General features: G+C 53.7%; 56 protein-coding genes (2 of these 56 only partly in view). 39 read left to right on the forward strand and 17 right to left on the reverse strand.

Annotation, left to right across the window (positions count from 1 at the left end; translation table 11 throughout):
* Both RJ38_RS13450 and RJ38_RS13455 read left to right on the forward strand, forming a co-directional pair.
* Positions 1-1213, forward strand: the 3' portion of a protein-coding gene (locus RJ38_RS13450) for a tetratricopeptide repeat protein (RefSeq protein WP_039019386.1). The gene continues 506 nt to the left of window position 1, outside the view; the window shows 1213 of its 1719 coding nt (coding positions 507-1719); its start codon lies off the left edge, out of view; the stop codon is at positions 1211-1213.
* A complete protein-coding gene (locus RJ38_RS13455) occupies positions 1203-2033 on the forward strand; it encodes a 4-(cytidine 5'-diphospho)-2-C-methyl-D-erythritol kinase (protein WP_039019387.1) in 831 nt (276 codons plus the stop codon). The genes RJ38_RS13450 and RJ38_RS13455 overlap by 11 nt, the downstream gene beginning before the upstream one ends.
* A 25-nt stretch (positions 2034-2058) precedes the next feature.
* On the opposite strand, the gene RJ38_RS13460 is transcribed toward RJ38_RS13455, so the two are convergent.
* Positions 2059-3048, reverse strand: a complete 990-nt coding sequence (locus RJ38_RS13460) for a polyprenyl synthetase family protein (protein WP_039019388.1) — start codon at positions 3046-3048, stop codon at positions 2059-2061.
* Positions 3049-3118: 70 nt separating this feature from the next.
* On the opposite strand from RJ38_RS13460, the gene RJ38_RS13465 reads away from it, so the two are divergent.
* From RJ38_RS13465 to RJ38_RS18570, 3 genes are all read left to right on the forward strand, one after another.
* The gene (locus RJ38_RS13465; protein WP_039019389.1) at positions 3119-3349 is read left to right on the forward strand and encodes a putative signal transducing protein; all 231 of its coding nucleotides are present in this window, start codon (positions 3119-3121) and stop codon (positions 3347-3349) included.
* On the forward strand, positions 3315-4094 hold the full coding sequence (locus RJ38_RS13470) for a tRNA1(Val) (adenine(37)-N6)-methyltransferase (RefSeq protein WP_039019390.1): 780 nt from the start codon (positions 3315-3317) through the stop codon (positions 4092-4094). Before RJ38_RS13465 ends, RJ38_RS13470 begins: the two co-directional genes overlap by 35 nt.
* 138 nt (positions 4095-4232) lie before the next feature.
* Positions 4233-4400: a YdcH family protein gene (locus RJ38_RS18570; protein WP_082005745.1), complete on the forward strand. Its 168-nt coding sequence runs from the start codon at positions 4233-4235 to the stop codon at positions 4398-4400.
* Between the two features lie 118 nt (positions 4401-4518).
* Here the strand turns inward: RJ38_RS18570 and phbB are convergent, their stop codons facing one another.
* The 3 genes from phbB to RJ38_RS13485 all read right to left on the reverse strand — a co-directional run bounded on the left by phbB (position 4519) and on the right by RJ38_RS13485 (position 7579).
* Complete coding sequence (gene phbB, locus RJ38_RS13475; RefSeq protein WP_039019391.1) at positions 4519-5241, reverse strand: acetoacetyl-CoA reductase; 723 nt, start codon at positions 5239-5241, stop codon at positions 4519-4521.
* A gap of 160 nt (positions 5242-5401) precedes the next feature.
* Positions 5402-6577 (reverse strand): acetyl-CoA C-acetyltransferase, encoded by a 1176-nt coding sequence (locus tag RJ38_RS13480; RefSeq protein ID WP_039019392.1) that lies wholly within the window; start codon positions 6575-6577, stop codon positions 5402-5404.
* Positions 6578-6733: 156 nt separating this feature from the next.
* Positions 6734-7579, reverse strand: a complete 846-nt coding sequence (locus RJ38_RS13485) for an EAL domain-containing protein (RefSeq protein WP_039019393.1) — start codon at positions 7577-7579, stop codon at positions 6734-6736.
* 137 nt (positions 7580-7716) lie between these two features.
* Here RJ38_RS13485 and RJ38_RS13490 point away from each other — a divergent pair, with 137 nt between their 5' ends.
* Positions 7717-8301, forward strand: coding sequence for a DNA-3-methyladenine glycosylase I (locus tag RJ38_RS13490; RefSeq protein ID WP_039019394.1), 585 nt, complete (start codon positions 7717-7719; stop codon positions 8299-8301).
* Here RJ38_RS13490 and RJ38_RS13495 read toward each other — a convergent pair.
* The 4 genes from RJ38_RS13495 to RJ38_RS18215 all read right to left on the reverse strand — a co-directional run bounded on the left by RJ38_RS13495 (position 8292) and on the right by RJ38_RS18215 (position 11937).
* The gene (locus RJ38_RS13495; RefSeq protein WP_039019395.1) at positions 8292-9662 is read right to left on the reverse strand and encodes an FAD-dependent oxidoreductase; all 1371 of its coding nucleotides are present in this window, start codon (positions 9660-9662) and stop codon (positions 8292-8294) included. The two genes, RJ38_RS13490 and RJ38_RS13495, sit on opposite strands and share 10 nt — an antisense overlap.
* 92 nt (positions 9663-9754) lie before the next feature.
* Positions 9755-10495, reverse strand: coding sequence for an alpha/beta fold hydrolase (locus RJ38_RS13500; RefSeq protein WP_162183573.1), 741 nt, complete (start codon positions 10493-10495; stop codon positions 9755-9757).
* A gap of 97 nt (positions 10496-10592) precedes the next feature.
* Positions 10593-11534 (reverse strand): sterol desaturase family protein, encoded by a 942-nt coding sequence (locus RJ38_RS13505; protein ID WP_039019397.1) that lies wholly within the window; start codon positions 11532-11534, stop codon positions 10593-10595.
* On the reverse strand, positions 11527-11937 hold the full coding sequence (locus RJ38_RS18215) for a hypothetical protein (protein ID WP_156121869.1): 411 nt from the start codon (positions 11935-11937) through the stop codon (positions 11527-11529). The genes RJ38_RS13505 and RJ38_RS18215 overlap by 8 nt, the downstream gene beginning before the upstream one ends.
* Positions 11938-12044: 107 nt before the next feature.
* Here RJ38_RS18215 and RJ38_RS13515 point away from each other — a divergent pair, with 107 nt between their 5' ends.
* Entirely contained in the window at positions 12045-12488 is a 444-nt protein-coding gene (locus RJ38_RS13515; RefSeq protein ID WP_039019398.1) for a hypothetical protein, read from the forward strand.
* A 3-nt stretch (positions 12489-12491) separates the two neighbouring features.
* On the opposite strand, the gene RJ38_RS13520 is transcribed toward RJ38_RS13515, so the two are convergent.
* On the reverse strand, positions 12492-13091 hold the full coding sequence (locus RJ38_RS13520) for a TlpA disulfide reductase family protein (protein ID WP_039019399.1): 600 nt from the start codon (positions 13089-13091) through the stop codon (positions 12492-12494).
* Positions 13092-13142: 51 nt separating this feature from the next.
* Here RJ38_RS13520 and argH point away from each other — a divergent pair, with 51 nt between their 5' ends.
* The 4 genes from argH (at position 13143) to RJ38_RS13540 (ending at position 19206) form a co-directional block, all read left to right on the forward strand.
* On the forward strand, positions 13143-14531 hold the full coding sequence (gene argH, locus RJ38_RS13525) for an argininosuccinate lyase (protein ID WP_039019400.1): 1389 nt from the start codon (positions 13143-13145) through the stop codon (positions 14529-14531).
* The gene (locus RJ38_RS19115; RefSeq protein ID WP_202903891.1) at positions 14528-14704 is read left to right on the forward strand and encodes a hypothetical protein; all 177 of its coding nucleotides are present in this window, start codon (positions 14528-14530) and stop codon (positions 14702-14704) included. Before argH ends, RJ38_RS19115 begins: the two co-directional genes overlap by 4 nt.
* A gap of 607 nt (positions 14705-15311) precedes the next feature.
* Positions 15312-16577 carry a diaminopimelate decarboxylase gene (gene lysA / locus RJ38_RS13535; RefSeq protein ID WP_039019402.1) on the forward strand — a complete coding sequence of 422 codons (1266 nt, stop codon included), beginning with the start codon at positions 15312-15314 and terminating at the stop codon, positions 16575-16577.
* Positions 16578-16623: 46 nt separating this feature from the next.
* Positions 16624-19206, forward strand: coding sequence for a DUF4175 domain-containing protein (locus tag RJ38_RS13540; RefSeq protein WP_039019403.1), 2583 nt, complete (start codon positions 16624-16626; stop codon positions 19204-19206).
* A gap of 29 nt (positions 19207-19235) precedes the next feature.
* Here RJ38_RS13540 and RJ38_RS13545 read toward each other — a convergent pair whose 3' ends face one another.
* Positions 19236-20021 carry a zinc-ribbon domain-containing protein gene (locus RJ38_RS13545; RefSeq protein WP_052245397.1) on the reverse strand — a complete coding sequence of 262 codons (786 nt, stop codon included), beginning with the start codon at positions 20019-20021 and terminating at the stop codon, positions 19236-19238.
* A gap of 206 nt (positions 20022-20227) precedes the next feature.
* On the opposite strand from RJ38_RS13545, the gene RJ38_RS13550 reads away from it, so the two are divergent.
* From RJ38_RS13550 to RJ38_RS13575, 6 genes are read left to right on the forward strand one after another with little or no spacing between them, the layout of a single operon-like run.
* Positions 20228-20905: a cell division ATP-binding protein FtsE gene (locus RJ38_RS13550; protein ID WP_039019404.1), complete on the forward strand. Its 678-nt coding sequence runs from the start codon at positions 20228-20230 to the stop codon at positions 20903-20905.
* A 35-nt stretch (positions 20906-20940) separates the two neighbouring features.
* Positions 20941-21825 carry a cell division protein FtsX gene (locus tag RJ38_RS13555; protein ID WP_156121875.1) on the forward strand — a complete coding sequence of 295 codons (885 nt, stop codon included), beginning with the start codon at positions 20941-20943 and terminating at the stop codon, positions 21823-21825.
* Positions 21826-22563 carry a lysophospholipid acyltransferase family protein gene (locus tag RJ38_RS13560; protein ID WP_039019406.1) on the forward strand — a complete coding sequence of 246 codons (738 nt, stop codon included), beginning with the start codon at positions 21826-21828 and terminating at the stop codon, positions 22561-22563.
* Entirely contained in the window at positions 22560-23165 is a 606-nt protein-coding gene (locus RJ38_RS13565) for a pyridoxamine 5'-phosphate oxidase family protein (RefSeq protein ID WP_039019407.1), read from the forward strand. Before RJ38_RS13560 ends, RJ38_RS13565 begins: the two co-directional genes overlap by 4 nt.
* Entirely contained in the window at positions 23159-23812 is a 654-nt protein-coding gene (locus RJ38_RS13570; protein ID WP_039019408.1) for a histidine phosphatase family protein, read from the forward strand. Before RJ38_RS13565 ends, RJ38_RS13570 begins: the two co-directional genes overlap by 7 nt.
* A 44-nt stretch (positions 23813-23856) precedes the next feature.
* Complete coding sequence (locus tag RJ38_RS13575; RefSeq protein WP_039019409.1) at positions 23857-24393, forward strand: hypothetical protein; 537 nt, start codon at positions 23857-23859, stop codon at positions 24391-24393.
* An 83-nt stretch (positions 24394-24476) separates the two neighbouring features.
* Here RJ38_RS13575 and RJ38_RS13580 read toward each other — a convergent pair whose 3' ends face one another.
* Positions 24477-25442: an acetyl-CoA carboxylase carboxyltransferase subunit alpha gene (locus RJ38_RS13580; protein WP_039019410.1), complete on the reverse strand. Its 966-nt coding sequence runs from the start codon at positions 25440-25442 to the stop codon at positions 24477-24479.
* 223 nt (positions 25443-25665) lie between these two features.
* On the opposite strand from RJ38_RS13580, the gene RJ38_RS13585 reads away from it, so the two are divergent.
* Positions 25666-26196 carry a hypothetical protein gene (locus tag RJ38_RS13585; RefSeq protein ID WP_039019411.1) on the forward strand — a complete coding sequence of 177 codons (531 nt, stop codon included), beginning with the start codon at positions 25666-25668 and terminating at the stop codon, positions 26194-26196.
* Between the two features lie 85 nt (positions 26197-26281).
* Complete coding sequence (locus tag RJ38_RS13590; protein ID WP_039019412.1) at positions 26282-27133, forward strand: AraC family transcriptional regulator; 852 nt, start codon at positions 26282-26284, stop codon at positions 27131-27133.
* A gap of 65 nt (positions 27134-27198) precedes the next feature.
* On the opposite strand, the gene RJ38_RS13595 is transcribed toward RJ38_RS13590, so the two are convergent.
* On the reverse strand, positions 27199-28158 hold the full coding sequence (locus RJ38_RS13595) for an L-malyl-CoA/beta-methylmalyl-CoA lyase (RefSeq protein ID WP_039019413.1): 960 nt from the start codon (positions 28156-28158) through the stop codon (positions 27199-27201).
* Between the two features lie 168 nt (positions 28159-28326).
* Here RJ38_RS13595 and RJ38_RS13600 point away from each other — a divergent pair, with 168 nt between their 5' ends.
* The 6 genes from RJ38_RS13600 (at position 28327) to RJ38_RS13625 (ending at position 34607) form a co-directional block, all read left to right on the forward strand.
* Positions 28327-28791, forward strand: a complete 465-nt coding sequence (locus RJ38_RS13600) for a hypothetical protein (RefSeq protein ID WP_039019414.1) — start codon at positions 28327-28329, stop codon at positions 28789-28791.
* Between the two features lie 106 nt (positions 28792-28897).
* Positions 28898-30142, forward strand: a complete 1245-nt coding sequence (locus RJ38_RS13605) for an MFS transporter (RefSeq protein WP_039019415.1) — start codon at positions 28898-28900, stop codon at positions 30140-30142.
* Positions 30143-30380: 238 nt separating this feature from the next.
* On the forward strand, positions 30381-31382 hold the full coding sequence (gene dgcN / locus RJ38_RS13610; protein ID WP_039019416.1) for an N-acetyltransferase DgcN: 1002 nt from the start codon (positions 30381-30383) through the stop codon (positions 31380-31382).
* A gap of 9 nt (positions 31383-31391) precedes the next feature.
* Positions 31392-32357, forward strand: coding sequence for an N-acetyl-D-Glu racemase DgcA (gene dgcA, locus RJ38_RS13615; RefSeq protein ID WP_039019417.1), 966 nt, complete (start codon positions 31392-31394; stop codon positions 32355-32357).
* 4 nt (positions 32358-32361) lie between these two features.
* Positions 32362-33222 carry a D-amino-acid transaminase gene (locus tag RJ38_RS13620; protein ID WP_039019418.1) on the forward strand — a complete coding sequence of 287 codons (861 nt, stop codon included), beginning with the start codon at positions 32362-32364 and terminating at the stop codon, positions 33220-33222.
* 194 nt (positions 33223-33416) lie between these two features.
* Positions 33417-34607, forward strand: a complete 1191-nt coding sequence (locus RJ38_RS13625) for a CaiB/BaiF CoA transferase family protein (RefSeq protein WP_039019419.1) — start codon at positions 33417-33419, stop codon at positions 34605-34607.
* Positions 34608-34683: 76 nt separating this feature from the next.
* Here the strand turns inward: RJ38_RS13625 and RJ38_RS13630 are convergent, their stop codons facing one another.
* From RJ38_RS13630 to RJ38_RS13640, 3 genes are read right to left on the reverse strand one after another with little or no spacing between them, the layout of a single operon-like run.
* Positions 34684-35469 carry a carnitinyl-CoA dehydratase gene (locus tag RJ38_RS13630; protein ID WP_039019420.1) on the reverse strand — a complete coding sequence of 262 codons (786 nt, stop codon included), beginning with the start codon at positions 35467-35469 and terminating at the stop codon, positions 34684-34686.
* The gene (locus RJ38_RS13635) at positions 35466-37502 is read right to left on the reverse strand and encodes an acetate--CoA ligase family protein (protein ID WP_039019421.1); all 2037 of its coding nucleotides are present in this window, start codon (positions 37500-37502) and stop codon (positions 35466-35468) included. Before RJ38_RS13635 ends, RJ38_RS13630 begins: the two co-directional genes overlap by 4 nt.
* Complete coding sequence (locus RJ38_RS13640) at positions 37503-38663, reverse strand: acyl-CoA dehydrogenase family protein (protein ID WP_039019422.1); 1161 nt, start codon at positions 38661-38663, stop codon at positions 37503-37505.
* Positions 38664-38739: 76 nt separating this feature from the next.
* Between RJ38_RS13640 and RJ38_RS13645 the strand changes: the two genes are divergently transcribed.
* Positions 38740-39702, forward strand: coding sequence for a GlxA family transcriptional regulator (locus RJ38_RS13645; RefSeq protein WP_039019423.1), 963 nt, complete (start codon positions 38740-38742; stop codon positions 39700-39702).
* Here RJ38_RS13645 and RJ38_RS13650 read toward each other — a convergent pair.
* Positions 39695-40567: a MurR/RpiR family transcriptional regulator gene (locus RJ38_RS13650; protein ID WP_039019424.1), complete on the reverse strand. Its 873-nt coding sequence runs from the start codon at positions 40565-40567 to the stop codon at positions 39695-39697. The two genes, RJ38_RS13645 and RJ38_RS13650, sit on opposite strands and share 8 nt — an antisense overlap.
* Positions 40568-40750: 183 nt before the next feature.
* Between RJ38_RS13650 and RJ38_RS13655 the strand changes: the two genes are divergently transcribed.
* The 12 genes from RJ38_RS13655 (at position 40751) to RJ38_RS18220 (ending at position 54900) form a co-directional block, all read left to right on the forward strand.
* On the forward strand, positions 40751-41518 hold the full coding sequence (locus RJ38_RS13655) for an N-formylglutamate amidohydrolase (protein WP_039019425.1): 768 nt from the start codon (positions 40751-40753) through the stop codon (positions 41516-41518).
* A complete protein-coding gene (locus RJ38_RS13660) occupies positions 41515-42132 on the forward strand; it encodes a TRAP transporter small permease subunit (RefSeq protein ID WP_039019426.1) in 618 nt (205 codons plus the stop codon). Before RJ38_RS13655 ends, RJ38_RS13660 begins: the two co-directional genes overlap by 4 nt.
* Positions 42132-43451 carry a TRAP transporter large permease gene (locus RJ38_RS13665; RefSeq protein ID WP_039019427.1) on the forward strand — a complete coding sequence of 440 codons (1320 nt, stop codon included), beginning with the start codon at positions 42132-42134 and terminating at the stop codon, positions 43449-43451. Before RJ38_RS13660 ends, RJ38_RS13665 begins: the two co-directional genes overlap by 1 nt.
* 57 nt (positions 43452-43508) lie before the next feature.
* Entirely contained in the window at positions 43509-44540 is a 1032-nt protein-coding gene (gene dctP, locus RJ38_RS13670) for a TRAP transporter substrate-binding protein (RefSeq protein ID WP_039019428.1), read from the forward strand.
* Positions 44541-44649: 109 nt separating this feature from the next.
* Positions 44650-46017 (forward strand): glutamine synthetase family protein, encoded by a 1368-nt coding sequence (locus RJ38_RS13675; protein WP_039019429.1) that lies wholly within the window; start codon positions 44650-44652, stop codon positions 46015-46017.
* A gap of 81 nt (positions 46018-46098) precedes the next feature.
* Positions 46099-47481 carry an aldehyde dehydrogenase family protein gene (locus tag RJ38_RS13680; protein ID WP_039019430.1) on the forward strand — a complete coding sequence of 461 codons (1383 nt, stop codon included), beginning with the start codon at positions 46099-46101 and terminating at the stop codon, positions 47479-47481.
* The gene (locus tag RJ38_RS13685) at positions 47478-48623 is read left to right on the forward strand and encodes an iron-containing alcohol dehydrogenase (RefSeq protein ID WP_039019431.1); all 1146 of its coding nucleotides are present in this window, start codon (positions 47478-47480) and stop codon (positions 48621-48623) included. The genes RJ38_RS13680 and RJ38_RS13685 overlap by 4 nt, the downstream gene beginning before the upstream one ends.
* 391 nt (positions 48624-49014) lie before the next feature.
* Complete coding sequence (locus tag RJ38_RS13690) at positions 49015-50145, forward strand: extracellular solute-binding protein (protein WP_039019432.1); 1131 nt, start codon at positions 49015-49017, stop codon at positions 50143-50145.
* A 121-nt stretch (positions 50146-50266) separates the two neighbouring features.
* Positions 50267-51379, forward strand: a complete 1113-nt coding sequence (locus RJ38_RS13695; RefSeq protein ID WP_039019433.1) for an ABC transporter ATP-binding protein — start codon at positions 50267-50269, stop codon at positions 51377-51379.
* A 9-nt stretch (positions 51380-51388) separates the two neighbouring features.
* Entirely contained in the window at positions 51389-52303 is a 915-nt protein-coding gene (locus tag RJ38_RS13700) for an ABC transporter permease (RefSeq protein WP_039019434.1), read from the forward strand.
* Positions 52300-53601, forward strand: a complete 1302-nt coding sequence (locus tag RJ38_RS13705) for an ABC transporter permease (protein WP_039019435.1) — start codon at positions 52300-52302, stop codon at positions 53599-53601. Before RJ38_RS13700 ends, RJ38_RS13705 begins: the two co-directional genes overlap by 4 nt.
* Before the next feature lie 279 nt (positions 53602-53880).
* Complete coding sequence (locus RJ38_RS18220) at positions 53881-54900, forward strand: Hint domain-containing protein (RefSeq protein WP_082005749.1); 1020 nt, start codon at positions 53881-53883, stop codon at positions 54898-54900.
* A 59-nt stretch (positions 54901-54959) separates the two neighbouring features.
* On the opposite strand, the gene RJ38_RS13715 is transcribed toward RJ38_RS18220, so the two are convergent.
* Positions 54960-56483 carry a sulfatase-like hydrolase/transferase gene (locus tag RJ38_RS13715; protein ID WP_039019436.1) on the reverse strand — a complete coding sequence of 508 codons (1524 nt, stop codon included), beginning with the start codon at positions 56481-56483 and terminating at the stop codon, positions 54960-54962.
* Positions 56484-56743: 260 nt separating this feature from the next.
* Between RJ38_RS13715 and RJ38_RS13720 the strand changes: the two genes are divergently transcribed.
* Positions 56744-57234, forward strand: the 5' portion of a protein-coding gene (locus tag RJ38_RS13720; RefSeq protein WP_039019437.1) for a DVUA0089 family protein. Its footprint extends 1177 nt past the window's final position; only the first 491 of its 1668 coding nucleotides appear in the window; it begins with the start codon at positions 56744-56746; the stop codon falls past the right edge of the window.

The raw sequence follows: 57234 nt of genomic DNA on the forward strand, positions 1-57234 counted from the left end.
TGCCTTGGTCGGAGATTACGAAGGCGCGGATGGGATCCTATCGGGCGAGACTGACGGAGCGTTGCCCGCGACGGTTAACGGCATTTTGGCCCATGTTGAAATCCTTAGCCAACTTGAACGCAACGCGGACGCGCTTGAATTGTTGCAAAGCGTTTTCGGCCGTTCCACTGATCCAATTGTGACGCAGATGATCGAACGGCTTGAAGCAGATGAGACGCTTCCGTTTTCGGTGGTCACGGATGCCTCTGAGGGGCTATCAGAAGTGTTCTATTCGGTGGCGGGTGTCTTGGAAAATGAATCCACCGCTGGCTATGCCTTGCTGTTTTCACGCGTTGCGGAACATCTAAATCCCGATAATGTTTCCGCGATGCTTTTGTCGGCAAACTTGCTGGAAACGCTTGAACAATATGACTTGGCAAATGCGACATATGATCGTGTGCCGCGCAGTCATCCTTCTTTCCATGAAGCGGAAATCGGACGCGCCGAGGCCCTGCGCAAGGCGGGCAATGACGAGGCCGCGATCGAAGCCCTCAAGCAACTGGCCGAAACGCGTTTTGATTTGCCCATCGTACATTCCGCTTTGGGGGATGCATTGCGCGGAATGGAACGCTTCGAAGAAGCCGTCGCGGCCTATAACAACGCCATCGCGCTTTTCGATGACCCCATGCGCGGCCATTGGGGCGCTTATTATACACGTGGAATTACGCTGGAAAGGTTGGAACGCTGGGAGGAAGCCGAAGCTGATTTACGATTCGCTTTGGAACTCGCCCCGGGTCAGCCATATGTGTTGAACTATCTGGGATATTCCTTGGTTGAACAACGCCGAAGCCTAGATGAAGCTCTTGAAATGATTGAACAAGCTGTCGCTGGGCGCCCTGATGATGGGTATGTTACGGATTCGCTTGGCTGGGTTTTGTATCGGCTTGGCCGTTTTGACGAAGCTGTTGTTCACATGGAACGCGCAGTTGAATTGGAACCCGTCGATGCCATTGTCTCTGACCATCTGGGGGATGTGCTTTGGGCTGTTGGCCGGCACCGTGAAGCCGAATTTCAATGGAAGCGCGCGCTGTCCTTTGTGGACCCCGAAGAAGTTGATGGTGAAGCTGACCCTGATCGGATGCGCCGCAAGATTGAAGTCGGATTAGACGTGGTTTTAGAAGAAGAGGGCGCAGCCCCCCTGACGGTCGTGGGCGGAACGGGTAATGACGGCTAACTTTGCGCCTGGTTTTGCCCCGGCGAAGATCAATCTGACGCTGCATATTACAGGGCAGCGGGCGGATGGATATCATCTATTGGACAGTTTGGTCGCTTTTGCGGATTTTGGTGATCATTTGACGGTGACCCCTGCCTCTGACATGCGCCTTGATGTCGTTGGTCCCGAGGGCGAGGGGGTGCCGACGGATTATAGAAACTTGATCCTGCAGGCCGCCGCGCTGTGTCCTGTGGCCGACCCACATGCTTTCACACTTGAGAAAAACCTGCCCACGGCAAGCGGTGTCGGTGGCGGGTCATCTGATGCTGCCGCAGCCATCCGTTTGCTGAAGGTGGATGTGGATCTGCAAAGAGTGCTGAAGTTGGGGGCCGATATCCCGATGTGCATCACACCAAAAGCGGCGCGGGTGCAGGGAATTGGCGACCAGATTTCCGTCGTGTCGAATTTCCCGAGTCTGCCTGCTGTCCTATTGAATCCACGTCTCAGTGTGCCCACTCCGGATGTGTTTTCTGCTTTGTTATCAAAGGATAACGCCCCAATGCAGTCGATGCCGAAACCTGGTGGTGATGTCATCGTGTGGCTTGCTGAGCAACGCAATGATCTTCAGGGGCCAGCGATCAGCCTTTTCCCTGGAATCCAGTCAGCATTGTCGGCGCTAGAGGGAACAAATGGCTGTCAAATCGTGCGGATGTCGGGATCAGGGGCAACATGTTTTGCCTTGTACCGAACCGATACTGAGGCAGAAAACGCCGCCAAGGATTTGACCCACAGCCACCCGGATTGGTGGGTTCAATCCTGTCGATTGGGATCTATGGCTTAGCCTAGCATCGCTGTGCGCCTAAGGGTTAACGCACACGCGCGACCACATACTCGGCAATATCAGACAGCATTTGACGCAGCTCGTGATCGGGCAACACACCCAGTGCTGATTTTGCCTTTTGCGCCCAGGCCAAAGCTTCCACGCGAGTGTCTTCCATCGCGTTGTGTTTTTTCAAAAGGGCGAGGGCATGTTCGAGATCGCCATCGTTTTGTTTCCCTTTTTCGATGGTACGTGTCCAGAATTCACGCTCATCTTCATCAGCTTTCGCAACAGCTTTGATCACGGGCAGGGTGAGTTTACGTTCGCGGAAATCATCACCGACGTTTTTACCAAGGGCACCAGAGCCCCAATAATCCAACAGGTCATCTACGATTTGAAAGCTGATCCCAAGGGCATCACCATAGTCAAACAACGCCTGTGTCGTCGCATCATCAGCACCGGCAATCACGCCACCAACTTCTGTCGCCGCGGAGAACAACGCCGCAGTTTTACCGCGCACAACTTGCAAATATATGGCCTCTGAGGTGGCCAAATCCTGGGCGGCGGTCAGTTGCAAAACCTCGCCTTCTGCAATCGTGGCGGATGCGTTGGCCAGAATGTCCAAGACCCGCAAAGACCCGGTTTCAACCATCAACTGAAAGCTGCGAGAGAACAGATAATCGCCGACCAAGACGCTTGATTTATTATCCCAAAGCAGGTTCGCCGTTGGCCGTCCGCGACGTTGCCCGCTTTCGTCCACCACATCATCATGCAGTAAAGTCGCCGTGTGAATGAATTCGACCGTCGCTGCCAATTTCACATGATGATCACCGGTATAGCCACACAGATGCGCCGCCGCCAAAGTCAGCATGGGGCGCAATCGTTTGCCACCCGCTTCGACCAGATGTGCGGTCACTTCTGGGATGCGCGGGGCGTGTTCAGATGCCATGCGTTTGCGGATTAGAACGTTCACCGCATCCATGTCGTCAGACAGATACTGGGCGAGGCGGTCATGTGGTTTTACGGAGGCGTCCATGGGCTTCAAATCTCTGTTATTTGCGGCCTAAAGCTCGACAATTGCGTGCCAGTGCCGTTATGTCTCCAGTATGAAAGAACTCCTGCGTACCACGGACCCGACCATCATCGCATTCGCCCAAGCGCTCCTTCAGGGAGAGGGTATAGACTGCTTTGAAATGGACGTAAATATCAGCATCCTAGAAGGAGGCATTGGCATTTTGCCGCGTCGTTTAATGGTGCGCCAAAGTGATCATTTTGAAGCTTCAGCCATTCTGAAAGACAACGATGTCGATTTCGGTATTACAACAGCATTTTCCTGACGGGTTGACCGACGATGGGTTTCTGTCGGGGCGGTTGCAAATCTTGCAGCCCCGCAAGGGGTATCGTGCAGGCGCTGATCCTGTGTTGCTGGCTGCCGCTTGTCCCGCCAAGCCCGGGGACAATGTTTTGGAGGCCGGTTGCGGGGCAGGGGTTGCATCAATCTGTCTAGGTGCACGTGTTGATGCGCTGACGCTGACGGGCCTTGAGCTGCAGGGGGAATATGCCGATTTGGCGTGCGAAAATGCAGCAAGAAATCACCAAACTCTCGAAGTTGTTGCGGGCGATATTCGGGCGATTCCCGGGCATATTAAGGCGCGTAGTTTCGATCAAGTGATTATGAATCCACCATTTTTTGAGCGCACAAAAGGGTCATCTGCGCCTGACGCGGGAAAAGAAATCGCGCTGGCGGGTGAAACCCCGACGCAGGCTTGGATCGATTTGGCCGCGCGGCGCCTTAAACCAAAAGGGTATTTGACGCTGATTCACGATATTCGCCGTCTGCCCGATGTTTTGGCCGCCTGTCTTGGGCGGCTGGGCAGCATTGAGATCCTGCCGATATCCGCGCGTGAAGGTCGTAAGGCGCATTTGTTTTTGATGCGGGCCCGAAAGGGTGGGCGGGCAGATTTTATGCTGCATTCACCGTTGGTTACACATGTGGGCACGCAGCATTTGGAGGATGGCGAAAGCTATACACCTCAAATTCGCTCTATTTTACGAGAGGGTGCTGCACTAAAATTCCCTTAAGATTAAGGTTTTGGCAAGGAAATGCTTCCAATCATCGGCGGAGAATGGGTTTTGAGTGGGTGTTTTCTGCACTGCAACGTGACATGACTCAAATTCTGTGCTCGACTTGATTACACACTTTTGTAACGGAGGAATGCCATGAGTAAGAGTTCGCACATCCAGGAACTCCACCGTAAACATCAATCTCTTTCTGAAAAAGTTGATCAGGAACAACGACATCCTGGTGCCGATCCCATTGAGATCGCAGCTATGAAGAAAGAAAAACTACGCCTTAAGGAAGAAATATCGCGTCTTTCCGGCGGGTAATATCTAATTTTCTTTCTTGCCTCCCAGATGGGATCCACACCCATGAGGATCGGGATCAAGACACCAAAAAAATAGGGCAGCCCCTTGGCCGCCCTAACTCACATATTTTCAGCGAAAACTATACGAAAAACTGCCCGCCATTTGCGGAGATCGTGGAACCGTTGATGAATTCAGCATCATCGGACACCAAGAACTTTACACAGCGCGCGATTTCTTCTGGGGTGCCTAGGCGACCGGCTGGGATCTGGCTGATGATTGATTCGCGTATCTTTTCAGGCACCGCCATAACCATCTCTGTTCCGATGTAACCCGGACAAATTGCGTTTGCGGTGATGCCAAAACGCGCGCCTTCTTGCGCCAGAGATTTGGTGATGCCAAGGTCACCGGCCTTGGATGCGGCATAGTTGACCTGTGCAAATTGACCTTTTTGACCATTGATCGAAGAAATGGTCACGATGCGGCCAAATTTGCGCTCGCGCATTCCTGGCCAAATTGGGTGGGTCATATTGAAAACGCCCGACAGATTGGTGTCGATGACTTGCTGCCACTGCTCGCGGGTCATCTTATGGAAAGGGGCGTCGCGGGTGATGCCGGCGTTGTTCACGAGAACCTCCACTGGGCCCAAGTCGGCCTCGACCGCGGCGATTCCCGCGGTGCATGCGTCGTAATCTGCAACGGACCATTTATAGGTCTTGATGCCTGTTTCTTCCGTGAACTTTGCGGCGGCCTCGTCGTTGCCGGCATAATTGGCTGCAACGGCATAGCCCGCATTTTTCAATGCAATCGAAATTGCGGCGCCGATGCCGCGTGTGCCGCCGGTTACCAATGCGGTTCGTGCCATGTCTGCTCTCCCAAAAAATAAATCCGTTCAGCAACTCTTTAAAACATTTTCACACCATTTCGCAAGATTATTTCGCCATGAATTGCCGCATTGCAGAAAAAAGACGCCAACAGGGTTGCTGTTGGCGTCCTAAATTAAAAATGAAACGCTTACGTGACAGTTAACGTTCGATGCAAATTGCAACGCCCATGCCACCACCGATGCATAGGGTCGCCAAGCCTTTCTTGGCATCGCGGCGCTGCATTTCGAACAGTAGCGTATTAAGAACGCGACAGCCCGATGCACCAATTGGATGGCCAATCGCGATGGCGCCACCGTTTACATTCACGATCTCAGGGTCCCAGCCCATATCTTTGTTCACGGCACAGGCTTGGGCGGCGAAGGCCTCATTTGCTTCGACAAGATCCAGATCTGACGCTGACCAACCTGCCTTTTCTAAAGCTTTTTTCGACGCGTGGACTGGCCCCATTCCCATGATGGAAGGATCAAGGCCTGCTGTCGCATAGGATGCTATGCGGGCCATCGGTGTGAGGCCTCGTTTTTCAGTGTTTTCGGCACTCATCATAAGAACAGCTGCAGCGCCATCGTTGATGCCTGATGCGTTTGCCGCAGTTACGGAGCCGCCGTCGCGCACGAAAGCTGGGCGCAATTTTTGCATGGATTCCAATGTTGCACCGTGGCGGATGTATTCATCCGCATCGACAATGATCTCGCCTTTGCGTGTCTTGATCGTGAAAGGCGTGATTTCATCAACAAACAGCCCAGCCTTCTGAGCTGCCTCAGCTTTGTTTTGGGACGCAACGGCGAATTGATCCTGCATTTCGCGACTGATTTCCCATTGGTTTGCAACATTTTCAGCAGTCTGCCCCATGTGGTAGCCGTTGAACGCATCCCAAAGCCCGTCGCGAATCATGGAATCGATATATTTGACGTCACCCATTTTGTGACCCGCCCGCAGATGTGCAACATGCGGGGACAAAGACATGTTTTCTTGGCCGCCAGCTGCCACGATCTCAGCATCGCCAAGCATGATATGCTGCGCGCCAAGTGCAACAGTGCGCAAGCCAGATCCGCAAACTTGGTTGATGCTCCAGGCCGAGCTTTCTTTTGGAAGGCCTGCATTGATATGTGCTTGGCGTGCCGGGTTCTGTCCTTGGCCTGCCTGTAAAACCTGCCCCAGAATGGTTTCTGAAACATGGGCCTTTTCGATGCCAGCCCGGGCAACAACCGCTTCCAGCACGGCACTGCCGAGATCATGGGCCGGTGTGTTCGCAAACGCACCGCTAAAACTTCCGACTGCGGTACGCGCCGCAGAAACAATAACTACATTGGTCATTCTCGTCTCCCTCATTGGATGCGCCGGTGCAGGTTACGCCATCACCCAAACGCGCTTGCGAGGGAGGTTAGGGGGAAATTTTTTAAAGAGCAATGCAGTTGCAGAGGAAAACTGCTGCATCGCAGCAATTGGCGTTATCAGATGTTGAGAATTGGATTATGCACGTGACTGATTTGCTTTTTCGCGCTGCTCCATTGGGTTTACCATTGTTGGGCTTCCAAAGTAATACCCCTGAAGGCAGTCGATCCCAATGTCTTGTAGAACGGCTATGTCATCTTGGCTTTCCACACATTCTGCGACCGTAAACATGTCGAAATGTCGGGCAATAGACACAAGTGCGCGGGTTAAAACCTGGTTGTCTGAATTATTGGCGATACCAGTGATGAATTGCCCATCGATCTTGATGACGTCAAAGAAAAAATCCTTGAAAAACCGGAAGGCCGTATACCCCGCGCCGAAGTCGTCTAAGGCAAACGCGATGCCTTGGCTTTGCAGGTCGGCCATGAAGCTTGTGACCAGTTCGGGCATCTGCATCGCAGATGATTCTGTGATTTCAAGAATTAGACGTTCGCCAATTGTGTCATTCTGCGCCAATCCAGCGTTTAACGCCTTAACCCAAGGGGCATATCCGATTGAACGTGCAGACATGTTGATAGACAAGCGCAGGCTTTGATCATCCGCCAAGGCCCGCAATCCCAGTTCAATCGCGCGACAATCAATGAGGCGACCAAGTTCATTGTTTTCAATTTGATTTATGAATTCCTTGGCTGGAATAATGCGCCCGTTTTCGTCCAATACCCGAACCAAGCCTTCATGGAATGAAATTTGGTCAAGCTGATCGGACCGCACAATGGGCTGATACGCCAATGCAACGTTTCGATTGACCAAGGACTTGTGGACCATCTGTAAGATATCGCGATCACGATGTGCCAGGACGCGCGACAGTGGCCCCCCGCCAGTTCCTTCATCACCGGTGTCAAATTTCAACTCATCACTTAACATTCTATGTCCCGGATTTTGTGCTAGAATTACAAAAACAGATTGTGCTGAAATCCTTAAGGTCCCATGAATAATCGAGTTTTTGATGAATTTGAATCAAATGAAAGCGGGAAGAGAAAGCCCTTGGGAGATTGAGTGATATGACAGATCGTTGCGGATGGGTTGGAATTGAATCAATTTATTTGGCTTATCATGACGCAGAGTGGGGCGTTCCTGAATACGACTCACGCGCTTTGTGGGAGAAATTGGTTTTAGATGGATTTCAGGCGGGTCTCAGCTGGTTAACGATCCTGAAGAAACGCGAGAACTTCCGCAAAGCCTTTGAGGGGTTCCATCCCGAAGTGATTGCCACTTGGGATGAAGACGACGTCGAACGTTTGCTACAAGACGCGGGAATCATCCGGCACCGTGGCAAGATCGCCGCGACGATTACCAACGCGCAGGCTTATTTGCGCATTCAGGAAACCCAGCCTTTTGCTGATTTTCTGTGGGGTTATTTTGATCACAAGGTCGAACAAAACAGCTGGGCATCCCAAGCCGACGTTCCCACACAAGACGCGCGGTCATTGCAGATTTCAAAAGACCTGAAAAAGGCCGGGTTCAAGTTCTGCGGACCAACCATTGTGTATGCTTTCATGGAGGCATCGGGCTTTATGAACAATCACCTCACCACCTGCCACCGCCACAAAGAAGTGGCCGCGATGGCACGCGAAAATCAGGTATAACGCGCGCCCTGACGATCAAGTTCTTTGCGCACAAGTGTGAGGTCAATATCAGCAACACCCTTGCCCGTTTTCACAGACACTGCCGCGGCAATCCCGGCGGCCTGACCGGCAACGGCACAGCAGGCCATGTTGCGGGTGGCGGCGTGGCTTGTGGTGTCGCCGCCGGTGATCCGGCCTGAGACCAGTAGGTTCTCGATCTTTTTGGGCAGTAGATTGCGGTAAGGGATCTGGAAATACCGCCCGGTGGTTGGCAAGATTAGAATGCCGTAGCCATCGATGAATTCAGGGAAGATCCCAACGCTGTCTTCAAAGCGCCCTTGTTCGCGTACATCCTGCCCGGTCATATTGTAAACCGTATCCACCTTGCGCGTGTCCCGAATGCCCAGCGACATACCAAAGTTGCGCAGGCGAATACCTTCACACCCCGGCGTATAGGCGCGCAGGGCCTCAATCGCCAGCATCGCCTGTCGACGGCCTTCGATCTCATAGGTGGTCAGACTGTCGGGATCGGTGCCATCGCAATTCGCCATATGAATCAAGTTCATATAGGTCAGTTCGCCCGTGTCATGACAGGCCCCCCAGGTGCCCGCGATGGTATTTAGATTGGGTGGAATTATCCCGTCTTTGATCGCTTGCGCAAAAGGTTTGTGCAGGAAAGGCGAGAACATCTCGTCCTCTTTGCCAGTTGTTTCGATGTTCCATTCACCGCCGCCACCCCAGTCTTTATAGGTCTGCGGATCGGCCTTGATGCCATCCATGAATTTCTGCTTATCAACGCCTGCCACATGGAACATCACAGAGGCTGCCATCATCTTTTCGACCGGAGTGGTGAACACAGGCGCACCGGCGCGCTGGGCGACATCTGCATCCCCCGTGGCATCAATCACCCGTTTGGCAAGGATCGCTTCGCGCCCGGCTTTGGATTCGGTGATCGCCCCGATGATTGTGTTGCCCTCCATGATCGGCGCTACAAACTGGCGATGCAGCATGGGACGGATGTTGGGTTCATTCAAAACCATCTGGTCCGCAACCAATTTGAAACCCTCGGAATCGATCTCATAGGATAAGGATTGGCTTTCTGGCACCGCCGCGCCCATTTCTTTCGCGCGGTCTTCAAATTCACGTGCAATTCCGTCGGATTCCACGGTTTCCTCGTGGCGATACCAATGCATGCCTTCGACGCCAACAACTGTCAGGTTCCCACCGAAACAGCCAAAGCGTTCAACCAGTGTCACCTCTACCCCGGCCCGGGCCGCTGCAAGGGCTGCCGGCAACCCACCCGGGCCAGACCCAATCACCAAAACATCGGTTTCATGAATCACATCAATTTCGCGGGCGGGTTCAGTGATTTTGCGGGTCATCGTGGGCCTTTCCTATGGTCAGATCATATGAACGATGCGCGCAGCACCCCGCGAGGCCAATTCCGACCCCGATGTCGCTTTTAAGAAAATAACTACAACTTCACATGCGCAAGCGTGGAGTAATGCTCGCGGTCTTCGACTTCATGAAGCGTGCAGGATTTTCCAAAGCATTCGCGCAATGCAACTGACATCTGCGGTGGGGACCAGCTATCCTTGCTGCCGTGCCAAAGATCAACGGGGCACTGCACTTTTGGCAACTCATCACGCCAATCCTGAACATAAGCCTGAACATATGAAAGATATGTTTCGCGCCTATTGATAAAGCTTTCTCGCAATGCGGTGCCCATGACCTGCATGAAGTCAGGATCTTGCAGCAAATCACTTTCCATTGGGCCGCATTTAGCGAACAACATATTCAGGATCAGACCGGGTGAGAGGCGCGAAACAATGCCCTGAAAGACAGTGAGAAGCCGCAGAAGTTTTGGGTTTTTGGCAGCCAGTTCAAACACGGGTTGCCCGGCCATATGGGGCAGAAAATCCCCCGACTGCAAAGGTGTAGCAGGGGATATGAGTGTCAATTGGGCAACGCGATCTGGCCGTGAGGCCGCGATCATAATGGCAGCCATCGCCCCGATGGAAAAGCCAACCAAATGCACGGGATCGGTATCGGCACCTTCCGCGGCCAGTGCATCCGCCAGCGCCTGATGGGCAAGCTCAGGTGGATAGTGCAGAAGATCCAGCGCCACGGTCTCTACCCCCGGATTGGCCCGCGCCAGAAGATCCGCATCTGCTGCGCTGCCGGGCATTCCATGACAAAAGTATATCTTCCTCAAAACATCGGATCCTATCGTTACCATAAGGGGAGACTGATTGTCCCCGTTCATACGTCCATATAGGTGCCAAGCCGAGATGGTGCTTTGTCGCTGTCGTCTATGCCTTATAATCCTCAAAGCCGGGCGTGCCTGCGGTTTCGGGGTTTCGTGCCACATGGCGGCGTTTCAATAATTCGGTCGACCCGCCCTTGCCGTCATGACGCCAGCCTGGAGGTTTCACGGCGTAATTCCAGCGGTCTTTCCAGGTCAATCCCGGTTGCCGCCAATCGCGCCAGATCGCGACCCATTCATGAAAGGCCACGCGGATGGGGTTGAACGTGCCGATATTGTGGATCAGCCCGTAGTCGACTTTTTCGTCCTGTACCTCGGGCACAAAGGTGCCAAACATCTTATCCCAGATGATAAACACACCGGCGTAATTGGCATCCAGATAACGCGGATTGCGCCCGTGGTGCACGCGGTGGTGGCTTGGGGTGTTCATCACTGCCTCAAACCAGCGGGGCATTTTGTCGATGGCTTCGGTGTGGATCCAGAATTGATAAATCAGGTTCACACCACCCACAAACAGCACCATCGCCGGATGAAATCCCAGCAAGATTAAGGGGGCACGCACCACCATCATCAAGGTGAACGTGCCAGTCCAGGTCTGGCGCAGAGCGGTGGTCAGATTGTAATGCTGGCTTGAGTGATGGTTCACATGTGAGGCCCATACCCAGCGCACGCGATGGCCAAAGCGATGCACCCAGTAATAGCGCAGATCATCCAGCACGAAACAAATCACCACCACCAGCACAGATGCGCCAAGATTGATCGGTGTCAGCCACCAAAGGAAGGTAAAGCAATTCCAGGCGATGAAGCCCAGCAGAATGCCAGACACAACAGACCCAACCCCCATGAAAAGTGAGGTCATGGCGTCGCGTGTTTCATACCGTCCACCACGTTTTTTGAAGGTGATCCAGGCGATTTCAACAAGGATCAACAGGATGAAAAACGGCACCGCGTAATCGGTGACTTTTGGGTAGATTAACATATCAGTCATTGCGGGTCTCCTGCTGGTGGGCGTTGATGCGGGCCTGCCAAATCGTACATTCTTTCGGGGTCAGGGTGAGCCGCGCTTTTGGGTCGTCATACTCTGGAAACGTCAATGTTAGACCCTGTTTTACGGTGATGACTTGGGCCGCACCCAGATGGTGGATCACGCTATCAATGCCAAAACTGCGCAAAAGCCAAAGCCCGCTGCCCACCTCCACCAGCGCCGCACGCCCATCAGCGGCCACAATGATATCACGCGGTTTCGCACCGGGCCTGTGACGCAACCAATGCAGGCGCGCGTCCTCAACCGTGGTGAACCGCAAATCCTGCGAGCAGCCCGCAAACCGCATCGCCCCCCAAGCAATGATCAACCCGACCACAACCATGGGTGCAAGTATATGTAATGGCATTCGTCTCTCCCTGCCTGCCATTGGGGCCAAGGAAGCGGCATCCTGTCAACGGGGCCGTGGCGTCAAGAGGGATAGCTGCTCCTATGATGATCTGTTAAGTACGAGACATGCCAACGCTTGAAGTTATATCTCTTGGTGCAACGAACGTGCCTGATCTGTCGGATCTAACGGTCTTTGTTGCAAGGGGCGATACGCATTTGAAATCAGATCGAGCGTTGTTTCAGGACGATTTGGATGCGTTGGCTGGCGTGATTGTGCACCTAGGTACACGACACAAAGGGACGACGGTTTGGTCGTGTGGGGGTGAAGTTTCATGGAATGAAGCCCGTGATGGATATTTTGGATTTCATAGCGACGCACTGCGAGACATAAATCTAATGTTGGGGAGGCTATGGGATGTTTCGCCATCCCGGAAGCTGATGTTTCTGTCGGATATTCAGGGTGGCCCGGAAGAAGCCCGCAGGGTCACTTTGTCAAGCAACGCTGACTTTTTCAAGCTTGCAGAAGCCGCGATGCTTCGCTTCAATACCATATATACGCTGCATGGTTAAACGTTACTCAGCCGCGCCTTGATGCTCTGCACCGCTCATCGCTGACAGAATTGCAATCGCGCTGTTGCTGTCCCATTCTGCGTCACCAATCAGACGGGCGATTTCTTGGCCTTCAGGGTTCAGCACAATCGTTAGAGGCAGGGACAGTGCGCCGAAATCAGCGGCAAGCAGGCGATCTGGGTCCAGTAAAACGGGTAGGTTCTTGATCTCAGCCTGGTCCCAGAACCGATCAATTGCGGCTGCCGGGTTGTGGGATGTTGCCACGGGAACGACCTCAAATTGATCCCCACCCAGACGCGCTTGCAAGCGATCCAGCGACGGCATTTCAACCCGACACGGCGTACACCAAGTGGCCCAAAAATTCAGCAGCACATATTTGCCCTGATAATCCGCAAGCGTATGTTCGCCACCCTGTTGATCCACAAACACCGCCGCAGATTCGCGACGCGGTTCGGGGTGCAGGATCAATTTGCGCAGGCTGCCTTCCCGCATTTCGCGCAACTCTTCAATGGATGGGGGCGTATGCGTGATATCTTGCGCCATAGCTGACGTTGCAGTGAAAGCGACTGCGGTGTAAACGACGAGGGACTTTAGGAAATTCATGTGTGCTCCGGGCGAATGGCCAGACGAGTGCGGCAGTTGAGAGGCAAGACAATGGCAGATAAATCAAACACCATGTGGGGCGGTCGGTTTGCCGCGGGTCCGGATGCGATCATGGAAGCCATCAATGCCTCTATTGGTTTCGATAAACGGATGGCGCGTCAAGATATTGAAGGCTCCCGTGCCCATGCTGCGATGCTTGCCGCGACAGGCATTATCACAGATAGCGATGCGGATGCCATTCGTGAAGGTCTGCTCACGGTTTTGTCAGAAATTGAGAGCGGAACCTTTGAATTTTCCACAGCCCTTGAAGATATTCACATGAATGTCGAAAGCCGCCTGAAAGATCTGATCGGTGAACCTGCGGGACGTCTGCATACAGCACGGTCGCGCAATGACCAAGTTGCGACGGACTTCAAACTTTGGGTGCGTGACCAGATGGATGCCGCGATTGAAGGTATCGAAGCCCTGATGCGCGCCTTCCTTGTGCAAGCCGAAGCGGGCGCGGATTGGGTTATGCCTGGGTTTACCCACCTGCAAACCGCGCAACCCGTAACTTGGGGCCACCATATGATGGCCTATGTTGAGATGCTTGGCCGTGATCTGTCCCGCTTTAAGGACGCCCGCGTGCGGATGAACGAAAGCCCGTTGGGTGGTGCCGCGCTTGCTGGCACATCTTTCCCGATTGATCGCCACATGACGGCGCAGGCGTTGGGCTTTGACCGTCCGACTGCCAACTCACTTGATTCCACAGCCGATCGTGATTTCGCACTGGAATTCCTGTCCGCCAGCTCCATTTGTGCTATGCATTTGTCGCGCTTCGCCGAAGAACTGGTGATCTGGTCCTCTGCGCAATTCCGTTTTGTTGTGCTGTCTGATCGGTTCTCAACCGGCTCAAGCATCATGCCACAAAAGAAAAACCCGGATGCGGCGGAACTGATCCGCGCGAAAATCGGGCGTATTCTGGGGGCGACTGTGTCCTTGTTCACGGTGATGAAGGGCCTTCCGCTGACCTATTCCAAGGACATGCAGGAAGACAAAGAACAGGTGTTTGACGCGTCTGATAGCCTGATGTTGTCACTGGCCGCGATGGAGGGCATGGTCTCTGACCTCACCGCCAACATCCCCGTGCTAGAGGCCGCCGCCGGGTCTGGTTTCTCGACCGCGACCGATCTTGCTGATTGGCTGGTGCGTGAACTCAACATGCCATTCCGCGATGCCCACCACGTCACTGGCACGTTGGTCGCGCTGGCTGAAAGCAAGGGCTGTGATCTGCCAGATTTGACGCTGGAAGATATGCAAAACGTGTCCGCAGGCATCACCCAGGGCGTTTTTGACGTGCTTGGCGTGCATAATTCAGTAAACTCGCGCCAATCTTATGGCGGCACCGCCCCCGACCAAGTGCGCGCCCGTATTGCGGATTGGAAAGAGGTATTGAAATGAAACGTATTCTCCTAGCCCTTATCACCACCGCAGGCCTCACCGCCTGCGGCGCCGACGGCGCACCCATCCGCCCCATCGCAGGTGTTGGCGTATCTGTCGGCACTGGCGGCGTGAGCGTTGGTGGTTCTGTTGGTGCGAGCGTTGGCGGCGTGAATGTGCGCGTTGGGGTTTAGCGCTCGCGACTAAGATCTGGCCTGTTGTAAGTAGAAATGCCTCTCTGGAATTATGTAGCCCATAGAAAGCCAAACTTTATTGGATCGTTTCCAGTCGGAGCTCTACAAATAGCGAAAAGAAGGTTGCTGCGGTAATCGCAAACAAAGTCAGTATTAAACATAGAACTGGAATTATCTTTGCTTCGTTTGTGAAACATGGGAAAAAGATGGAAGGCCTGAAGGTACCAATCTTAACAATGCAATCTGATTGAAATGTGAATACGATAACGGCACTACCCAGGAATAGTGGGGGCAAAAACATAGTCAGTGTCATATTCTCAAGTGCAAAACGAGTGTAATTTGAAAATAGGAAGTCAGGTAACTCGCCTAGAAGAATCCTCTGGGCGAGAAGGTAGAGGGCAACAGAACAAATTCCCCATGACAGGAACTTCAAGTAGTTTTTAGGTTTGGAGGTAGCGGTGTTTGTCATGAGTAAAGTGTATCAATGGCAATGAATGATATCAATGTTTGAACTACCCACACTGATGTTGGGTTGCCAAGATATCTCAGGGTTCCTTTTTCATTCTTCCTAGGCTAACAGCGTTTCCAACGAATACGGGAGCGCGTGATGGACTATTTTCTCTATAAAGACGGTGAACTGCATGCCGAGGATGTCTCTGTGCGTGAAATCACGCGCTCGGTCGGCACGCCGTGTTACATCTATTCCGCCCGCACGCTTGCGCGTCATTATCGTCTGTTTGACGAGGCACTTGAGGGCATGGATCACTTGGTCTGTTACGCCGTCAAAGCCTGTTCCAACCTCGCTGTTTTGAAACTGCTCGGTGATCTCGGTGCTGGCATGGATGTGGTGTCTGGTGGTGAATATATGCGTGCGAAAGCCGCCGGTGTGCCGGGCGAGCGCATCGTGTTTTCCGGCATCGGTAAAACCCGCGACGAGATGGAGCTGGTCCTGAAAGGTGGCATCCGTCAGTTCAACCTCGAGTCTGAACCGGAAATGCGTCTGCTGAACAAGGTTGCGCTGGAACTTGGCGTTGTGGCCCCGGTCACTGTGCGGGTGAACCCCGATGTTGACGCGAAAACCCATGCCAAAATCGCGACGGGCAAATCTGAGAATAAATTCGGCATCCCGATCAGCCGTGCGCGTGATGTTTACGCGGAAATTGCTAGACTCCCCGGCCTGAAAGTCATCGGTATTGATGTGCATATCGGGTCGCAACTGACCGATCTCGCACCGTATAAAGCCGCCTATCAGAAGGTTGCCGAGTTGACCGAAGATCTGCGCAGCCAGGGGCATGAGATCACCCGCCTTGACCTCGGCGGTGGCCTTGGGATTCCGTATGAGCAAAACAATGACCGCCCCCCATTGCCCGTGGAATACGGTGCGATGGTCAAGGAAACGCTGAGCCATCTGAATTGCGAGATCGAGATCGAGCCAGGTCGTCTGATCGCAGGCAACGCGGGTATTCTCGTGTCCGAAACCATCTATGTGAAGGAAGGCGAAGACCGCAAATTCCTGATTGTTGATGCTGCGATGAACGATCTTGTGCGCCCGGCCATGTACGAAGCCCACCACGACATTATCCCCGTGATCGAAGCCGCACCCGGCATCGAACCTGACCGTTATGACATCGTGGGTCCGATCTGCGAAAGCGGTGATACATTTGCCAAAGGGCGTGATTTGGTTGCGATGGACGCGGGCGATTTGGTGGCGTTTCGGTCTGCCGGGGCATATGGCGCGGTGATGGCGTCTGAATATAATTCGCGCCCCCTGATCCCCGAGGTTCTGGTCAGTGGCGATCAATTTGCGGTCATCCGCGCACGTCCGACCTATGAAGAGATGTTGAATCGCGATACCATCCCCGAGTGGCTATAATTCCGGCAGGCATGCAAGACCGCCGGACCACCAGAAAGGGCCCGGCGTGACACGTCATCGCAGCGATAATCAATGGGAAACACCCCGGCTGAAACGTCAGATTTTCCTGACGCATCTCGGGTTGATCGCTGAGGCCCTCTGCCAAGCGTTCTGGCCGCTGTGGGTGGTGTTGGCCCTTGTTTTTGCTGTGATAATTTCGGGTCTCTCCCTGGAAATATCCGATGACCTTCTGCGCATTTGCGCTGTCTGTGCGGGGATTTTGTCGCTGATGGCGCTGGGCTTTGGTCTATGGCGCATATCTATCCCACGCCGCCTGGATGCACGTGCGCGCTTGGACAAAACCTTGGCGGGGCAGCCTCTGGCAACATTGGCCGATCAGCAAGGCATGGGCGGGGATGATCCTGCGTCACGTGCGATCTGGCAGGCCCATTTGGCGCGGATGCAGACCCAAGCAGCGAAAGCCCGCGCACCTGTACCTGATCTAAAACTTGCCCGCCGGGATCCTTATGCGCTTCGATATACCGGTTTATTGGCCCTGCTGGTGGCGGGCATGTTCGGGTCAATCACACAGGTCGCAACCGTCACATCGGGTTTGTCGGGCCGTGAGGCGGGCCAAGGAGGGATCGGCCCGCAATGGGAGGGCTGGATTGAACCTCCGGCCTATACGGGGCTGCCTGTTTTGTATCTTAACGACCTGATCGGGCAGAATATTTCGACGCCAGTGGGCAGCCGTATCAGTTTGCGATTTTATGGCGAACCGGGCACGCTTGCGCTGAAACATACACTTGATACGACGGTGCCTGAGACGCCTGACGGCACCACGATTGATATGTCGCCGGAATTGAATGTGACGCGCAGTGGCCTGCTTGAGATTGAGGGCGCTGAAGATGCGCGCTGGGTGATCGCGGTGCTGCCCGATCGGGTGCCTGCTGTTATGTTGTCCGGTGACCTCGAGATAGAAGCCTCTGGCCTGATGTCGCAAGATTTCGATATCAAAGATGACTATGGTATCATCGCCGGTCAGGTCGAATTCACATTGGACGAAGCCCTTCTGTCGCGTCGTTTCGGCTTGGAAATGGCGCCTGACCCGCGCGCGCCTTTGATCTTGGATCTGCCGATACCTGTCTCAGGTGATCGTGCGGAATTCACCGAAACCCTGATTGAAAACCTGTCGGAACATGCTTGGTCGGGGTTGCCTGTTCAAATGGTTCTAAGTGTGACGGATGCGCAGGGCCAAATCGGAACATCCATGCCGGAACGCTTGCCTTTGCCTGGGCGTCGTTTCTTTGATCCATTGGCGCGCGCGGTGATCGAAATGCGGCGTGATATTCTGTGGGCGCGTGCAAATGCACAGCAAACGGCCCAGGTGATCCGGGCCGTCACACATCGCCCGGATGGATTGTTTGATGACAGCTCGTCCTATCTGATGTTGCGCACGGTTTTGCGGCGCCTTGAGGCCGAACCGCTGACAGCTGAGGCGCAAACAGAACTGGCCGCCGCCCTTTGGGATATCGCATTGTTGATTGAAGACGGGTCTCTGTCTGACGCGTTGGAACGTATGCGCCAAGCGCAAGAACGTTTGACACAGGCGATGCGTGATGGGGCAACGGATCAGGAAATCCAACAGTTGATGAATGCATTGCGCGATGCCACGCAAGATTACCTGCGCCAGTTGGCCCAAAACCCCGAAGACAGCACGGATGAGCCCCAATCCGGCGAGACACAGCAGCTTAGCCAGGCTGACATTCAGGAAATGATGGACCGCATTCAGGAGCTGATGGAACAAGGGCGCATGGCTGAAGCCCAGGAATTGTTGAATGAGCTTTCCCAGATGATGGAAAACATGCGTGTCACCAAAGGGGGCGGTGGCGAGGGTCAAAGCCCGGGTGAACAGGCGATGGATGAGCTGGGCGAAAGCATCGAAGAACAGCAGGGACTGTCTGACCAAGCGTTTCGCGATCTGCAAGAACAGTTCAACCCCAACGCGCAAGCGGGGCAAAGCGGCGAAAATGAGGGCCGCGATGGATCACAAGGCCGCGGACAGCAGCACAGTGAAGATTCAGGTGCGGCCCAAGGTGATGACCAATCTGAAGGCCGAACTGATGGTGGCCAAGGTCAAGGCGAGACCAGCCGCGAACAAAACCTAGCGAGCCGGCAACAAGCGTTGCGCAATGAACTGGAACGCCAGCAGGGCAACCTGCCTGGGGCTGGAACAGAAGAAGGTGATGCGGCACGTCAGGCGCTTGATCAGGCAGGGGATGCCATGACCCGGGCAGAGGAAAAGCTGCGCGAAGGGGGTCTGGCGGGCGCGTTGGAAGACCAAGCCGATGCGATGGAACAGATGCGCGAAGGCATGCGTCAATTGGGCGAGGCGATCGCTGAAAACCAGGGGCAATCCGGTGAAGAAGGCGAAAACGACGCCGATTCACAGATGACACGCCAAGATCCATTGGGGCGCACCCAAAACCCACGTTCCGGTGTGGCGGGGACCGGTGATGATTTGCTGCAGGGTGAGGATCTGTATCGCCGCGCATATGAACTGTTGCAGCAGCTGCGCGAACGATCATCAGACCCCACACGCCCCGATCTGGAACGTGATTATCTGGAACGTCTCTTGGACCGCTTTTAAGGCGAGATCATGATGGCATGCGTTCTGGATTATTCCGACGCAGCGGGTTCGGTCAGACTGCTAAGGCCCTCTGCGGCTTTGCCCATCATCCCATCCAGCCAGACACGTAGCCCATCAACCCATGCCACATATGCATTTACATAGGACTCTCCGCCGGGCCAGAAATCAATGATGGTGGCTGCGGATGTATAAACAAGGACCGCAACGACCAGCAGAATGATCATCATCAAGAAACCTGTGCGAAAGCCGCTTTTGCGTGGCGCTTCGGTTGTGGCTTCTGTTTCTGTTGTGCCGTCTGATTCTTCGGACGCAGCGCGCAATGTCGAGTTGATCACATCAATGTCGGGCAATAAATCCGCGCGGTTGCTGTCAGCAGGGATGCCTGCCGTGTCCGTGAAGGCCGCATCAGCTGGATCGTTGGTCAACCCATCCTGTGCAAGGACTTCGTCCAAGATATCTTCTGGCTCTGGCGTGCTTTCGGGCGCTACGGCAGCAGGCGCGGATTCGTTTGCACGTGCGCGTTCTTCCCGACTGGCTTCCTCGCGCAAGATATCAACAACTGATTCATCCAAGGGACGGCGCTGAGGCGCATCACTGGCAGGGGCAACCTTAGTTTCCACGTCGGGCGCAGGGGCAGCATCAGCAACAGTGTCTTGGGGGACATCCGTCGGCGCATTTGCGCCAACTGCGGGCGCGTCCTTGGCTTGGAACCAAGTTTCATTGCAGGCCGAGCACTGCACATCTCGGCCATTGTCAGGAATAACCTTCGCATCGACTTCGTAATTTGCGTCACAATTCGGGCAAATAAGTCTCATGTGTCCCTGCCTTTGATAGTATTTCATGTCTTATTTTCGACGGATACCCAAAGATACCACGATCGATCGAACGTTATTAACAAGCGAGGTGTAATTTTTAAAGCTATTGTATGCTGAACCGATTGAAACATTTCGCCCCATGAGGCAAAACTGTCACCAAATAACCAAGGAAACAATGGAAAAATGTCAAACGCCAGAGATCACGCGTGATTGAGCTTCAAAACGCGGCTTACAACTATGGCGGTGGAGAATTGCTGTCAGAGGTTTCCCTGAAGCTTGCACCAGGTTCATTTCATTTTTTAACCGGGCCTTCTGGGGCGGGTAAATCGACGTTGATGAAATTGTGCTACATGGAACTTACGGCCACGGCAGGCCAAGCGCGTGTCTTTGGCAATGACGTGCGCAATATGACCCGTGATGACATCGCTGAAGCGCGCCGCCGTATTGGTATCGTTCATCAAGATTGCCGTTTTTTGGATCACTTGCCCCTGATGCAAAACATCGCTTTGCCTTTGTCGGTCTCTGGAAAAGATGTTGAGGCTGAGAAGGGCAACCTGCGCGAGTTGTTGAAATGGGTGGGCCTTGACCATCAAGAGAACGCGCTGCCCCAAGAATTATCTGGTGGTGAACGTCAACGGGCCGCACTTGCGCGTGCTGTCATCATGGCGCCTGATGTTGTGTTGGCAGATGAACCGACGGGGAATGTTGATTCTGAAATGTCGCAACGGTTACTGCAATTGCTGATCGAGCTGAACAAAATGGGGAAAACCATCCTTGTCGCGACCCATGATTTGGCATTGATCCGCATGGCAAAATCCCAGGTGAATATCCGGGTTTTGCGCATCGCAAACCGGCGCGTGCAATTGGCAGGGGCAGATCTATGACACCTAAATCTTCTCAGCCGGGCTTTGTCGATACGATGCTTGAAACCTTCCAAGGTGATAATGCAGGCGTTGTGCCCGCGACGGGACATACGGCGTGGTTAACGGTTTTTGCATCTGGTGCGATGGCATTTCTGGCGGTGTTCGCCTTGGCTTTATCGCTTGCCACTGGGCGGGTCGCGGATCGTTGGGCAGATGAATTGGCGCGCACTGCAACTGTACGAATTGCGGCCCCTGTCGGCCAGGTTGACGCGCAAACGGAAGCCGCATTGAACGTCCTGCGCACGACCCCCGGCATTTCCGAGGCGCTCGCGTTGACCGATGAAGAACAAAACGCATTGCTGACACCTTGGTTCGGTTCGGAACTGGATCTCGAAAGCTTACCGGTTCCGCGCCTGATCGAAATTGTCGAAAGCGACCCAGGGTATGATCGCGATGGGCTGCGCTTGCGTCTTGCAGGCGAAGTGCCAGGGGCGATCTTGGATGATCACAGTCGTTGGCGCGCACCTTTGGTCGCTGCGGCAAATCGGTTGCGTAGTCTGGGTCTGCTTGTGTTGGTCCTAATTGCGGCGACAACTGCGGTGATCGTGACACTGGCCGCCGGATCCGCGCTTGCGGCCAACCAGCAGGTCATCTCGGTGCTGCGTTTGGTTGGTGCCCATGACAGCTATATCGCGCGCGCTTTTGTGCGGCGTTTCACTCTGCGCGCTTTGGCTGGATCGGCGATGGGCACTTTGGCGGGATGCGTGGCGATCTTGTTGATGCCTGATCCCGGCGAGGTTGCGCAAAATAACTTTTTAACAGGGCTTGGCTTTGTAGCATCACAATGGCTGTGGCCCTTGATCATTCCGTTGCTTGCGGGCGCTGTGGCCTTTGCCGCGACACGTACGGCAGCCTTCCGCGCACTAAAGGAGCTCACCTAAATGTGGCATGCTATCCAGTGGGTTAGATCCCTGCTTTTCATCATTCAAATGTATATCATGCTGCCCATCGTTGGCTTTGGCATGGCACCGTTTGTTTACCTGAAGCCTAGCCGTGCCTTTGGTGTGATCCGATTCTATTGCAATTGGGTGCGCTGGACTGCGTCTTGGATGGTTGGTTTGAAAACCGAAATTCGCGGGACTGTGCCTTCTGGGGCGGTGATTGTCGCTTCAAAGCACCAAAGCTTCCTTGATATTTTGTTGCTTTCATCTGCTCTGCCGCGGATCAAATTTATTTTTAAAGATGAATTGCGCTATGTCCCGGTGATCTCGCTTTATGCGCGCTTCAGCAATTCCATTCCGGTGAAGCGTGGCAAACGTGGTGCGGCCATTAAAAAGATGGTGAGTGATGTGAAATCTGGCCAACAAGAGGAAGGTCAGTTGATCATCTTCCCACAAGGCACGCGTGTCGCCGCGGGGGCGAAAAAATCTTATAAAGTTGGCACTTACGTGCTTTATGATCAAACGGAACAGGCGGTTGTTCCCGTGGCAACCAATGTGGGCGTCTTTTGGAAGCGTCACGGCATTATGCGTTATCCCGGCGTTGGCGTTTTGGAATTTCTTGACCCAATTGCGCCAGGAAAACCCCAGGAAGAAATGATGGCGGCGATGGAAGACGCCATTGAAACCCATTCGGATCGCCTGATGCGCGAAGCCGGGTTTACTGAGTTCGAAACATGAATTTCATTAAGGATATCGCAGCACTTGAGGCGCTTTACGGCACCCCAGGCGAAGCATCCTTGATCAAGGTGACACCTGCTTTAACCCCGGCTTACCGCGCCTGGATTGAACGCAGTCGCTTTTGTGTTTTATCCACCATGGGCGCAGGCGGAACCGATGGTTCACCACGTGGGGATGTGGATCCGGTCGTGACAATCCAAGACGATAAAACCCTGTTGATGCCGGATTGGCGTGGGAACCAACGCCTTGATACGCTTCGCAATATTGTCGAAAACGGCCATATTTCCCTGATGTTTATGGTGGCCGGGTCAAACACGGTAATGCGGGTGAATGGCACGGCAAAGCTGACCGCTGATGCGTCGATTTGCGAGCAATTTGAGCAAAAAACACGCCACCCTAAAACCGTGATCGTCATCACAATCTCTGAGGTCTATTCCCAATGTGCCCGCGCGGTGATGCGGGCGGGATTGTGGACGACGGGCGATCAATCCGACGGCTTGCCCAGTGTTGGCGATATGTTGAAAGAGATCACCGATGGTGGGTTTGATGGCGCAATTTATGACGCTGAATGGCCGGAACGTGCAAGGAATTCAATGTGGTAGAAGTAACAATCATTCGTCATGGTCAGGCCAACACAGGCGCACGCGACGAGAAATCATATGACAAACTCTCTGATCTGGGGCACCAGCAGGCGCGTTGGCTGGGCGAGGTTCTACGCGGGCAAAAACCTTTCGACCGCCTGATTGCAGGTGGCATGCGTCGCCAGCAGGAAACGGCGAAAAACCTAGCTTTGCCGAATCTTGAAATGCAGATCGATCCGCGCCTGAATGAGTTGAATTACTTTGGTCTTGCCGAAAGCATGAAACAGCAAACTGGCGTTGAAATCCCTGATGATCTCGCCAGTTTCGTGGCCCATGTGCCGCAGCTTCTGACCCGCTGGCAGGCGGGCGGCATGTGCGAACATTTGGAAACTTATGATGATTTTCGCACCCGTTGCCTTGGGGCCGTGCGCGACGCCGCCGCGCAAAACACCCGCCCGGTTTTGGTCAGCTCAACCGGCGTCATCGCCACCCTAACGGCCGAGGCCTTGGGCCTTGATATGACGATGAAATCCAAGGTGTTTTTGAAAGTGATGAACACATCCGTTCACCGTTTCATCTGGGTAAACGACACCCTCCATCTCGCCCAATACGGCGCTGTCCCCCATCTTGATATCCCGGGCAGGGAACATGCGAGGACTTATGGCTGAGGGGGGATGTTTGAAGAAGTGCAGATTTTTTACAGGATATTTAAATGAAAAATTATGTAATTGGAGGCTTGTTGTGTCTCTTGGGGCTTGCTCTGACCGGCTTCACGCCATTGCAACGTTTTATAAATGAAATGATGAGGCAAGGTACTCTTGTAGGGATGAGCGCTTGTGTAAATTATTCAGATAATGATCTGCTTTCGCAAGATGCGATCAGAACAGGTTGCGCAGGGAGATTTCAAAAACCTCTATTCCACAGTGATTACGCAACGGGTCGTGCGGGACCTCGTGTGGAAGGAAGTATCGTTAGTTGGGGTGGTACGCTGCGCAATAAACAGTCTGACCATGTGACAACTTGGTTGCGGCTTTCAGTTTCAATTTACGATGCCGAAGGCGATGAACAAGAGGTTTTCGTTGATACACCGATTTGGATAGAACCCTTGGGTGAAGCGGACTTCATGGTGGAGCTTCCTGAAGTCGAGCGGGATCAAATTGATGACATCACGTTTTGCAAGCATGAAGATACAGATCCGAAGGCATGTTTGACGTGGGGCGTTGTCGAGATCATGGGGCTTTCTATTTAGATAGAATGGCGTATTCAAAACCATCTAAACAAAAACACCCGGTCAGTGGCCAGGTGTTTTTTGTTTCAGAGCTGTCAGATAGATCAGGCAGCGAGGCCTTTGTCGCCCAGTTCCAGGTATTTCTTGCGGCGGTCTTTGACCAAAGTGGCGGGCTTCTTTTTGCCGAGCGCTTTGAGCTGTTCCGCGATTGCGCGGCCCACAGATTCCATGGTGCCGGTGCGATCACGTTGCGCGCCACCAAGGGGTTCAGGGATGACGACGTCAGCCACGCCCAATTTCTCAAGGTCTTGGGCGGTCAGGCGCAGGGCCTCAGCCGCGTCGCGCATTTTGCCGGCGTCTTTCCACAGGATGGATGCGCAGCCTTCGGGCGAGATCACGGAATACACGGAATGTTCCAACATCAGGATCTTGTCGCCCGTCGCAAAGGCCACAGCGCCACCGGATCCGCCTTCGCCAATGATCACAGAGATCAACGGCACTTTGATTTGCAGGCATTTTTCGGTGGAGCGCGCGATGGCTTCGGATTGGCCGCGTTCTTCCGCACCTTTGCCAGGATAGGCGCCCTGGGTGTCCACAAGCGCGATCACCGGGATGCCGAATTTCTCAGCCATTTCCATCAGGCGGATGGCTTTGCGATAGCCTTCGGGACGGGCCATACCGAAGTTGCGTTCAATGCGAGACTTCGTGTCATTGCCTTTTTCATGACCAATGATCATCACAGGCTGTCCGTCAAAACGGGCCAAGCCACCAACAACCGCGTGGTCATCCGCAAAGTTGCGGTCGCCTGCCAGCAGGGTGAATTCCGTGAACAGCGCATCGATATAGTCAATGCAATGTGGGCGATCTGGGTGACGGGCGACCTGGCATTTGCGCCATGGTGTCAGCTCGCTGTACAGTGTTTTCAACATGTCAGATGCTTTTTGATCCAAAGCCGCAGCTTCGGTTTCGACATCCATTTCCTCTTCGCTGGCCCGCGCCATTGCGCGCAATTCGTTGGCTTTGGCTTCGATCTCAGCCAGAGGTTTTTCGAATTCAAGATAGTTGGCCATGGATGTTCCTGTATCTACGTCGTTCATTTTCGCGGCTAATGCGCGGTTTCATTTCCCTATATGACGTCACATTCATGAATTTGCAACTCGGCTGGAACGCTGGGCCTGAAGGGGTCTGTTTTTTGCCAGAGGGGAAGGGATGGGGAAGGCTGGGCCGGATCTCCCCCTAGTTTGAATGTGAGAATCACCTAATCTTGGTGGAGTAGTCGTCAAAGGAAATGTTATGCGTATCGGGTTTGCTGTTATTGTTGTGGTGGTTGGTGCTTTGACGGCTGCAGCCACGCCTTTGTTCGCGCTAAGTTGTATGCCCCCGGATATTGCGACGAATTATCGGGTGTTGGATGATGCGAAAGACACCTATGTGATTGTGCGGGGACGTGTGTCGGTGGAAGCTCAACCTTACGAGCTTGGCCGTGACACAGAGTCCGGCAGTGTGTTCGAATATAAGTCCCATGTTGGGCGTTTCACTGGACATATCGCCAATCGCCGCGGGTTTACCGTGCCATTCACACAAGATGTTGAATTTAAGCAGGCCTGCCATCTTTGGCCAGATATCAACATCTGCGAAAATCTTGGCACCCGTTCTGCGGAGCAGGATACAGAAGAGATGATCTATTTTCTGCGCAAAACTGATGTTGGATATGATTTCGTCACGGGGGATTGTCCCGGGGGTGTTCATCCAGCGACACGTGCGAATGAACGTCAAGTGAACCGCTGTATGCGCGGGGCCGACTGTAAACCGGCTTGGGAATGAACACCCTGAAATAACGGCCCTGTAACTCAGCAATATTTGTCGTGTAAGCTTGTGGCAAGACGTCCTTGAGACTGAGGAGCCAAACATGAACCTGATATTGCAACCCAACGGATATGAAAAACGCATTTTGCGGGTTTTGGATTACATCCATGACAACCCTGCTGGGGATTTGTCATTGGATACGTTGGCGGATGTCGCTGCCATGAGTCGTTTTCACTGGCATCGGGTGTTTCATGCGATGACCGGGGAAACATGTCATGAGGCGGTGTTGCGTTTGCGGATGTATCGCGCGGCGTGCTTTCTGTTGCAGAAGGATTGGCCTGTTGCCAAGATCGCGGCAGAGGTTGGCTATGGCAATGCCCAAAGCTTTGCGCGGGTGTTTCGCAAGACATTTGGGAAGACGCCTCTTCAGTTTCGCAAGCGAGGTACGCCAGTCGGGCGGCCTCGACCTGAACTGAAAGGACTTGAAACCGTGTATAATATTGAGATTGATACCACGCAGGATATGCGTTTGGCCGGGATGATGCACAAGGGACCCTACATGGAGATCGGCCATGCGTTTGAGAAAACCATGGCCATCGCGGAGTCGCGCAATTATTGGCCAAATGTACGCGGTATGTTGGCAATTTATTATGATGATCCAACTGCAGTGGCCGAAGCTGATCTGAAGTCTTGCGCTGCGATGATTGTAACGCCTGGTTCCCCGATCCCAGAAACTATGCAAGAGCTGTTCATCGAAGGTGGAGAGGTCGCGCGTTTGCGGTTTAAGGGGCCTTATGCAGGTCTTGAGGCCGCGTATAAACACCTGTTTGGCGAATGGTTGCCGTCATCAGATCGCGAGCCAGCGGATCAACCGTGTTACGAGATTTATCTAAATTCACCGATGGAAGTATCCCCGGATGAACTTCTGACAGATATCTGTGTGCCCTTGCAGTAAGGCAGCGGAATTTTCGAAAAATTCCGACCCGGAGTCTTTCAAAGACTCCGGGCGTTGCGTTTGGGTCAACTGTTTGCGATCAGTTCAGACTGGGCGACAATCACTTCCGCCTGTTTGATGGAAGCAATGTCCACAAGGCGGCCTTTGTAAACCGTCGCGCCTTCGCGGTTGGCTTTGGCCGTTTCCATCGCGGCCAGAATTTCGCGGGCCTCAGTCACGGCTTCCTCACTTGGGGTGAAGACGTCATTTGCCAGGGCGATTTGTTTCGGATGGATCGCCCATTTTCCAACCATGCCAAGCGTGGCAGAACGTTTGGCTTGGGCGATGTAACCTTCATCATCAGAGAAATCACCAAAGGGACCATCCACCGGCAATACACCATGTGTGCGACAGGCAGCGACAATTGCGGCCTGTGCCCAATGCCAAGGGTCAGACCAATGTTTTTCGCCGCCGCGCAGCATATAGTAGTTTTCCTGCGTGCCGCCAATGCCGGTGGTTTGCATGCCCATGCTGGCTGCGAAATCTGCAGCACCCAAACTCATGGCTTCCATACGCGGGGAAGATGCTGCGATTTCTTCCACATGTGCAATGCCCGCAGCGGATTCGATGATGACCTCAAAGCTGATACGTTTGCTGCGGCCCTTGGCGGCTTCAATTGCGGTGACAAGGGCGTCAACGGCGTAAACATCCGCAGCACAGCCAACTTTTGGGATCATGATTTGATCTAGACGATCGCCAGCTTGCTCCAAAATATCCACCACATCGCGGTACCACCAAGGGGTATCCAACCCGTTAATCCGCACTGTTAGGGTCTTATTTCCCCAGTCAATTGTGTTGATCGCTTCAATCACATTTGCCCGCGCGTTGTCCTTGTCAGTGGGGGCAACACTGTCTTCCAGGTCAAGGTTGATCACATCCGCCGCAGAGGCCGCCATTTTGGGGAACAGCTTGGTGTTAGAACCAGGCCCGAAAAGTTGACAACGGTTCGGACGAGCAGGGGCGGCGGGTTGTAGGCGGAAGGACATGGCGTTTCTCCTGGTAATGATATTTCGCATTGCGTTGCGCTATCGGTAGAATATTGCGCGCGCAGCATCAAGGGGATTTTGCAGGTGCAGCATTTTGAGATCCAATGAATGGCCATAGGAACTGGATGTGTTAGGTTGAGATAATAGGGACATGGTTGGGAGTTTGATATGAGTGCACTGGCATTGGATCTTCGGGCGCTGTTGCTTTCGGTGTATCCGGGGGATGCATTTTTTAAATTAAACGTTCCCGAAGATCCGGAGAGAAATGAAGCGCGGGTACGCGCAATTGTGTACCACCGTCATATGTCTGCTGGGGAGCACAGCGTCTCACTGCTCACGGAACTTGCGCTGGCGAAAGGTTACGGTCGTCATGCCCATGCTGTTTTTGAGCTTGCTCCCGCTGACGCCTTTGCGGCGCTGGAGCCTTCAGAGGTCATCTTGCAAAGAATTTTTGCGTGCTTCATGAGGTTTTCTGACGTGACCGGAATAGAAGATCGGACTTGGGAACCATTTGTCATTCCACAGAGGTTCGAAGCATCATTTTCAGAAATTGAACAACTTGGTATCATCGCAGTTGTTGAGGGAAACACATGTTGGAATGATGATGCCCGCCGTTTCTTGCCCGGAGTTTGAGAACGTCTGGGGACCAAAAATCGCCACGCCCATGTCGGAAATAGAGGCGACTGACAGCTAAACCCTTGCGAGAACCGGATGAAACCTCACGATATCCGGGACATTTATGAAACGCGCTTTGCTGGAAAACTGGGCCCTTTTTGCGGCCATGATGATGTTGATGGTCGCCAATGGGTTGCTGGCGACTTTATTGACGATCCGGGGGGCGGGGCTGGGATTTAGTGACCTGACGATCTCTCTGATGCAGGGGGCTTATCCCCTCGGTGCGCTGATTGGCACCATCGTGGCACCGCGTTTGATTGAGAAAGTCGGGCATATCCGGGCGTTCTCGGCGCTGGCATCTTTAGTGTCTATTGCAGCGATTATTCACCTTTTAACCGGCGATCCCTTCAGTTGGTCTGCCATGCGGTTTCTCGGCGGATTTTGTTATCCGGGTCTTTATGTGATTACGGAAAGCTGGCTGAATGCTAAATCCGAAAATAAGATTCGCGCGCAAGTGTTGTCAGTCTATCTGGTCATTCAGCTGGTCGGTCCTGCGCTGGGCACTGCGATGGTTGGTTTGCCCGACACATCGGGCAATCTGCTATTTGCGGTGGTTTCAATCTTGATATCGCTGTCCATCGTGCCATTGCTTTTGTCCAACAACAAAGCGCCGGATTACGAGGCCCCCGATCGCATGCCCGTCAAACGTCTTTGGATCGTCTCGCCAATGGCCGTGATGGGGATTGTTTTGATGGGGGTTACGATTTCGGCTTGGTATATTTCTATTCCGCTTTATGCATTGGGACAGGGGTTCAGCCCCGCGCGTGCGAGCGGAACTTTGGTGATCGCGCTGACCATCGCCGCTGTCGTGCAATATCCGTTGGGTTGGCTGTCTGACCGCACTGACCGCCGGTTAATCGTGATCGGATTGGCGCTGTCGGGGGTGGTTGGATCGGCTTGGCTTTGGGTTGATCCCACTGATATCGGCTTGATCGGAGGTTTTGCATTGATCGCTGTGGCCACGTCGCCGGTGTATGGCATCTTGGTTGCGCATGCCAATGATCAGTTGAAATCGTCGCAAATCGTCCCGGCAAGTGGCACAATGGTTTTCTTGTTGAATGTCGGGCTTTTGATGGGCACGCTTTTGGGGCCGAACTCGATTTCTTGGTTCAATGGCGGTGGTTTGCCGATTGTGTTGGGCGCGATCTGTGGTTTTGTTGCGATTTGGGCGATCGCTCGACGCATCCGCGAAGATGCGCCTGAAGATACGGGTGAGATGCAAGGCATGGGCGTGATCGGTGCGGCCTCTGGTGGTGTGATGCAGGCCGAAGCTTGGGTCGAAGCCGCGGAAGATGACAAAGCTGATTGATCAACAAAGGTGCAGCATCTCCTGGTGATGAATCACCTGTTTGGGTGCCTTTTCGGAGGCGAATCTACGGCCATGCTCCAAAGTCATCGCATAATCTTCGGAAATTTCATGCCGTTGGGGTGATTTAGTGCGCAAGTGAATAAAAAACCGACGCATCTAGCGAAGAAATTTCTGTGCCGCCCAATAATACTGCACGCAATGGCCGGGCTTCCGGTCTGATCTGACTTTGGGGGCTCTCATGATCAAAACACCTTATTTGCTTTTCCTCGGTGACGCACCGGACCAACTTGCTGCGAAAGTTGCCCAAGGTATCAAAGATTGGCGTCCAGATAACGCCGTTGGTCAGCTGCGCCTTGAAGGTTGTGGTGCCGACGTTGGCCTGACCGACATGACCCTTGAAGAAGCCAAAGCGGCGGGCGCAAAAACCCTTGTGATTGGTGTGGCCAACCGTGGCGGCATTATTTCCAAAGCTTGGAAGAAGATCCTGGTTCAGGCGCTTGAAGATGGTTTTGACCTGGCATCCGGCCTGCATAACCTTCTGACGGAAGAAGAAGATCTGGTTGCTGTGGCCAAAGCTTGTGGTCAAGAATTGCACGATGTGCGCGTGCCAGAAGTTGATTACCCAATCGCAAATGGTGTGACCCGTACCGGCAAACGTTGCCTCGCGATTGGCACTGATTGTTCCGTTGGAAAAATGTATACTGGCCTTGCGATGGATAAAGAAATGAAAGCGCGCGGGATGAATTCATCCTTCCGTGCGACTGGTCAAACCGGGATTTTGATCACCGGTAATGGTGTGCCTTTGGACGCTGTGGTTGCCGATTTCATGGCCGGGTCCGTTGAATATGTGACGCCTGACAATGACGCGGATCACTGGGATCACATTGAGGGCCAGGGGTCGCTGTTTCACATGTCATATTCTGGTGTGACCATGGCGCTGGTACATGGCGGTCAGCCGGATGCGTTGGTTCTGTGTCATGAACCAACCCGCGAACATATGCGTGGCCTGCCAGGTCGTGACGTTCCAACCTTGGAAGCCCTGCGTGATGTTGCTTTGCCACTGGCGCAAATGTCTAACCCAGCTTGTCAGATCGTTGGTATCTCTGTGAACACCCAACATCTGTCTGAGGATGATGCGGTGGCGTATTTGGCAGAAGTTGAAAGCAAAATGGGCCTGCCAGCAGTTGACCCGTTCCGCCAAGGCGCGGCGCGTCTGGTCGATGCTTTGAATGCACTGTAAGACGGTCTTATGAAAAGATTTGTCACAGCAGATACCTTCCAACTTGCGGAAGTGTTCACAATCTCACGGGGCTCGCGCACAGAAGCGCGGGTTCTGACCTGTCATCTTGATGATGGCACCCACAAAGCCTGGGGCGAATGCGTGCCCTATGCCCGCTACGGCGAAACGCTGGAAAGCGTAACGGCGGAAATCAACGGTTTGCCCGATAGTTTCACGCGCCAGGATCTCTATGGTCTTCTGCCCGCCGGGGCTGCGCGCAATGCGGTTGATTGTGCGCTTTGGGATCTGGAATGCAAGCGCGCAAATAAACGCGCTTGGGAGTTGGCCGGTCTACCCGCCCCAACACCCGAGATCACTGCTTATACCCTGTCTTTGGCCGAGCCTGAGCAAATGCGGGCTTCTGCCGCGAAACATGCGCATCGTCCATTGTTGAAGATTAAACTTGGCACGGAAGATGACATGAAACGGCTTGAGGCCGTGCGCGCTGGTGCGCCGAAATCCAACATCATCGTGGATGCGAATGAAGGTTGGTCTGCTGAGGTGTATTCGGAACTTGCACCGCATCTTGTGCGTCTTGGCGTGCAATTGGTGGAACAGCCAATGCCTGCGGGTGCCGATGATATGTTGGGCGAAATCGCGCGACCTTTGCCAGTCTGTGCCGATGAAAGCTGCCATGATCGCAGCAGTTTACCGGGCTTGAAGGGCAAATATGATGTGGTGAACATCAAGCTGGATAAAACCGGTGGTCTGACCGAAGCTTTGGCCCTGCGCGACGCCGCACTTGCTGATGGGTATAAAGTCATGGTTGGTTGTATGGTCGGATCAAGCCTTGCTATGGCACCCGCGCAGATTGTTGCGCAGGGTGCGATGGTTACAGATCTTGACGGGCCGCTTCTGTTGGCAGAAGACCGCGATAACGCAATGCATTTTGACGAGGCTGGGGTGCACGCACCTTCTGCCGCACTTTGGGGATAATCACATGAGCCGCACAGTCTATGTTAACGGGCAGTATCTGCCAGAAGAAGATGCCACTGTTTCGATCTTTGATCGAGGCTTCCTGATGGCGGATGCCGTTTATGAGGTGACCAGTGTGCTGGACGGCAAGCTGATTGCTTATGATGGTCATGTGGAACGTCTGTGGCGGTCATTGGGTGAGCTGGACATGGCGGCGCCTTGCACGCCAGAGGAATTGTTGGAAATTCACCGCGAGCTGGTGACGCGCAATGGGATCGACGAAGGTCTTGTTTACCTTCAAGTGTCCCGTGGGTCCGACGGTGATCGTGACTTTGTCTTCCCATCGGCGGATACCAAACCGACGCTTGTGCTGTTTACGCAGAATAAGCCGGGGCTTGCGGATAATCCTGCGGCGAAAAAAGGCGCGAAGATTATCTCGGTGGATGATATCCGCTGGGGGCGTCGCGACATCAAAACCGTGCAGCTGCTGTACCCTTCCATGGCGAAGATGATGGCAAAGGCTGCGGGCTGTGATGACGCTTGGTTGCTTGAGGATGGTCATGTGACCGAGGGCACTTCCAACAACGCCTATATCGTTAAAGGCGGCAAGATCATCACCCGTCCGCTGTCCAGTGATATCCTGCATGGGATTACGCGCGAGGCCGTTCTACGGTTCGCGCGCGAGGCACAAATGGAAGTGGAAGAACGCCTATTCACCATTGATGAGGCAAAACAAGCGGATGAGGCGTTTACGACGTCGGCTTCTGCTTTTGTCATGCCTGTGATTGAGATCGATGGTGTGGCGCTGGGCGATGGAACGCCTGGTTCCGTGGCGCCACGTTTGCGCGAAATCTATATTGATGAGATGCGTAAGTCCGCGATTTGATATAGCGGTGGGAGCGCCCCCTTCGGGCTGCTCCCACCCACCCATGTTGCGCAAGTGGGATTGATTGCGCTTTAGACACCCCGCAGCCCTCAGGGGGCGCTGAGGAGATGTCGCGAAACTTGCCGTAAACAGAACAGAATGCCCGTGAAAACGCGCCGACCCTCGCTTTGAATGCAGAGCTGGGAGGATGCGGCATGCGGTTTCTGGAAGGTATTCGTGTATTGGATCTAACCCATGTTTATGCGGGCCCGTTTTGCACCCATCAATTGGGGGCTATGGGGGCAGAGGTTATCAAGATCGAGGCTCCGGATAAACCGGATATGACCCGCGGCGAAGGGGCGGATGCTGCCATGAATGCGCAAGGTTATGGCCTAGGATATCAAGCGCATGCGGGTGGGAAACGTTCCTTGGCGTTGGATTTGAAATCTGCTGCTGGCCAAGCGGTATTCGCGAAATTGGTCGCGACATCAGATGTTGTCGTGCAGAATTATACGACCCATTGCTTGGACGATCTGGGACTTACGCCTGACCAATTGGGCCAGCATAACCCCAAACTGATTTATTGCATGTTGTCAGGGTTCGGCCGCACAGGCCCAAAGGCCAATGACCCAGCTTATGACAATGTTATTCAAGCGTTCTCAGGCATGATGGCGAGCAACGGAACGCCCGAAACTGGACCGGTACGCATTGGCCCGCCCGTGGTGGATTACGGCACGGGGTTGCAGGCGGCGATGGCGATTTCTTCGGCCTTATTCGCGCGCGAACGCAGCGGACGAGGCGCGGTGATTGATGTATCCATGCTGGATGCGGCTTTGATGTTGATGACCGCCAATGTGGTGGCGACACAGGCCACGGGCCGGGCCCCCACGCCGAATGGAAATCGGGACGCGGAATATGCGTGTTATGGGGCCTATGATACGGCGGATGGCGTGTTGATGATTGGGGCATATACCAATGCACAGGCCGCAGACTTGATGGCCGCATTGGGGAGTGAGGCACGCGCCCAGGCGATAGCAGCGACCCCGCGTGCGGCATTGGGCGAACGTTGCATTGAGGATGAGGCATGGTTGGAAATGCGCCTTAGGGACAAGTCTGCGGCGCAGTGGGAAGACCTGCTGAACGCTGCCCATGTGCCCGCAGCCCGTGTGCGCCGTATTGAGGAAACCTTGCAGGAGACACAGCTTGCGGGACGTGCTGTTTTACAAGATGTCGGCGATGATCTTCGGCTTCCGGGGGCAGGGTTTATCGCGGGGGATGCAACACCTGTGGTCGGGCATGTGGCCCCACGTATGGGCGCTGACAGTCGTGCGATATTGACCGAACTGGGTGTGAGCGACGAGGTCATCGCGCAGCTGAGTGATCAAGGTGTCACCGGACCAATCTGAGGTATTTTACAAAACTAGAATTCCGGAAAACTGGAATTCTAGTTTTTTAGTTTTCTAACGATGCGGTTGAAGGCGTTTACTTTCCAGTCCAGACTGGGTCACGCTTTTCTGCAAAGGCGCGTGCACCTTCCAATTGATCGTCAGAACGGTATAGCTTTTCGACGGTTTCAAACTGGCTTTTGGTGATTTTATTCATGGCGTCCTGGAATTTCATGTCTTCCGCTTCGCGCACGACCTCTTTGATCGCCGCATAAACCAAGGGTGGGCCAGAGGCCAAAAGATCCGCCATCTCACGTGCTTTTGCCATCAGATCACCCCCCGCGTGAATTTGGTTGATCATGCCCCAGCGCGCGGCCTCATCCGCGTCAAACCAGCGCCCGGTCAAAAGCATTTCCATGGCGATGTGATAGGGAATGCGCTTGGGCAATTTGACCGAGGCCGCATCCGCCACAGTGCCGGAGCGGATTTCCGGCAAGGCAAATGTCGCGTGATCTGCCGCCAGAATGATGTCAGCCGACAAAGCCAGTTCCAGGCCGCCGCCACAGCAAATGCCGTTCACGGCCGCAATCACCGGTTTGTTCAATCCACGCAATTCCTGCAAGCCGCCAAAGCCACCAACTCCGTAATCGCCGTCGACCTCGTCGCCATCCGCAGCGGCTTTTAGATCCCAGCCAGGGCAGAAGAATTTCTCGCCCGCGCCGGTGATGATCGCGACGCGCAATTCTGGGTCATCGCGAAATTGGGTGAAAACTTCGCCCATGACGCGACTGGTTGCTAGGTCAATTGCGTTGGCCTTGGGGCGGTCAAGAGTGACCTCAAATACATGGCCTCGGCGTTCGGTTTTGATCGGGGTATCTGTCATTGTTTTCCTCCGGTGCGGATCAGGACGTCTGCTGCGATTGCCCCGTCCGGGCCACACATCAACGGGTTGATTTCAATTTCTTCAGGGGCCTCGGCCATGACGACAGCCTGCACCGCCATCACGGCATCTGCAATCGCGTCTTTATTGGCGGCGGGTTGGCCACGATAGCCATCCAACAGTTTGGCGATCTTTAAGCTGTTTAACGCATCTATCACGTCGACGCGGGATGCGGGCACCAGCAACGATGCGCTGTCTTGCAATATCTCGGTCAGTACACCGCCGGCGGCAAGGGTCAGGACCATGCCATGGGCTGGATCATGCACCACGCCGATCAATATTTCGGCGATTGTGCCCGTGATCATTTCTTCCACGAGAAAGCTATCGCAAGGCATGTTTTGCGCTGCATTAGACACTGACTTTGCATCCATCAAGTTCAAGGCAACCGCGCCCATGTCAGACTTATGGGCGATGCCTTCACCCTTCAGGACCACGGGGTAACCGATATGGTCCGCTGCTTCGGCCGCTGCTTCCGGGCCGTTTGCACGGTGGGCACCGGGAACACGCAAGCCATGTGAGGCAAGCAGGATCTTTCCTTCGGCTTCTGAAAGATGAACAGAGTCTGTTTCAGGTGTTTTGGGCAGGAATAGGGTCTGTTTTGCGGATTGTGACTCGCCGATCTTCGCTGCCACATCCATGGCTTCGATCGCGTCTGACATGCCTGCAAAAGGCACGACATTCATGCTGATCAGCCGGGCTGATATATCTTCCGGAATGTTTTCCGGCAGGGATGACAACAGCGCAACCGGGCGGCCGCTGGCCTGTTGGGCCTTGGCCGCTGCGATGATCACATCTTCCCATTCCTCAGCCGAACACCGATCCACGCGGGGAAAGTCTACGACGATCACGCCCATGGCCAGATCCGGGTCCATCATGGCGGTGAAGCACCCCGCAAGTGCCGCGCGGTCTCCCCAGATGTAGGTGTGATAATCCAGCGGATTGGCGAGGGCGACCTTGGGTCCAAGTGTTGCGCGCAGGTCGGTTGCCTGGCGGGTGTTCAGCGGTGGGAAGGTCAGGCCCGTGTCATGTGCCGTGTCGGCCATCAGGCTGGCTTCGCCACCGGAACATGACATGGATGCAATGCGATTTGACGCAAGCGGCCCGGCCACATGCAGCAGCTTTAAAGTCTCTAACATGGCGGAAAGTGACGAAACTTGACCAATATTGAGACGTTTCAAAAGCGCGCGTGCACCCGCGTCGCTGCCCGCAAGTGAAGCTGTGTGTGAGATCGCCGCTGCCTGGGCGTGATCGGATTTACCGATCTTCACCGCGACGATGGATTTGCCAAGGCGCGCGGCCTCAGCAGACATGGCTTCAAAACCGCGCAGATCATCGATACCTTCGATATGCAGGCCAAGTGCAGTGACGCGTTCATCCTGCAACAGGGCCTTGCCGATTTCGGACAATCCGGTCTGCGCCTGATTGCCTGCGGTCACCACATAGGCCACCGGGAGGCCGCGTGCCTGCATGGTCAGGTTGATCGCGATGTTGGAGGATTGCGTGATCAGGGCGACACCCGTTTCCACCGCCACGCCGCCATGTTGGTCCGGCCAAAGGGCGGCGCCATCAAGGTAGTTCAGCATGCCGTAGCAATTCGGCCCAAGGATTTTCATGTCGCCCGCGGCCTCAAGCAGGGCTTCTTGTTTCTCGGCCCCATCGGCCATTTCTTCCTGCGCCTCGGAAAAGCCGGACGCAAAACAAACCGCGCCGCCCGCAACCATCGCGGAAAGTTCACGTACAACTTCAATCGTTGCGTCACGATTCACGCCGATAAAAGCGGCATCGGGGGCGTTGGGCAGATCGGATAGCGTGGCAAAGGCCGGCAGGCCGACGACCTCGGGTTTCTTCGGATGGACAGGCCAGATGTCACCGGTGAAACCGATTTTCTGACACTGCTCAATCACGTTGGCGCACCACGCCCCGCCGCCGATCACGGCAACCGAGCGGGGGCGCAGAAGGCGATGTAGATCACTCATTTATGCCCCCAGAGGCCGCAGCAAATCGCGGGAAATAATGTGGCGCTGGATTTCGCTGGTACCGTCCCAAATGCGTTCCACCCGGGCATCGCGCCAGAACCGTTCAATCGGAAAGTCGTCCATCAAGCCCATGCCGCCAAAGATTTGCAGCGTGGTGTCGGTTACGCGCGCCAGCATTTCTGAGGCGTATAATTTCGCCGAGGCGATTTCACGGTTTGCAGGCAGACCCTGATCCAGACGCCAGGCAGAGGCCAGGGTCAGCCAATCAGCGGCGTCGATTTCGGTGATCATGTCAGCGATTTGAAAACCAATGCCTTGGAATTTACCGATGGGTTGGCCGAATTGGCTGCGCTCTGCGGAATAGTTCAGGGCGTAATCAAAGCAACGGCGCGCACGTCCCACGCAAAACGCGGCAACGGTGATCCTGGTGGCATAGAGCCATTCGTTCATGACGGCAAAACCACCGTCAACTTCGCCCAGAACTTGGGCGTCGGGCAGGCGGCAATCATCAAAGCTTAGGATGTAGTTTTTGTATCCTTTGTGGCTGACGGAATTATAGCCTTCGCGCACGTCAAAGCCGGGCGTGCCGCGATCGACAAGGAAGGTGGTGATGCGTTTCTTCGGCCCACGCGGAGTTTCATCGACGCCGGTTGCGATAAACACAATAAAGAAATCCGCATGTTCCGCGCCAGAGATGAAATGTTTCGATCCGTTGATCACCCAATCGCCACCATCGCGGACCGCCTGACATTTCATACCACGTACATCAGATCCGGCATCTGGTTCGGTCATGGCAAGCGCATCCATACGTTCACCGCGCACGGCGGGCAAAAGATAGCGTTCGCGTTGTTCATCGTTGCAGGCCATCAGGATGTTTTGCGGGCGACCAAAGAAATGGGTCAGCGCCATAGATCCGCGCCCAAGTTCGCGTTCAACCAGGGTGAAATCCACATGCGACAGGCCCGCGCCGCCAACGTCTTCGGGAAAGTTGCAGGCGTAAAATCCAAGATCGAGACATTTTTGTTTGATCTCTTGGCCCAACTCAGCAGGGACGTGACCCGTGCGCTCGACCTCGGCCTCATGGGGGTAGATTTCTTTTTCCACAAAACTGCGGACGGTGGAGACGATCATCTCCTGTTCATCACTGAGGCCGAACTGCATGCTGAAATTCCTTCTTTGGTTCCTTTGATGATTTCCCGACTTGCAATGATGTATCGTGCAGGGTTAGGCATTCTTTATGCAGAAACGGACAATCATAGGCGCGACAGTTGGGGAAGAAACGCCGCAAAAGGTGGGTGTTCTCTTGTTTCCTGGATTTTCGAACCATTGCCTGGCGAATGCGATTGAACCTTTGCGGGCGGCCAATACCTTGTCCCGCCGAGAATTGTATCAGTGGCGTTTTCTAACGATAGATGGCGAAACAGTGCGCAGTTCCTCGGGGTTGTTTGTGGAACCTTACGCCACATTGCGCGACGGGCGCGGCGATATGCTGTGCCTGATGCCGTCCTATGATTATCAGGTGTTGGCGACGGTTGCTTTGCAGCGTCAATTGCGAGAGGCCGCCAAGCGGTATCGGGTGATGACCGGGCTTGATACGGGCAGTTGGCTTTTGGCGAAATCGGGGCTTTTGGACGGGTATAAGGCGACGATCCATTGGGAAGAATTGACAGAATTTGCCGAGACTTTCCCTGAAATAGAGTCTTTGCGTGAACGTTTCGTCATTGATGGTAACCGGATTTCCTGTTCTGGGGCGATGGCTGCTTTTGATCTGGTGATGCATCTGATTGGGCGCGATCACGGCCCACTTTTGGCGCTGGAAGTTGCACAGTTGTTTATGACCCAGGAGGCCGCGAGATCATCAGAAGTATCACCGCGCAGGCGCAGCCGGACGGTGGATAAGGCGGTGTTTCTGATGCAGGAAAACATTGAAGAGCCACTGACGATTGCTGCGATTGCGAAGCAGGTTGGTTGCACTCAACGCACGCTTGAGCGCCACATGCAGGCTGAATTAAAGGCGCGACCGCAGCTTGTATATCGGCGCTTGCGGCTTAATCTCGCTCGTAAACTTGTGGCGGATAGTGATTTGGCGGTCGCAGAGATCGCATTGCGCAGTGGTTATGAAAACCCGTCGGCGTTAACGCGTGCGTTCAAGGTGGAGTTTGGTGAAACACCACGGGATCTGCGGGCGCAAACTAGGTGAATTTGCGGTAAAGTCGCGTGAGATCGAAGATCTCGTCAAGCTGTTCAAAGCGTTGACGGGTTTGGGGCCAGTCTTTTTCTTGAACGCCGGCGATCAACGCTTCTAGCAGCATGATAGTGGCGATGTTGCTGTCCCAAGCCGAAGGAATTTCGCCCCAACACGTGAACACGGGGTCGGCGATTTTGGAAACAGGCGAACCCCATTGATCGGTGATCAACACCACCTTCACACCACGGCTTTCGGCCAATTCCGCGAGGCGTTGTAGGTTGGTTTCATAGCGGCGAATATCAAACATCAGCAGCACATCGCCGGGTTTCATATCGACGACATAATGGGGCCAAGTCGCGGCCGAGCTGGTCATATGTGTCACATCGGGGCGGATCGCCTGCATATGGGTGAAAGCGTATTCGGCCAGCGCGCGGGTGATGCGACCGCCAACGACGAACAGCTGCGATTCCCGATTGGAAAGCAGATCCACAGCACGTTCAAAGCTGTCAGTGTCCACATGGCGCAGGGTTTGGCGCATGTTTTTCATGGCCGCATCTGCGAAACGATTCAGAAGATGCGATTCGGGGGCCTCTGCGGCCCAAAGTTCGTGTTTTTGCACAGGACCTGACAATTGGGCTTCCAATTCGCCGCGTAAAGCTTCGTGAAATTGTGGAAAACCGCGGTAGCCTAATTTTTGTACCATGCGCCCCACAGTGGGTGTGGAAACCCCTGCGTTTTCAGCGACAATCGTGATCGAGGCCAAGCCAGACGCAGGGTAATTTTCGAGCAATGTATTGGCAAGTTTGCGTTCGGTTTGGGTGAGCGTGTCATACTGCAGGCGGATCAGCTCGCGTACGGTTTCCTGAGGTTCCTGCATATTTTCTGACACTTTTTCCCCTTTTATGCGGTCAATTTTTGGGCCTGTTTTCCGAACATAGACCGTACGTCAGATAAATGCAAAAGCTGTGAAATTATATTGACAGAAGTAATTCTGTAAGAAATTATCTCTTCAATAAGGCTAGGTGCATGTATGCATCTGGGCCTGTTAGGGGGATGATCTGTGCTAAACGAAACCACAATCGGCGAGGTTCTACGCATCAGCAATGCTGAGGGCGCGGGCGATGTTGTGGTCATCTGTGAACATGCGTCGGCTCGTATCCCTGATGTTTTGGATGGGCTTGGTTTGGATGCTTCCAACCGGCACGCTCATGCGGTGTGGGATCCTGGCGCTTTGCGTGTAGCGGAGCATATCGCCCAGATTTTATCGGCGCCGTTGGCCCAGGCTGAGATCTCACGTCTTGTCTATGATTTGAACCGGCCGCCAGATGCGCCCGGTGCGATGCCCGCGAAATCTGAATTGGTGGATGTTCCGGGGAATGTTGACTTGATGCAGTCCGAACGGGATCAACGTACGGCGTTGATATACAATCCATTTTGTCAGGCGGTGAATGATCTGTTGGATGCGCGTTTGGCGCGTCGGCAATTCACGGCTGTTGTGACAATTCACAGTTTCACGCCAGTTTATTACGGCAAGGATCGCCCAACCGAAATTGGCATTCTACATGATAGTGATACGCGCCTTGCGGATGCAATGTTGGCGCAGCCCGCGCCGCGTCGCACGGATCGCAACATGCCATATGGGCCGGAAGATGGGGTTACCCATAGCTTGCAGCTTTACGGCATCAATCGTGGCCTCGCCAATGTGATGATCGAACTGCGCAACGACCTGCTGACCAATGACGCAGATTGCATCCGTATGGCGGATGAAATCTTAGTGATGTTGCGCCCGGCCCTTGCCAGAGTGATCGCCGAGGAGGGCGCGAAATGAACGGTATTCTTCGGGGATATATCCGCTGGACAGATGCGTTGAATTACCGGATCGGGCGCGTCGCGATGTATTTGATCTTTGCTCTGGTCGGCGTGTTGCTGTGGTCGATCATGTCGCGAATTTTGTCGTTCAATATCGAAGGGTATCGCCCCGCCAATTGGACGTTGGAAACCGCGCAATTTGTCATGGTTGCCTATTACATTTTGGGCGGCCCCTATTCGATCCAATTAGGGTCTAACGTGCGGATGGATCTGTTTTATGGCGGCTGGACGGTGAAGCAAAAAGCATGGATGGATTTCTTCACAGTCTTCTTTTTGTTCTTCTATCTGGGTGTGCTTTTGCAGGGCGCGGTCAGCAGCCTGTCCTATTCGCTTGGCTATTACAAACTGGACGGGCAATGGGGTTTTCTGGGTCAGATCATCTGGGGGTTTTTGACGGGTGGGCCATCCGGCGCGGGTGAAATCATCGGACGCTTGGAAGTTTCTGCAACCGCTTGGAAGCCGGTGCTTTGGCCGATCAAATTGACGCTGGCGTTGGGTATCACATTGATGATCATCCAAACCCTATCTGAGTTCTTCAAGGACATACTTCGCATCAAAGGGGAAGACATCTGATGTCCCATGAACTTATCGCAACTTTGATGTTTTCGGGCATGATGTTGATGTTACTCACAGGCCAACGCGTGTTTGGTGCGATTGGCTTTATCGGTGCTTTGGCGGCCGTGTTGCTTTGGGGCACGGGCGGGGTCGAGATCCCGTTTTCCAGCGCCATGAAGCTGATGAAATGGTATCCTTTGCTGACACTGCCGATGTTTATCTTCATGGGCTACGTGCTGTCTGAAAGCAAAATTGCCGATGACTTGTATAAGATGTTCCATGTTTGGATGGGTCCCGTGCGCGGTGGTTTGGCGATTGGCACGATCCTGTTGATGGTGTTGATTTCCGCGATGAACGGCCTGTCTGTGGCGGGGATGGCGATTGGATCGACCATCGCTTTGCCTGAACTTTTGCGCCGTGGATATGATAAAATAATGGTCACGGGCGTTGTGCAGGCGGGGTCATCTTTGGGTATCCTTGTGCCGCCGTCCGTGGTCTTGGTTCTATACGCGATGATCGCGCGTCAACCCGTTGGGCAGTTGTGGCTTGCCGGTGTTTTGCCTGGGCTTTTGATGGCGACAATGTTCATCATCTACATCTATGTGCGATGTCGTATTCAGCCGCATCTTGGTCCGATTTTGCCCGCAGAAGAGCGCAACATCCCCATGTCAGAAAAACTACGCCTTCTGCGCGCGGGTCTTCTGCCGCTGGGTATTTTCTTTGTGATGATGTTCCCCTTTGTTAAGGGTTACACTTCCCTTGTCGAAAGTTCCGCCATTGGTGCGCTGGCCGCGTTTTTTGCCGCGATCCTAAAAGGCCGCATGAACCGCGAGGTGTTTGAGGTCTCCGTGCGTCAGACCATGGCGATTTCTTGCATGTTCATGTGGATCATTCTCGCTGCCCTTGGCTTTGGCGCGGTGTTTGACGGCCTTGGTGCTGTGAAAGCGATTGATCATCTGTTTACCGATCAACTGGGTCTGTCCCCTTGGATGATCCTGATCTTGATGCAGCTCAGCTTCCTTCTGATGGGCACCTTCTTGGATGACACCGCGATGCTTGTGATCGTCGCGCCGCTTTACGTGCCGCTTGTTGGGGTGCTTGGTTTTGATCTGATTTGGTATGGTGTGTTGTACACGATTACCACGCAGATTGCATATATGACGCCGCCCTTTGGCTACAATCTGTTCCTGATGCGCGCCATGGCACCGCCGGAAATTGGCCTGATGGATATCTATCGTTCGATCATTCCATTTGCGCTGATCATGGTCGTGGCCTTGGGGCTTGTGATGGTCTTCCCACAGATCGCACTTTGGCTGCCTGGATATGTCTACAACTAATTAACCAGTAAGAAGCCCGCGTCAAAGCGGGACAAAATCAACAAAGGAGAAGAGATTATGACGACAAGACGTAAGTTTTTAGCCTCCGCTGGTGTTGGCGCTGTTGGCGCAAGCCTTGCTGCACCGGCAATCGCTTCGGGTAAAATCACCTGGCGCATGCAAACCTATGCTGGTGCTGCTTTGGCGGAACATGTGATCACGCCTGCGATCAATATGTTCAACAAAATCGCCGGTGACCGGATGGAGATCGAGCTGTACTACGCCGATCAACTGGTTCCAACAGGCGAACTTTTCCGTGCGATGCAACGCGGCACAATTGATGCGGTGCAGTCCGATGATGATTCAATGGCGTCACCGACCGAGGTCACTGTTTTCGGTGGGTATTTCCCATTCGCAAGTCGTTATTCCTTGGACGTGCCTGTGTTGTTCAACCAATACGGCCTGAATGAAATCTGGGACGAACAGTATTCCGCAGTGGGTGTGAAACACATCTCAGCCGGTGCTTGGGATCCGTGCCACTTCGCAACCAAAGATCCGATCCGTTCCCTTGCAGACATGCAGGGCAAACGCATCTTCACCTTCCCAACTGCGGGTCGTTTCCTTGAACAGTTCGGCGTCATCCCGGTGACGCTTCCTTGGGAAGACATTGAGGTTGCGGTGCAAACCGGCGAACTTGACGGTATCGCATGGTCTGGCATCACCGAGGATTACACTGTTGGCTGGGCCGATGTGACCAACTACTTCCTCACCAACAATATTTCCGGTGCCTGGGCAGGGTCTTTCTTTGCCAATATGGATCGCTGGAATGAACTGCCAGAAGATTTGCAAACTTTGTTCCGCGTCTGTACGGATCAATCGCATTACTATCGTCAGTGGTGGTATTGGGGTGGGGAAGCGTCCCTCCGGGTGAATGGTCCGAAGATGGAATTGACGTCTATTCCTGATGAAGAATGGGCAACAGTTGAAGATTCCGCTGTCAAATTCTGGGATGAAATCGCCGCAGAATCTGAAACGAAAGCGAAGGTTGTTGAGATCTTCAAACAGTACAATGCGGATATGGCCAAAGCTGGTAAACCGTACCGTTACTGATATGACCCTGCGGGGCGGTCACAGTGCCGCCCCGGATTTTTTGGAAAAATCCGACACGGAATTCGTCACGAATTCCGGTTGGAAAAGATGAAACCAATGAGGCCCACCTATGACCCAGCCTAAAACAATGCGCTTTGAAGATTTGAAAGCCAAAGTCACCAATGGTGACATAGATACAGTTTTGATCTGTATGATTGACATGCAGGGTCGCTTGATGGGCAAGCGTTTGGTTGCGCAGTATTTCATCGACAGTGGTTGGGAAGAAAGCCATTGTTGTAACTACTTGCTGGCAACAGACCTTGAGATGGCAACGCCAGATGGCTATGCCTCGACTTCGTGGCAGGGCGGTTATGGTGATTACATCATGAAGCCCGACCTTGAAACTATTCGTCCGATGCCCTGGCTTGAAGGTACCGTGATGGTGCTGTGTAATGTGCTCGATCATCATCACAATCCGGTGCCACATTCGCCGCGCGCTGTGTTGCAAAAGCAGATCAAGCGTTTGGAAAGCATGGGGTTCTCGGCGGTCATGGCGACGGAGCTTGAGTTCTTTCTCTTTGCCAAATCCTTTGACGAAATCCGCGCGGAAGGCTTCCGCGATTTGGAACCGATCAGCGCTTACAATGAAGATTACCACATCTTTCAGACCACCAAAGAAGAACATGTGATGCGCCCAATCCGCAATCATTTATACGCCGCTGGCATCCCGATTGAGGGGTCAAAAGGCGAGGCAGAAGCGGGTCAGGAAGAGCTAAACATCAAATACGCAGCCGCCATGGATTGCGCGGATCATCACACGATTGCGAAACATGCGGTGAAGGAAATCGCCTGGCAGCAGGGCCATGCCGCAAGCTTTTTGCCCAAATGGCATAAGGACCGTGTTGGGTCAGCATCACATGTGCATCAGTCGCTTTGGAAAGACGGCGAGAACGCGTTTTTTGAAGCGGATGCGGAGTATGGCATGTCTGATCTCATGCGTCATTACATGGCGGGCATGATCAAATATTCCAGCGATATGATGGTGTTTTTGGCGCCTTATGTGAACAGCTATAAGCGCTTCCAAAAGGGCAGTTTTGCCCCCACCGGCACGGTCTGGTCGATTGACAATCGCACGGCGGGTTTCCGTCTGTGTGGTGAAGGCAGCAAGGCGATCCGCGTGGAATGTCGCGTTGGCGGGGCCGATCTGAACCCGTACCTTGCCATGGCAGCACAGCTGGCGGCCGGGATTGCTGGGATGGAAGAAAAGCTTGAATTGCAAGCGCCCCAGGGTGGTGATGCGTATAATGATCCTGACGCGAAGAAATTGCCTGCGAACCTGACGCAATCCATGGAAGCGCTGAATGCGTCGGACATGTTGAAAGCGGCGTTTGGCGAAGATGTTGTCGCGCATTACCACCGTTGTGCGCAGTGGGAACAGGAAGAATTCGACCAGGTTGTGACCGACTGGGAAATCGCGCGGGGCTTTGAGCGGGCATAGGGTTGCACCGTTAAAGTTGAGTATTTTTGGCAAGATGAAAAGGGGGCGGACATTGCCCCTGATCGTGAAAAGGAAAATGGCATGGGCCAGATTTTGAAATGTATCTCACCGATAGATGGATCCGTTTGCGCGGAACGTCCGGTGTTGTCGCTTGAGGCTGCACAAGCAGCGGCCAAAGCAGCGCGCACGGCACAAAAGGCTTGGGCTGCACGCCCGGTTCAGGAACGGGTTGATCTTGTGATGGCGGGTGTTGCGGCTGTCGGTGCGATGAACGATGAAATTGTGCCAGAGCTTGCCCATATGATGGGGCGCCCCACCCGTTATGGTGGCGAATTTGGTGGCTTTGAGGAACGTGCGGGTCACATGGCAAGCATCGCTGTGGAAAGCCTTGCAGACATCGAAGTTGGCGAAGATGCGACATTTAAGCGTTACATCAAACGTATCCCCCACGGTGTGGTTTTTGTCGTTGCGCCCTGGAACTACCCTTATATGACGGCGATTAACACGGTTGCGCCTGCCTTGATTGCGGGCAACGCGGTTTTGCTGAAACACGCGACGCAGACCTTGCTTGTGGGCGAACGTATGGCGCAGGCGTTTCATTCTGTGGGCATTCCGAAGGACGTGTTCCAAAACGTGTTTCTATCCCATGATGTGACCAATGATCTGATCGCGGGCAACGCGTTTGATTTTGTGAACTTCACGGGCTCTGTGGGCGGTGGTCAGGCGATGGAACGCGCCGCTGCGGGCACATTTACCGGGGTTGGTACGGAACTCGGCGGTAAAGATCCGGGCTACGTCATGGAAGACGCGGATCTGGATGCAGCCGTGGATACGTTGGTTGATGGCGCGATGTTTAACGCGGGGCAATGTTGCTGCGGGATTGAACGGATTTACGTGCATGAAAGCCTGTTTGACGCCTTTGTGGAAAAGGCTGTTGAAATCGTGAAGGGCTATAAACTGGGCCACCCGATGGAGGCTGAAACCACCATGGGTCCGATGGCGAATGTACGGTTTGCGACTGAGGTTCGCACCCAGATCGCGGAAGCCGTGGCCGATGGGGCCGTGGCACATATCGACACAATGGCTGAGGACGACGGCGGTGCTTATCTGACGCCGCAAATCCTGACCAATGTTGATCATTCCATGCGCGTCATGCGCGATGAGAGCTTTGGTCCGGTTGTTGGCATCATGAAAGTGTCTTCCGACGCGGAAGCGATCAAATTGATGAACGACAGCGAATTTGGCCTGACCGCCAGCCTTTGGACGCAAGATGTCGACCGGGCGGCGCGTATTGGCGATGACCTGGAAACCGGCACAGTATTCATGAACCGTGCCGATTATCTTGATCCGGGCCTGTGTTGGACCGGCTGCAAAAACACCGGGCGCGGGGGTGGCTTGTCTGTGATTGGCTTCCACAACCTGACCCGTCCGAAATCCTACCACTTGAAGAAGGTAACGACATGAACCTTGTTGGAAACTGGTCCTATCCGACCACGATGAAGTTCGGCGCTGGCCGTATCAGTGAGCTGGCTGAGGCCTGCAAAAGCCTTGGCATGAAGCGCCCGCTTTTGGTCACGGATAAGGGGCTAGCGCCTTTGCCGATCACTGCACAGGCCTTGGATATTCTTGAGGCAGCCGGTCTTGGGCGCGGGATTTTCTCTGAAGTAGACCCTAATCCAAGTGAATTGAACCTCGCTGCCGGTGTTGCCGCTTATAAGGCGGGCGACCATGATGGTGTGATTGCTTTTGGTGGGGGCTCTGGTCTGGACCTTGGTAAAATGGTTGCGTTCCACGCCGGTCAAACCCGCCCGATCTGGGATTTTGAGGACGTGGGCGATTGGTGGACCCGTGCGGACGCCGACGCCATCGCGCCGATCATCGCTGTGCCGACAACTGCTGGCACGGGGTCCGAGGTTGGTCGCGCGTCTATCCTCACGAACTCCGTCACGCATGAGAAGAAAATCATCTTCCACCCCAAAGTTCTGCCCGCGATTGTGATTGCGGATCCTGAACTGACCGTTGGCATGCCGGGCTTTATCACGGCGGGCACCGGGCTTGATGCTTTTGCCCATTGCGTTGAGGCGTATTCCTCCCCGCATTATCACCCGATGTCGCAAGGCATTGCGCTGGAAGGCATGCGTTTGGTCAAGGATTACCTGCCGCGCGCGTTCAACGATGGCACCGATATCGAGGCCCGCGCGCATATGATGTCGGCGGCGGCTATGGGGGCGACGGGCTTCCAAAAGGGCCTTGGCGCGATCCATGCGCTCAGCCACCCAATTGGGGCGGTTTACAACACCCATCACGGCACGACCAATGCGGTTTGCATGCCTGCGGTGTTGGACTTTAACGCTTCTGCAATCGCGGATCGCTTCGACATGGCCGCAGCGTATCTGGGGATTGAGGGCGGCTTTAAGGGCTTCCAAAGCTTCGTGCAAGACTTCAACGACAGCCTCGGCATTCCACGCAAATTGTCAGCACTGGGCGTCGACGACAAACAGCTGGATGAGATGACCCGCCAGGCCCTTGCCGACCCATCCTGCGGCGGAAACCCCATCGCGTTGACAGCGGAAAATACACGTCAGCTGTTCGTGGATTGCATCTAATTTTAGCATATTGCTGTAGATATTTCCCTGTCCTGAAAATATCCGGGCAGGGAAAATGCGGTTTTAGTGACGTATTTTCCATAAATCCGCTGAAATCTGGACTTATTTTCTCATTTGGCCATGTATAGAGAAAATTGTGAAAATCAGCGCAAATACTAGTTTTGCAAGATATTTTTTGACATTTTTCGTCGTATATCATCTGATTGTCATATGGCTTTTAGATTCTGGCTATATCCCTGTGCCGCAATGACCGATTGTCTGGTACACGGAGGAGCGTTTTCGGGATTACCATTCCGGAACACAGGTTTGGATTAAACCGGCGGAGGCTGGTGAGGCAAACCAAAATTCGTGTCGGGACAACCGGCCGATCAAAAAACTAGGGAGAGTTTATATGACAAAATCTACGATTAACCGCCGCTCGGTGCTGAAGGGCACCGCAGCTGTTGGTGGTGCTGCGCTTGCGACACCTGCATTGGTACAAAACGCGCTGGCAACATCTGGCGAAATCAACATTCTTATGTGGTCCGACTATTTGCCCGATCAGTTTATCTCTGACTTCGAAGGCGAAACCGGCATTAAGATCAATTACACCGGTATCGGGTCGAATGAGGAAATTATCAATAAGATGAAGGCGACCAATGGTCAGGGCTTTGACATCGTGTCACCGACCAACAACCGTTCCCTTCAGTGGGAGCCACTTGAGCTTCTGCAACCGTTTGACATGTCCCGCGTTGAGATTGATCGCGTGAACCCTGCGATGTCCGCCATTGGTGAAAACGCTTGGAACTTTGGTGGCAATGGTTCCACCTGGCTGCCACATATCTGGGGCACTGAAGGCATGGCTTGGCGCACTGATCTGTGGGCTCCGAATGGGGATGCGCCATCATATGGTGACGTTTGGTCCGAAGAAAATGCTGGCAAAACCATGGGTCGCGCACATTCCATGATGCTGGGTGCCGGTCTGTACATGGAAGCCTCTGGCGAAATGGAGGCAGGTTCCATCTGGGCTGCTTATGAAAACGAAGAAAAGATGCGTGAAGTCTGGGGCAAAGTCACCGATTGGTGTGTCGCACGTAAAGATCGCATTAAACTGATCTGGAATGACGCGGATAGCCAGAAAAATGGCCTGCTGAATGACGGTGTGATCGTGGGTCAAACTTGGGATGGTCCACCACTTGCGCTTAAATCTGCGGGTGATCCTGTAACCTACCAAGCACCTGTTGAAGGCGCGATGGCTTGGGTTGACGGCATGTCCATGCCAACTGGCGCGACCAACACGGATCAGATCTATGCCTTCATCGAATTTGCATATCGTGCGAAAGATGCTGGCGTTGCAATCGACAGCCACGGCTATAACAGCCCGGTTCTGGGTGCAGATGCACACACCGGTGATGTTTATAAGAAGAACTTTGCGGAAGCTTATCCTGGTGACAGCTTGGCAAACCTGAACCCATGGCCTGCGGAAGCGCCTTGGTATGCGGCTGTTCGCACAGAGTTCGTGAACCGTTTCAAATCTGCATAAGCGGATTGTCAGAAACACGATCCGGTCCCTGTTTGGGGCCGGACCCTTCCGGGGCTGACGCCGGAACAACGACCACCATTAGGTGGCAAACGTCAGAATTACTTACAGCGGGGAGAATAATATGAGTGCTGGTGTCGGGGTAAACCTCGAGAACCTATGGATTAGGTTCGGCGATTTCGTTGCAGTGCGCGACGCAAACGTAAATATCAATGGCGGCGATTTCTTTTCGTTCCTCGGCCCATCAGGCTGCGGGAAGACGACGATTTTGCGGTCTGTTTCAGGATTTCTTGACCCGTCCGAAGGCCGGGTTCTGATTGGTGGCAATGACATGGCGGGCATTGGCCCGAACAAACGCCCCACAGCTTTGATCTTTCAAAACCTCGCCTTGTTCCCCCTGATGAAAGTCTGGGAAAACATCACGTTTTCAATGGAAATCGCCGGGGCTTCTGCCAAGGAACGCCGCAAACGTGCGGACGAACTTTTGGACATGATCGCGCTGCCGGGGCAGGGCGATAAGTTGCCGTCTGAACTGTCTGGTGGTCAGAAACAACGTGTGGCGATTGCGCGTGCGCTTTGTGCTGAACCTGATGTGTTGCTGCTGGATGAGCCGCTTTCAGCGCTTGACCTTAAGCTGCGTCAACATATGCGTACAGAACTTCGCGAAATTCAAAAACGCGTTGGCATTACCTTCATTTACATCACCCACGACCAAGGCGAAGCGCTGACCATGTCAGACAATATCGCTGTGATGAAAGCGGGTATCATCGATCAAATCGGTGACGGCAAAACCATTTACAACGATCCATCAACCGCCTTTGTTGCGTCTTTTGTGGGCGAAAATAACGTCTTCCGTGGCACGGTTAAGGAAATCCGTGGCAAAGAAGCATTGATCGCCACCAACCGTTCCGGTGATCTGGTGTCACGCATTTCCACGGCCAATCAGGGCAAGATGAAGGTCGGCGACGAAGCCATGATGTTCATCCGCCCCGAAGCTTTGTCGATCGCGGAAACAGGCAGTGCAGGCGATCATTTCGTGACGGCGAAGGTCAATCATGAGGAATTTGAAGGCAACACGTTCAACATCTTCACGGAAGGTGACGGCGGTAAGGAAATCAAAGTATCGATCCCCAATCTTGGTCAAACTTTTGAGGACCACACCGGTCAGCAGATCACCTTGGAATATGAGACACAGAATGCTGTGGCTGTTCCTGCCGGTGAACTGGCGACGGAATAAGGGGGCGTTATGAAAAACGGTTTCTTACATAACTTTTACCAGCATAACGGAAAGGTCCTAGGCACGACGTTGCTTGTGGTTATGACCTTCTGGATCGGGGTGTTGATCATCCTGCCCCAGCTGTCGATGTTGGATTATTCGCTGCGTGAATACCTGCCTTCTGGTGAAGTTGGGGATTACACGCTTAAAAACTACCGCCACCTGATTTATGGGGCCGAGGGCGCATCTGATGCTTACAACTATGTTGATCTAAAAGTATTCATGCGCACGATCATCGCCGCTATCTGTGTGACGATCTTTAACCTTTTGCTGTGCTATCCGATTGCGTTTTTCCTTGGCCAAGTCGCCAAGGGCATGAAGCTGCGTATCTTCGCGATGCTGTTGATTATTCCATACTGGATCAATGAAATTCTGCGTGCTTTCGCGTTGAAAATCATCTTCGGTGCAACGGGTATGATCAACGCTGTGTTGATCGGCATGGGGATATTGGATGAACCTTTTGACTTTATCCGGGCGGATGTCGCGCTTTATGCGGGGCTTGGTTATGCCTATATTCTGTTGATGGTTTTCCCGATGTACAACGTGATCGAAAGCCTTGATGGCAACCAAATTGAGGCCGCCCGCGATCTGGGTGCACCTTGGTGGCGGATCCATTGGCGCATCGTTGTGCCTTATGCAAAACCTGGCATCTCGTCTGGTTGTACTATGGTGTTTATGTTGTCTGCGGGCGCACTTGCTGCACCTCAGATCCTAGGTGGGCCCAGCTCGCTTTGGTTCACGCAGATCATTTACCAATGGTTCAACGACGGCGGAAATTGGTCGCAAGGCGCGGCATATGCCGTCGTGCTTTTGGTCAGCTGTATCATCATCGTGCTTGCATTCATGAAGCTGTTCAAAGTTAACATGGGGGATATTGGCAAATGAATAATCTCTTCCTTCGTGTATCGATCTGGGTCTATCTCGGCATCTTCTTTGCCTATCTGCTTGGTCCATTGGTCATCATGGCGATCACGGCGTTTAACTCCAATGGTTTTCCAAGTGTCAGCCCTTGGGAATGTTTCACCTATGCTTGGTTCTCTGAGTTGTTTCAGGATGAACGTATCCTAAACGGCATTAAGAACTCAGTTATTGTGGGCATTGGCACTGTGATCATGTCTGTGACCATGGGGCTGTCAGGTGCGCTGATCCTGACACAGGTTTGGCCAAAGCTGCGGGCGACCTATTACACCATCGTGATTGCGCCGATCTTGGTGCCTGGCGTGGTGTTGGGGATCTCAACAGTTGTGTTCTGGCAGCGGGTGAACAATTGGCTGGGTCTTGGCCCAGACAGCATCCTGGCAGATGGTCTGTTCCTGACAATCATCGGCCAATCCACCTTTATCGCCAGTTACTGTATGCTGGTTCTGGTGGCGCGTTTGCAGCGCTATGACCTGACCCTGAACGAAGCTGCTTTGGATTTGGGCGCGTCCCATACCCAAGCGTTTACCAAGATCCTTCTGCCCTTCATGATGCCCGCGATTGCGACATCTGCAGTGCTGGCGTTTCTGGCGAGCTTTGAGAACTATAACACCACGACCTTCACGTTCGGTGACTATCCGACCTTGACGATCGAGCTGGCGCAAAAAGTGCGTTACGGTATCAGCCCTGCGATTTCGGCCTTGGCCTTTATCATCATTGTGGGGACGGTGTTTGGAGCCTTGACCAACGAAGCTTTGAAGCGCCGCAAGGAACTTCAGGCGGCTGCATCTGGTGATACGGTTGCAAAGGTTGACGGTGGTTTCCGTCTGCCAAGCTTCCTATCACGCAACCCAGCTATGATTGCTTTGATCATGTTGGTTGCCGCTGTGGGTCTGTCGGTGGTGAATTCCATGTCGCATAATCCTGCGCAATGTATCGCACAGGTTCAAACCGAACGTCAGGAACAACGTGCCCTTGAAGCAGAAGCAAACTTGCGGGCCTTGGCGGAACGTCGTGCTGCAGCAGCTGCGGCGCGTGCGGCAGAAGCGGCGGCCAATGGGGAGACCGTGGAAGAAGAAACAACCACGGCACCGGCATCATCTGGCAACAGCACAGGTGCATTCGGCAACGTCTTTGCACCGACCAACCTTGATGGTGCAGAAGATGGCGAGGCTGAAGCAACAGAAGAAGCCCCAGCCAGCCCATTCGGTTCGGTCTTCGACCCAGGAAACCTCGAAACCGAAGGCGCATCAGACAACAACTGATACATCCTGAAAACATAAAAACGGGCGCCAAACCAGGCGCCCGTTTTCGTTTCCCGAATTGTCTGATTTTTGGATGTTTGAAATCATTGTTTCGAAAATGAATTAAATGCACCCTTCGGTAGAATCAAATTTTACGTGATTCACCTTTAGGTTATTGATTTTGCACAAAAGTACAGGTTGAGCGAAAAGGCGTTCCGCAGCTACATGGGCAAGTTCCCCAGTATCGCAGTTCCCCCCTGACGCATGTTTTTCGCGTTGCTTTAAGCCGCCGAGCAGCCAATGACTGACAGAACCATACTGGTGTATTCCCTCGCCGACCTCGGTATTACCGGTGGTAACTATGTATTCGGCACGATCGCGACGAGTGGCACCTTTACCGTTGCCGCAGGTGCAACGCCGTCTGTTGCCACGGTTTCTGACACAGACAACGAAGACAATATCTTCAATGACGGTCGGCCCAATTCCCAGGGCGGGTTTTCTCAGGCACCGTTGCAACGGCTGACGGGTAACATTGATGGTACCGTTTTTGATGACGTGCTGACCAATCCTGAAAATGAGTTTGAGGTTTTCAATTCTTCCGGCGTCTCTGTCGGATTTATCTATGATCTGCACGAGGGTAACTCAGCAAGCTTTGATTCTTTGCAAGGCTATGTCACCACATTTGAACTGATAGCGGGTGAAACATATACTGTTGGGCCACCCAATGGCTTGGGAAATGCCACTTACAGTGAACTTCTGACATGTTTTGCGAAGGGCACGCTGATTGCGACTGCAGCAGGGCAGAAGCAGATCGAAGACCTTAAGATTGGCGATCTGGTGATAACGCGGGACCATGGATGCCATCCGATCCGGTGGATAGGCAGCCGCACAGTCGCGGGGCAAGGCAGCTTCGCACCGATCATATTTCGCAAGGGTGTGCTCGGCAATACACGGGATTTGTGGGTGTCTCCCCTTCATCGTATGTTGTTGAAGGGTTGGAGATCGGAACTCCTGTTTGGCGAAACTGAAGTTTTGGCCTGTGCCAAACATCTTGTGAATGGCGACACGATCTTTAGCGAACCATGTGAAACGATTACGTATTATCACATGCTTTTTGACGAACATGAGATCGTTTCGGCTGAGAATTGCCTTTCGGAAAGTTTCTTTCCCGGGCCGACCACCATTGGATCAATTGAGGACGCGGTGAGGCAAGAGCTGTTTGACCTGTTTCCTGAGCTCGCCGTTGCGCCAGACGCTTACGGACCAACGGCGCGGAAATGCTTGCGTGGGCGAGAGGCCAGCTTGCTGGTGCACCCCTAAGGGCAGGAATATTCTTCAAGGGGTATGCGAAGGGTATGCCGCAGCTGCATATTTGCCCGCTAGCGTGGCCTGACTGTCTCGATGGGGCCGTCTTTTGTAATCATCGTCGTGCTAAGGGTATGGTCGGTGTTCTGCATCCGATGGCGCAAAAGCTTTTGGGTTAGACGCAACATCTCGCTGGCGAATGCGGGGTTGTCGGCGAGGTTCTCAAGCTCTCCCTGGCCATCTGCGTCAAACAGCATCGGGTCCATCCCATCGGCAAACTGCACCAACGTAAAGCGATCTTCCCTTAGGATTGCGCAATTTGCGTTGCTTTGGTGCAGGCCCAATTCGCGTTCCCAAGGGGTTGATGAAATTGGGTTGGCAAAATCATGTTCTGAATAGGAATAATCGCGCCAGTCTGGGGTTTCGCCTTTGACCCAGGGCATCAAGGACCGTCCATCCATAGAAGATGGGCGGGCTTGTCCGATCCAGTCAAGAATGGTGGGGGTGACGTCGATGGATTCCGTAAAGGCACTGATCTTATGTGGTTTTTCACCGGGGGCGCGGATGATCAGCGGCGTGTGATAGGCCGCATTGAATGGGGCAAGTTTCCCCCATGCATGACGGTCGCCAAGCAATTCACCATGGTCCGCAGTGACGACCAGTAGGGTGTCTTCATATTGCTCGCTGTCCTTAAGCCATTGCACAACGCGCCCGAGGTGATGGTCGACTTCGGTCGCTAGGCCCAGATAGATCGCACGTAAAGTTTGGACGTTTTCGTCACTGTCATCAAGATTGGCGAAACCCTCCACGGTGCTGGCTATATCGGCATAGTCATGCAGGGGTTTCATATAGGGATGAAAGGCCTGCTCATCCGCGCGTGTCAGGCGCTCGGGCAGGGGCAGGGACGCCGGGTCGTACATGTCGTTATAGGGCGCGGGAGCATTGAAAGGCGGATGAGGGCGGATCCAAGTGAGGTGCGCGAACCAAGGCTTATCCCCTTGATTTTGAAGACCCTTCAAACATTCATTGGCAAGAAACGCAGTATCGCTGTCTTCGGCCGCATAGAGGGCAGGATCATTCGGACGTGGGCTTTGGCCGGCAGGCGTGTTTACGCGGAAAATGTCAAATATGTCGTCGCCTTCGATGTCGTAGCCTTTGGCGCGTAGGTCATCCCGCCAGGCCACACTTTGTTCAAGGCGCATCTCGCAGACCTCGGTAAACCCGTTCATGGGGTGTTCGTAGGTGGTGAGAGATGGGTGACCTTCAGGGTATGCGCGCGGGTCTTGCGATGTGTCGGTATAGCCAAACAAAAGCGGATCATATCCGGCTTTTTTTACTTCAGTTGCGATGTTGGGGGTGTCATGGGTAAGAGGGGTCCCATTGCGGATGCTGCGATGGTTCATCGCATAGCGTGATGTTAGGATCGATACGCGCGAAGGTCCGCAAGGGTTTGTCGCGGAATAGTTCTTCTCAAACACCACGGCGTCATCCATCAAAGCGCGAAGATGTGGCAGATCCACATGTTCAGCCAAAGCGCCAGCAAGACAGTCGGCGCGCAATTGATCAATAATGATGAACAGAACATTCTTCCGAGGCATTGCTGTGTCTCCTGTTTTTTTGGGCCTTTTTAAAGTTGCTAATGAGACCTCAGCAGCGGGGCAATCAAAATTTTCAAATTTATGTCGATATCATCTTTTGGACATAAACAGTTTGTAAAATGGCGTGACGGGATTTGCGCCGAGTGGCCTGTGTTTTCGGGAACGTATTTGACAATGGCCTTGGCGGACGTCAGAAATTAATCATCCCTTGCGCCAAGGCACTTGCCTCGGGGCGCGACATTATTGTGGCAGGAGAGCCCATGAAACATATTTGTAGTAAATCACTTTTGCTAAGCTCCGTTGGGATGCTTGCTGCTTCCGTTGGGGCCGTCGCGGCACAAGATGTTGGGGCCTGTGGACAGCCGGTTGTTTTGACGCAGGCCCAACATGAGCTGAGCGGAACGCCAGGTGCTGCGATTGATTCACGTGTGTCGATGGCAAGGCATGAACCTGCTTACATCGAATTAGACCTTACAGTTGCTTCGGGTATTACGATTGAAACACTGGCTTTAGATGTTGATCCGGTTGTGGTGATTTTTGATGCCACGGGTGCCGCGTTGCTTGGCAATGATGATGGTGGCAGTGATCTGAATTCTCTGGTCAGCTTGGAACTTGAAGCGGGGCAATATTGTGCGCAGGTCAGCACCTATACTGATCTCCCCAATGGCAGCGGGACACCCATCGGATATAATGCGGAAGTTGCCCTGCAAATCCGTACCGGTGTGGAAACCCCAGTCGTATCCCCATTTGT

Source organism: Halocynthiibacter namhaensis (assembly GCF_000812685.1).
In the GTDB taxonomy this organism is placed as follows: Bacteria; Pseudomonadota; Alphaproteobacteria; order Rhodobacterales; family Rhodobacteraceae; genus Halocynthiibacter; species Halocynthiibacter namhaensis.

Coding starts and splice junctions, on each gene's coding strand:
- RJ38_RS13625 (WP_039019419.1), top strand. CDS start 33,417: ATGCGGTTTCTGGAAGGTATTCGTGTATTGGATCTAACCCATGTTTAT.
- RJ38_RS13685 (WP_039019431.1), top strand. CDS start 47,478: ATGAACCTTGTTGGAAACTGGTCCTATCCGACCACGATGAAGTTCGGC.
- RJ38_RS13520 (WP_039019399.1), bottom strand. CDS start 13,091: ATGAATTTCCTAAAGTCCCTCGTCGTTTACACCGCAGTCGCTTTCACT.
- RJ38_RS13545 (WP_052245397.1), bottom strand. CDS start 20,021: ATGAGACTTATTTGCCCGAATTGTGACGCAAATTACGAAGTCGATGCG.
- RJ38_RS13585 (WP_039019411.1), top strand. CDS start 25,666: ATGCGTATCGGGTTTGCTGTTATTGTTGTGGTGGTTGGTGCTTTGACG.
- RJ38_RS13505 (WP_039019397.1), bottom strand. CDS start 11,534: ATGACTGATATGTTAATCTACCCAAAAGTCACCGATTACGCGGTGCCG.
- RJ38_RS19115 (WP_202903891.1), top strand. CDS start 14,528: ATGAAACGTATTCTCCTAGCCCTTATCACCACCGCAGGCCTCACCGCC.
- RJ38_RS13620 (WP_039019418.1), top strand. CDS start 32,362: ATGAGCCGCACAGTCTATGTTAACGGGCAGTATCTGCCAGAAGAAGAT.
- RJ38_RS13555 (WP_156121875.1), top strand. CDS start 20,941: ATGCTTGAAACCTTCCAAGGTGATAATGCAGGCGTTGTGCCCGCGACG.
- dgcA (WP_039019417.1), top strand. CDS start 31,392: ATGAAAAGATTTGTCACAGCAGATACCTTCCAACTTGCGGAAGTGTTC.
- RJ38_RS13485 (WP_039019393.1), bottom strand. CDS start 7,579: ATGTTAAGTGATGAGTTGAAATTTGACACCGGTGATGAAGGAACTGGC.
- RJ38_RS18220 (WP_082005749.1), top strand. CDS start 53,881: ATGACTGACAGAACCATACTGGTGTATTCCCTCGCCGACCTCGGTATT.
- argH (WP_039019400.1), top strand. CDS start 13,143: ATGGCAGATAAATCAAACACCATGTGGGGCGGTCGGTTTGCCGCGGGT.
- dgcN (WP_039019416.1), top strand. CDS start 30,381: ATGATCAAAACACCTTATTTGCTTTTCCTCGGTGACGCACCGGACCAA.
- RJ38_RS13595 (WP_039019413.1), bottom strand. CDS start 28,158: ATGTCCTTCCGCCTACAACCCGCCGCCCCTGCTCGTCCGAACCGTTGT.
- RJ38_RS13575 (WP_039019409.1), top strand. CDS start 23,857: ATGAAAAATTATGTAATTGGAGGCTTGTTGTGTCTCTTGGGGCTTGCT.
- RJ38_RS13560 (WP_039019406.1), top strand. CDS start 21,826: ATGTGGCATGCTATCCAGTGGGTTAGATCCCTGCTTTTCATCATTCAA.
- RJ38_RS13465 (WP_039019389.1), top strand. CDS start 3,119: ATGAAAGAACTCCTGCGTACCACGGACCCGACCATCATCGCATTCGCC.
- RJ38_RS13605 (WP_039019415.1), top strand. CDS start 28,898: ATGAAACGCGCTTTGCTGGAAAACTGGGCCCTTTTTGCGGCCATGATG.
- phbB (WP_039019391.1), bottom strand. CDS start 5,241: ATGGCACGAACCGCATTGGTAACCGGCGGCACACGCGGCATCGGCGCC.
- RJ38_RS13480 (WP_039019392.1), bottom strand. CDS start 6,577: ATGACCAATGTAGTTATTGTTTCTGCGGCGCGTACCGCAGTCGGAAGT.
- RJ38_RS13565 (WP_039019407.1), top strand. CDS start 22,560: ATGAATTTCATTAAGGATATCGCAGCACTTGAGGCGCTTTACGGCACC.
- dctP (WP_039019428.1), top strand. CDS start 43,509: ATGACGACAAGACGTAAGTTTTTAGCCTCCGCTGGTGTTGGCGCTGTT.
- RJ38_RS13600 (WP_039019414.1), top strand. CDS start 28,327: ATGAGTGCACTGGCATTGGATCTTCGGGCGCTGTTGCTTTCGGTGTAT.
- RJ38_RS13650 (WP_039019424.1), bottom strand. CDS start 40,567: ATGCAGGAACCTCAGGAAACCGTACGCGAGCTGATCCGCCTGCAGTAT.
- RJ38_RS13470 (WP_039019390.1), top strand. CDS start 3,315: ATGTCGATTTCGGTATTACAACAGCATTTTCCTGACGGGTTGACCGAC.
- RJ38_RS13660 (WP_039019426.1), top strand. CDS start 41,515: ATGAACGGTATTCTTCGGGGATATATCCGCTGGACAGATGCGTTGAAT.
- RJ38_RS13705 (WP_039019435.1), top strand. CDS start 52,300: ATGAATAATCTCTTCCTTCGTGTATCGATCTGGGTCTATCTCGGCATC.
- RJ38_RS13715 (WP_039019436.1), bottom strand. CDS start 56,483: ATGCCTCGGAAGAATGTTCTGTTCATCATTATTGATCAATTGCGCGCC.
- RJ38_RS13455 (WP_039019387.1), top strand. CDS start 1,203: ATGACGGCTAACTTTGCGCCTGGTTTTGCCCCGGCGAAGATCAATCTG.
- RJ38_RS13640 (WP_039019422.1), bottom strand. CDS start 38,663: ATGCAGTTCGGCCTCAGTGATGAACAGGAGATGATCGTCTCCACCGTC.
- RJ38_RS13645 (WP_039019423.1), top strand. CDS start 38,740: ATGCAGAAACGGACAATCATAGGCGCGACAGTTGGGGAAGAAACGCCG.
- RJ38_RS13590 (WP_039019412.1), top strand. CDS start 26,282: ATGAACCTGATATTGCAACCCAACGGATATGAAAAACGCATTTTGCGG.
- RJ38_RS13700 (WP_039019434.1), top strand. CDS start 51,389: ATGAAAAACGGTTTCTTACATAACTTTTACCAGCATAACGGAAAGGTC.
- RJ38_RS13460 (WP_039019388.1), bottom strand. CDS start 3,048: ATGGACGCCTCCGTAAAACCACATGACCGCCTCGCCCAGTATCTGTCT.
- lysA (WP_039019402.1), top strand. CDS start 15,312: ATGGACTATTTTCTCTATAAAGACGGTGAACTGCATGCCGAGGATGTC.
- RJ38_RS13630 (WP_039019420.1), bottom strand. CDS start 35,469: ATGACAGATACCCCGATCAAAACCGAACGCCGAGGCCATGTATTTGAG.
- RJ38_RS13675 (WP_039019429.1), top strand. CDS start 44,650: ATGACCCAGCCTAAAACAATGCGCTTTGAAGATTTGAAAGCCAAAGTC.
- RJ38_RS13680 (WP_039019430.1), top strand. CDS start 46,099: ATGGGCCAGATTTTGAAATGTATCTCACCGATAGATGGATCCGTTTGC.
- RJ38_RS13635 (WP_039019421.1), bottom strand. CDS start 37,502: ATGAGTGATCTACATCGCCTTCTGCGCCCCCGCTCGGTTGCCGTGATC.
- RJ38_RS13495 (WP_039019395.1), bottom strand. CDS start 9,662: ATGACCCGCAAAATCACTGAACCCGCCCGCGAAATTGATGTGATTCAT.
- RJ38_RS13490 (WP_039019394.1), top strand. CDS start 7,717: ATGACAGATCGTTGCGGATGGGTTGGAATTGAATCAATTTATTTGGCT.
- RJ38_RS18215 (WP_156121869.1), bottom strand. CDS start 11,937: ATGCCATTACATATACTTGCACCCATGGTTGTGGTCGGGTTGATCATT.
- RJ38_RS18570 (WP_082005745.1), top strand. CDS start 4,233: ATGAGTAAGAGTTCGCACATCCAGGAACTCCACCGTAAACATCAATCT.
- RJ38_RS13695 (WP_039019433.1), top strand. CDS start 50,267: ATGAGTGCTGGTGTCGGGGTAAACCTCGAGAACCTATGGATTAGGTTC.
- RJ38_RS13690 (WP_039019432.1), top strand. CDS start 49,015: ATGACAAAATCTACGATTAACCGCCGCTCGGTGCTGAAGGGCACCGCA.
- RJ38_RS13515 (WP_039019398.1), top strand. CDS start 12,045: ATGCCAACGCTTGAAGTTATATCTCTTGGTGCAACGAACGTGCCTGAT.
- RJ38_RS13665 (WP_039019427.1), top strand. CDS start 42,132: ATGTCCCATGAACTTATCGCAACTTTGATGTTTTCGGGCATGATGTTG.
- RJ38_RS13580 (WP_039019410.1), bottom strand. CDS start 25,442: ATGGCCAACTATCTTGAATTCGAAAAACCTCTGGCTGAGATCGAAGCC.